Here is a 57,671-nt window from a genome sequence, read left to right on the forward strand (position 1 = left end):
AAGCACTTGTTTCGCTTCCGAACCAAGCACTCACACTCATCGACTGTATTTTGTTAAAGATCGTCTCGCTGTGACATCACTGTGTGGCTGTGTGTGCTGCAGCGAGAGGCCGAAATATACGGACTGGGGCCGCTTAGGTCAACACCTTGCTTGCAATAAATTAATGAGAATGCGGTAAGTATATGATTTTTAATAGTAATAAAATGCCCCAGCTAGCGCCGGTAAGCTTCATGGCCAAATAATTGTTAAAGCAGGCTTTAGAAACACCGTGTAGATTGCGTACCGATTTGTATATTTCCCCCTAAACCAGAGCACGCTATGCCTACTGATAAGCAGAGTATTAATATAAGCAACGAAATCCGTGTGACTATTTTAAGACTCCACCAGCTGGATGAAGCCGAATGCACCGAGCTGCTGGCTAGCCTGCAAGACATGAGCCTGAGTGATGATAGCTCTATCTGGAAAATCATCGGCCTAGCCCCCGCCACTGGCTCGGCCTGGCAAACGCTTCAAATGGGTGAATTAAAAACACTGCTTGCCTTAGCCATTGGCGACAAACACGCCACGCGGGCAGGCTGTGATTGGGTGCATCACTTCAGCCAAATGGAAGAATCCCGCCGCCGTGTGTATGGCTGTGTGGATGGCCTAATTAACATGCACAAAACAGAGATGTACCATCATTCATTAGAGCTGATGTACGGCACGGAAACGCTGTACCTAGCGATGGACTTATTAAAGCGCAAGCAGCGCTTCTTTGGCTTGGACGAGCTAGGCTTAGATATGTAGCCCGATTCATGCATGTTTACTTGAGAGTTACTACAGGCTGGAATTAAACGTAGCGACTTAATAAGTTGTAGGCGCGCCGGCCTTTTCTCTTTTAGACGTTATGCAGTACCACGCCCTACTGCCGCACTTTTGCCACGCAACGAGCGCGTACCTCTCCCAAACTTCCCTGCTCATTGCCACTGCATGCACGATAGCGCTTGGCATATTGATTGAAATTAGCCCGGGCCTGCTCCAGCGGCAGCTGGATTAGTTCATTGATATAACGGCGGCTGCCAATTTCGAAATGCTGGTAATCAATCGGCGCATCCCAATCGCCGCCCCAAGTCATAAAACCATGCTGAGCAAATAAGCTGACCACCGACTCGCTCACTAAACCGGCGCGGCGTGATTTTTCTGGGCGCAGCTCATTGCGGTTCAGATAGCCCTTTGCACTTGCCGCAGGCAACACATTTAGCCCGCCATCATCTGCAAAGCTGATATATGGGTTTTGCAGCGGATTAATATCTATCGCCACGCCATAAGCATGCTTAGACCAGCTTTTAGCCCCAGTTATTGCCCTGCCATTAAATGCACTGCTGTTATTGGCATTCATAGACAACGCATCATCGCCAGCAAACTGCTCCAGCGGCAAAGCCGAATGAAGTGGAAACTTGGCCTGATATAAAGCCGCAAGCAAAGCCTCTACCTGCGGCGCCAACACATCCAGCACCAACATCTGCCCCTCCGCCTTTTGCCCCTTCATATCCCAATGCAAAAAACGCACTCTTTGCAGGCGCTCGCAAGCTAACGGATTAGCCGCCGTAATCACCCCGCGCTCTTGCAGCAAAGCGCAATCTGCGGGGGTTAAGGGTGCAGAGGCTGCGTATGATGCGATTGGCAAATAAAGAAGGCACAAGAATCGTAGCACTGCCCCTCTCGCACAGATTCTATTTTTGCCAACACTACCCTGCAGCAGATGCATTGCCGCCCCCAACAACGATTTCATCCTAGTTTTTTCCATCATGCAATTCAGTTAAGACCTCGTGCAATACTTCAGCCTTGCTCCGCTCAACTCCAGCGATCCGATAATTAACTCCAGATTGTTGCTGCCGTTTTTGCTCAATTTCAGCTTTATGTTTTAGGGAGAATTTTTTCATTCGCTCACGTAGGGTAGGATCTTCCCCCATTGAAAGCCCCCCTCTTATGCGATCATGATCCCAGTGAAACAATAAGAAATCGAGCCACCATTCCACTTGTTCGTGATTAGGGGATGCTTCTCCCCAGCACACTTCGAATAGCCAATCTTCTATTTTCTGGCTTAAGGTTGTATCTGTTTGTTTGGTACTTAGTGAACGTAGTCTCATCCAAGTTTCTAACAAAAAATCTCGAAGATTGATTGGAGTAACTTCAGTCAAGCGTGTGGCAGCCATAGCTGTGGGTAGATCATTTTGCAAAGGGCGAGGCGTGGGAGACGAGTCCAAATATCGCTTCTGAAATTTCCCCCACAGCACTTCATGTGCCCAGCTAGCCAGCTCAGTGTTCTGACGCGAAATTTTGAAGCACACCAGCATGGCGTCTTGATAGCCTATTAAGACGTCAGTGCTACGATCATCACGCAACATTGCATTTGGCAGATCAAACCAAATTTTAGTTAAGATCTCTTGGCCTTGAACATGGTCATTAGCAATGACACACCCAAGCAAGTTGGCCATATCTACACGTCCTCGTGTGAATGTCTCTATGGCATGAAAACGCGGTAGTGCTTGCAGGTATTCAGTCAGTAACTCATTCTGTTGCTCAGGTGTGTACTGCTTGAACTGGGTCAGCAATACGTCCCACAGTTTGAACTCCTGCTCATCTTGCCAGTCCTCAGCTACGTCAGGGTGTGCCACTAATAGATCTTGATTCAGCAAGTCTTTTAATAGCTCACCTGTCTCAAACCATTGTCGTCGAAGCCAGATACGGTAGGCTTGGGATGAATGCAGAGCAGGGATCTGCTCCTGCAATAGCAGATAGAAATATTCGGGTAAGCGATAGCCCCGTGCAGCCCTCACTATTTTTTTTTGTTCGTCATCCTTGGAATGCACCTTTGGATCAAACAGACCGCGTAATAAGGCTTCCAATGTATCTTGTTGCCATATAGTTAGCGGGTAATGTGCTTTTTCCTTATTAATAAATTTTTCTAAATCTTGATCCAGCCTTTTCTTCACTAGCTGATACGTCCAATACCAGAGTCAAATACTCGCCGGAATGTGCTTGCGCTCGTAGAGTGCGAAAAGTCTCGGGATATCCATGTTGTAGCAGGAGTAGATACACCAAGTCACGGGGATTGAAATCGTGCTTGGCCAAATCCAGCCCGTCTTGCCAGCACAAACATATCTGGTTGTAGAGCCATTTTAATTTGCGCACATCACCTAAAAGACGCCAGTAGACATGGTTTTGCTCAACATGTAGTGGCAGACTCGCATTAATTTTATTCTGCGCAACAAATAGATCGCTGTAGTCCATCTGGCGGAGTAATGGCAGAGCACCGTCTTGCAGTATTGCACTAATAAATCCATGCCATTTCTTTAGTTCAGGGCGGGATTCCAAGAGAGGCAAGAGTGTTTTTTCCACATAGCTCTGCAAGCCTTGATACGTCGCATGCAAATAGACCCGTGCTCCAACAAACTTATCAAGAAACTCATACAACGTCTGACTAGACAGATCACCACCGTGTTGGCGGTGCTGCTCGGCTTTGTGCGCTAATTGCTGCTGGTCGTAGCACAGCACATAGCGCAGCCGAGGCAGGGCAAAGCATTTGTGCAGTGCAAACAGCAGGTCGCATACGCTGCTTGGCTCTGCACGATCAAGATCATCAATCACCACAACCAATCGGAAATTTTGTGGCAGACGGCGATCAAGCTGAGCCTCGATTTGAGTAAGAGCTTCCTCGATAGAGTTGGGCTGGTTATTCAGAGTCAGCTTCAATGGCCCGCCACTTAGCTCCAACGCACCCTGCAAACTACCTAAATAACCTTGCACAGCGCCGCTCAGCTCAGCTCAGGCAAATAATAGTGCTGCTGAAGTTCTTCGAGTAAGCCGAGCACAAATTGCTGGATTAGATCAGTATTACCTGCGTATTTGAGCAGCTCGAAACGGTATACCGCTACCGTGAAATCACTTTGCTTCTCATGCCCGTGCTTATGCCAGTACTTCTCACACAAGTTAATAAAGGAAGTTTTTCCAGTTCCCCACGGCGCTTCCACACCAAACGCAGTGCCATCAGATGCGTGCAGCACTTCATAGCCGAATGCTGTGGCTTTGCCTTTCCAAGCAAACAGATCCTGATCGGCGGAATCAATTGGGGCATCGTGCTGAATGCGGCCAAGGTTGCTGGCAGTTGGTTTGTGCTTGGCGAGCAAACTATCAAATTTGCGCAAGATACAAAAAAACGGGAGGAGCAACAGCCCATAAAGAAGTAACCAAAGAACTGAACTAGGATTAAGAAGCCAATCTGGATACCTAGAGGAAAAAAGCGGAGCGAGTAGCAAGCCTGCAAAAATGCCAGCAGAGGCACACAGCCACAAATCAATCCGTCTTTTACGAAAACACACCCAGCGGTACGTGCCCAACAATAACTGAGTCAGCGACAGCAATATGAACAAGCATGCGACCGGAGCAAGAACTGTCGATAAATTCCAATCCCAATTCCAGTAATTGTTTCGAACGTAATTAAGTAAACCGCTCCAGTCCGTTAAACCCGTGCGTTTCAGCACAACCCACAACACAACACTCCCAAGCAAAATCATTAGCAAGGGCAGGCAGAAATAACTTAACCAGAGGCGGTAATCTGGCTTGGCTAGCGGAGAATCGGTGTTGCGTTCGGCCATTTTTTGCAATCAAATAGTCAGTTTGGCGATAGCTTATACTATAAGTATGCAAGTATCAGGCTTGCTGTTACCACTTCCTGTGCAAGCACACAAAAAAACTCAGACTTCAGACGAAGCTAAGACCAAATCTGGCAAGGCCGGCAAAGACTTACTGCATAACAAGCTGATCGTTAATGCTGACCATCGCCCATATCGTTTTTCACCTTGCACTAAAGCCCCTCAACCTGATTTATCTGACCACCGAGTTTGACCCCACCCCTCCCCCAATAGGACAATGCGGCCAACAGCCTTTCTTTAAATTGTGGTTTTCATTTTTTCCTGGCGCTAAACCAGCACCACAGTGCTGCGCTTTACCGCTCTTGTGTAGCAACAGCAGCTGCATGCTAAGAGAAAAAGGCTCCATGATTAATCAGTACATAAAAGTAGAAGTAAACTATGCAAGAACATCAAGAAGTTACAGGCATCAAACCCAGCCGCCGCTATTCCATTGCACCCATGCTCGATTGGACCGATCGCCACTATAGATACTTCTCCAGACTGCTAACCAAGCACACTTGGCTGTACACCGAGATGGTGACAACCGGGGCGATTATTCATGGGGATAAGCAGCGGCATCTTAATTTTGATGAGATTGAAAACCCGATTGCTTTGCAGCTGGGGGGATCTGATCCGCTGGCTTTGGCGACTTGCGCCAAGCTGGGCGAGAGTTGGGGCTATAACGAGATCAATCTGAATGTAGGCTGCCCTTCCGAGCGGGTGCAAAACGGGGCGTTTGGTGCTTGCCTGATGGCGGAGCCGCGTTTGGTGGCGGATTGTGTAAAGGCCATGAAAGATGTGGTGGATATTGATGTCACCATTAAGCATCGCATCGGCATTGATAATGAAGAAAGCTACGACTTTGTGCGCGATTTTGTAGGTACGGTAGCTAATGAAGGTTGTAATACTTTTATTGTGCATGCACGGAATGCAATTTTAAAAGGCTTATCACCTAAAGAAAACCGCGAGATTCCGCCGCTTAAATATCATTATGCTTATCAGCTAAAACAAGATTTCCCGCACTTAGAGATCATTGTAAATGGCGGCATTACCACGCATGAGCAGTCGGCTGAACACTTAAAACATGTGGATGGCGTGATGATAGGGCGCGAGGCTTATCATAATCCGTGGATTCTAACCGAGGTAGATGCGCTATTTTACGGTGGCGAGGTGCACACGGCATCGCGTGTACAAGTAATGCATGCGATGCGGCGCTTTATTGAGGCAGAAATGGCGCAGGGCTTGCCGATTCGCTTAATGACCCGACATATTCTGGGCTTATTCCAGCATCAGCCAGGCGCCCGCACTTGGCGTCGGATGCTATCTGATTCCAAGCTGCTTAAAGACGCTGACTTCCAGCTGATTGAAAATGCTTTGCGTGAAGTAACTAAAGGCCATTCTTAACATGAAACAAGCTGCCTTGATCCTTGCATTGCTTGCCTCACCCGTATTTGCCACCGAGGTTACACTGCTTGCAGCGATGGGCAGTAAGGCCATTTTGCTGATCGATGGGCAAAAAAAGACCTTAACTGTTGGTCAGCAAGTTGGCGAAGTAAAGTTAGTGGCGCTTAGCAACGAGCAAGCCATGGTCAGCATCGCGGGCCGCCAACGTCAGCTACTGCTTGGGCAAGGCTATATCGCCAGCAGTAAAAGCGAGGCCGATACCGCTGGAGGCCTCACGCTGAGCCCTGATGCTCAAGGCCATTATTACGCCGATATTGCCATTCGCGGCATTAGCCAGCGCGGCGTTATTGATACGGGGGCCAGCTTTCTTTCTATGCCTAAGAATGTGTCGCAAAGTATGGGCATAGAATTTAGCCAGGGCCAAGAAAGCCGCACTCAAACGGCCAATGGCGTGATTAAATCTTGGCAAGTCACCATCCCCCAACTGCGTATCGGCCCCTTACTGCTTTATAACGTGCCCGCCAGTGTGCGCGATCAAGATAATGGCCCGCTTTTGATTGGTAATAGCGTATTGAACCGCTTTCAAATCAAGCGCGAGCAAGAGCTGCTGATCTTACAAAAGAAGAACTACCAATGACAACTTTGATAAACTCCAAGCAAAAGATTATCGTTTTAGCCAGTAATAACGCCGGTAAGGTCAAAGAATTTAACCGCCTGTTTGCCAAGCTAGATATCCAGATTGTCCCGCAGGGTGAGCTAGGCGTAACAGAGTGTGATGAGCCGCACCATACCTTTATTGAAAATGCCTTAGAAAAAGCCCGCCACGCCAGCCGCATTACCGGCCTGCCCGCGCTGGCCGATGATTCTGGCCTCTGTGTAAAAGCCTTGGGTGGCGCGCCGGGTGTTTACTCGGCCCGCTTTGCGGGTGAGCCAAAATCGGATGCCCGCAACAACCAAAAACTCATTGAAAGCATGGCCAAGCAGAGTGATCGCAGCGCTTATTACTACGCCGCCTTGGTCTTGGTGCGCCATGCTGATGACCCACAGCCCTTAATCGCTGATGGCATTTGCCGAGGGGAAATCCTTGAAACCAGCCGAGGTGAGGGAGGTTTTGGCTATGATCCGCTGTTTTTGCTGCCGCAGTTTGCAAAAACCGCCGCCGAAATCAGCGCAGACGAAAAAAGCCAGATCTCGCATCGCGGCAAAGCTTTGCGAGAATTAATCGCTAAGCTACAGGAAACAGGTTTATGAGCGCGGCGATCAATCAAGGGGAAACCCGCTGGGCCACATGGCTAAGAGACGATGCATCAGTGGTGTCTTGTACCGAAAAAGTAAAAGTCATGAATGAGAATTTAGACGAGCTAAAACAAATGGCTCAGGATTTACTGGAAGACGGCCTGCTGATGGAAGTATCGGAAGATCAGATTAAAGCCGTGCTACATAGGCTGGTGGATGAGCTGCATAACCCTTATCAGAAATAAGGCAATCGCATCGATTAAAATCAAAAAGGTCTGTAGCCATAGGGAACGGGAAGAACACAGAGCGCACTAAGAAAAACTGCCTTGCCTATTCACGTAGGGCGGGTGAAACCCGCGTATTTTTCAGTATTGCTCGCGGGTTGCACCCGCCCTACGAATAACGCTTTGCTTAAGTTGATAGGATTGGGGTGCAACCCTCCGTTTACGTAGCTTTTGAGACCTAAATCTGGCGGGATTCACCCGCACTACGAATGATGCAATGTTTACAACGGCGACAGAATGACTAATACCTAACGCTTATCTCTGTGTGCTCTGTGTTCTCATTTATCTCTGTGCCTACAGACCTTTTGCCCGACCTTTTGCTTTATAAAGCCCGCAATACCCATAAGAAGTGAACACCATGCAATCGATCTCCATGCCCATCGGCAAAGCTAACTGGGCGCTTTCTGCCTTACCGCCTTTGGCGCTGTACATTCACTTTCCTTGGTGCATTAAAAAATGCCCCTACTGTGATTTCAACTCGCACGCGCAAAAAGGGGCGCTGCCGGAGCAGCAGTATATTGCCGCCCTACTAGCCGATTTAGAATCCTGTTTGCCGCTAATGTGGGGCAGACCGATCACTAGTATTTTTATGGGCGGCGGCACGCCTAGCTTGTTTTCTGCCGAGGCCATTAATCAACTACTGGAAGGGATACGCGCCAGAGTGCGTTTACACCCCGATGCCGAAATCACGCTAGAAGCCAACCCTGGCACCTTTGAGAGCGAGAAATTTGCTGGCTACCGCGCCGCAGGGATTACGCGCTTATCGATTGGTATTCAAAGCTTTAATGCTGAGCATCTTAAAGCGCTAGGCCGTGTACACGATGATAAAGAAGCGCATCGCGCCATCGAAATTGCCCATCAGCATTTTGATAATTTCAATCTCGATATTATGTATGCCCTGCCTAAGCAAACACTGGCCGAGGCGCTGCTCGATATCCGCACCGCCATTGCCTGTAAATCCACGCATCTTTCGGCCTATCACCTAACCTTAGAGCCCAATACCCTCTTCCACCGCTACCCGCCTGCCCTGCCGGATGAAGATTGCAGCGCAGATATGTCAGATGCGATTGAGGCGGAGCTAGCCGCCGCGGGCTTTGAGCATTACGAAACCAGCGCCTTTGCCCAGCCTAAGCGTCAGGCTAAGCACAATTTAAATTACTGGCAGTTTGGCGATTACCTAGGGATTGGCGCGGGTGCGCACGCCAAGATCAGCTTCCCGGATAAAATTATCCGGCAGATGCGCTATAAGCAGCCGACTGAATACTTACAAAAAATGGCTTCTGGCTCTGCGGTACAAACGGAAGAGCAAATCACGCTAGATCAGCTGCCGTTTGAATTTATGCTCAACGCCCTGCGCCTAACAGGTGGCTTTGATTTAAGCCTATTTGAAGAGCGCACCGGCTTGCCGCTGACTAAAGCGATTCACCAGATAGAGAAAGCCGTTGCGGATGGATTATTAGAGCGCCAGCTCAATCATATCCAGCCTACCTTACGCGGGCAGCGCTTTTTAAATACGCTGTTGGAGCGGTTTTTGCCTTAATACGTACAAACGCAACTCCTCAGGTGAGTACGAAAACCCAAATCTTGAACCACAGAGGACACAGAGAAAATCAACAATTAACGGGGGTTCTCTGTGTACTTTGTGTTTCAAGGTTTAGTTTTATAGGGTGTGCACGTCGTTTTTCTTGCGCACCGGCTTGTTGCGGTGCGTAACGCCTACGGCGTTTTGCACCCTATGTAAGTACACCCTATAAAAACCGAATTGCCTTATTCAATTTGCCATCACCAGCCCCCTGCCTTTATCTGCAGGGGGCTTTTTTATGGGCCATTCATTACAGATAAACGGTGGAGCCAACCATTCAACCTCAAAAATCCCCCGCTACTCGCATGCTTTAGCTAAATCATTAAATGCTGATTAATATCCCATATGAATGAGCACCAGCACAGCGCTATTCAAGCCCGCTAACAGGGACCGCCATCGAGGATGATATGAACAATCAGCAGGGATTTACATTAATCGAAGTCATGATCACGGTGGCGATTATTGGGATTTTGGCCTCAATCGCCGTGCCTCAATATTCAGACTATGTAACCCGCAGCCGCTTAGTTGAATCGCAGAGCAAGCTCAGCGATACCCGTGTGCGCTTAGAGCAATTCTTTGTAAACAACCGCACTTATATGGGATTTGCCTGTGATCAAGCGGCGGCAGGGAGTGATAACTTTACCATCAGCTGCCCCACACTGACTGCGACCACTTTTACAATTAGCGCAACGGGCGCAAGCCTAACTGGTGCAAAAAAAATGATTGGGTTTGGCTTTACTTTGGATGATCTTAATCAAAAAACGTCAGCAATTACCGGCGCCAATGCCTCATCAGGTTGGTCTAACCCAACAACAAATAATTGCTGGGTCAGCAAAAAACCGAATATTTGTTAGGCCACAGAAAATGAGCTCATCCCAAGAAATACACAGGGGTTTTAGCCTTGTTGAAATCATGATTGTACTGGTGATCTTTGGCGTGCTAGTTGCCATCGCCATGCCGGGATTTCAAGGCTGGGTGCGCAGCGCTAAATTACGCAGCTTTGCCGAGTCTTTTCAAACAGCGATTCAAACCGCCAGAGCTGAGGCAATTAATCGTAATGCTTATGTGGAGCTAATTTTAACGGATAGCACAGTTGTGGCGGCCGATCCAACCACCCGCAATGCGCTTACCGTCAATGCCTCATCAACCGCCTCAGCATGGCTAATTCGTGAATGTCCAGACTGCGCCAACATCAGTAGCGCAGGAGTAGGCCCTTATCCCTTTATCCAAGGCAAAGTCTTAGCCGAGGGCGGCAGCAACAATCCGCCTCAGCTCAATGCCAGCGCGACTTTAATTCGATTTGATGGCTTGGGCAGAGCCAATGCTGCTTTTAATTTAATTGTCGCCGATACCTCGGCTGCGGCAACCCCTGCCAGCTGCAGCTTGGCAGGCGCAGGACCAATTACGGACCCAGCCAGAGTATGTGTGGTGCTAGATCGAGGAGGTGGCGCAAGAATGTGTTTGCCCGATGCCCCAGCCACCAACCCCAGTTCTTGCGCAAGGAGCTAAAGAGCATGCGATTTTTGATAAAAGAGTGTTTTAACCCCACAACACGCAAGCCTTTTGTTCCTTATAAACAACGCGGCTCAATGCTGCTTGAGGCCATGGTCGGTATCACCATTTTTTCATTTGGTGTCTTGTCCGTTTTAGCCTTGCAAGGCAACGCCATGCGCCATGTTTCCAGCACCTCCGCGCGTACTTCGGCCATGCAACTAATTCAGCGTGTGGATGGATTAATGCGCGTCAATCCACGCACCGCCAATCTTGATAGCTTTCAGATGACGACTTGCACCTCGGCGTCCGCCAGTTCCGACGCGGGAAAATGGTCCAGAGCCGTGGCAGCTCATCTGCCTGGTGCAACATGCAGTGTAGTCATTGATGCCGATACGCCCGCTGGCCGCAGCATCCGCTGTTTTCGGCGCGCCACCGTCACTATTACTTGGCCAGTTCGGCATGGCGAAGTGACCGGTGTTACCGGCACCTCAGTGAATACGGCAATCAATGTAGCGGATATCCAAACGGTGTGGAGCAACACCCCTAACGGCACGCTGTGCAATAGCTAAGATCACGCCCGAAGAACAAACATCGATTAATCAAAGGTACGAGGCTATGCGCCACTCTAGCGGCTTTGGAATTGTAGAACTCATGGTTTCCGTGGTGCTTGCCTTGGTTTCGATGATTTCTATTTATCAAATTTTTGGGGTGAATGAAGCCTACCGGCGCAGCAGTATGGGCGGCTCAGGCGCGCAAATTAATGGCGGTATTGCCGTAATGCAAATGCAAAAAGATGCAGAACGCTCAGGTATGGGAATTGGAGATGTGGGTGCGCTCAATTGCAATGTGGTTTCTAGAGTTGCTAACCTGACTAACTTCCCCTTAATTCCAGTGCTTATCCAAAGCGCAGGCAACTCGGACAGCCTGACCTTTCTCTACGGCAGCAGCATTCTTGGGGGAGGGCAAGTCGCCCAACTTGCCGATATTGAGCACCTGAATGCTGATGCTCAATTTGCCAATGTTATGGGAGGGCAGAGTATTTCCACGGGTGACCTAGTGATTGCTTGGCAACCGCCCACCCCCACTACTCCGCAAATCTCCTGCCCTCTGTTTCAAGTAAGCTGCACCAATGCCACTCCCTGTGCAGGCGCACCGGCAACAACCGATGGTTTTTCCTTAGGTAATGCAACCAATACATGGAACTCCACCACCATTGGCGCGCCCTTTCCTGCCGAGCTAAGTAAAATGACCCGCCTCTATAATTTTGGCCGACTCACACGGCGCACTTACTGCGTGTATCTCTCCGGCAACAGCAATACTTGCACCGGCTCCGGCACACAAATCCACGGCTCACTGCTTAGCCAAGACGCACTAGATACCACCGCGACTGCCGATGGAACTTGGCAAGTGGCAACAGAAAATGTCATTCAAATGAAAGCCGAATACGGTCTAGATACCAATGCGGATGGTGATGGCATCGCTAATAACGTAAACACATGGCAAAAAGCCGCTCCAGCGCAATGGTCACAGGTCATAGCCGTTCGCTTTGCCGTCTTGGTACGCGCCAGCAACCCTCAAAAACTCAACCGTGCAGGCACTTGTGAGGATGAAAGCAGTAGTAACTATACCGCTGCCACCCCTGCAGATGCATTTACCAATGCCACGGCAAGCTACTACCTTGGTTGGGGCGATACTACTTCTGATCCACTCACCAAGCCCACCAATACCGACTGGCAGTGCTATCGCTACAGCGTGCACGAAACAGTCGTGCCACTACGCAATCAAATTTTATTAAATCAACCCACCACTAGCTTTTGAGGAGGACGATCGCATGAACACGCCACGTACTTCTACCCCCCGCCGCCAACAAGGTCTGGTGCTATTTATTGCGCTGATTGTATTGGTGATCATGACTTTGGCAGGGATTGCCATGGTGCGATCCATCACCACCAGCACCCAAGTTGCCAATAATTTGTCTCTACGCCAAGGCACGACCGCAGCGGCCGATGTGGCACTTGAAACTGCCCGCCAATGGCTCATTAATATCTCCGGAGCAACCCCCGCCACGCTAGATGCAAATTCTCCCACCAATGGCTATAGCGCAAGCAATACCACCAGCCCCATTAGCGCAACGGATAGAACGCAATGGAGTACGGGCAGCGTGTGGGTATGGGTAGCGAATAGCTGCACGCCTAAGCCCTGCACGCCTGCTGCGCTGGCACAAACTGTAGCCAACGCACCTCCTCCAGCCAATAGCATCAATGCCAACGGCTTTAGCGCCGCTTATTTAATACAACGTAGCTGCAACAATAATGCAGCCCCCTCCATGGTGATTGATATTGCAGCGGGCACAAGTAACCCCTGCAATCTGATTAACACCACTAACCTCTCAAAAGAAAAATCCACTGATTTTCGTGTAAGTTATTTAATAACAGTACGAATTCAAGGCCCCAAGAACACCGTCAGTTTTTACCAAGCTTCTTTGTATTAAAGACGCTTTTATTAAGGACCAAGCATCATGAAGCTCAATCTTATTGCCCTGGGATGTCTTGGCCTTAGTGTCAGCACCTTCGCCGTACAAACCGCCGATAAACCCTTATCCACACTGACTTCTGGCGATGTAAAACCCAACATCATGTTTACGATTGATGATTCTGGGTCTATGGCTTGGACGCATATGCCAGATAGCGTCGGTGGCTATGGAACACTCACCACAGCCTATCCTGATTTACTATCTAAAGTGGGCTACCGTGCGTCCTTATGTAATGGCGTGTATTACAACCCAGCCATCACCTATCAAGCCCCCAAAAATGCCAATGGCACTAGCATGCCCGATGCCACGTTTACTGCCGCTTGGTATAACGGCTTTAGCTCTGGCTCTACCACGACACACAACCTTTCTAATGCCTTTTTTGCCTACGACAACACCACTAGTTATGGCCGTGGCACATCAACATCGGTGCAGGCTTTTTATTGGGCTTTAAAATCAGGAGTCACCTTTAATAGTGGCAACCCCGGCCCCCAATGCGCTGAAGTCCCCAGTGGCAGTATCGACACTAACTCGGCCGCCACCACCACCAGCTGGACTAAAGTACGCATCCCCGACACCAGCCTAACTGCTGCCGAGCAAACCGCGCAAAAAACCAATTTTGCCAATTGGTTTAGCTATTACCGCACTCGTTTACTGATGATGAAGTCTAGTGCAGGCTTGGCCTTTTCTAATATAGACACCCGCTACCGAGTCGGCTTTTCTAGAATTGGCCGACTTAAAGTGGGCGACTATAGCAGTGGTATTTTTTTAAATATTAATGACTACGATGGCACGCAAAAAAGTGCTTGGTATTCCAGATTATATGGCACGACGACAGGGCCAGATGGAACGCCGCTCAAACTAGCATTGCAAGCGATAGGCGAGATTTATGCAGGGTCTCTCCCATCCGGTGTAACCGACCCTATTCAATACACCTGCCAGCAAAATTTTGAAATTCTCACTACAGATGGCTACTGGAATGCCACTGGCGATTCAGTTTCTGTTGGCAATACCGACAGCAGCAGCGGCATCCCTAGGCCGATGCTAGATGGTGCAAATCAATCTAATAATTTGGCCGATGTGGCCATGAAGTACTTCAAAACCGATTTACGTACCAATATGGCCAATAATGTGCCAGGTGTACTCGCCTTTGATACCGGCCCAGAAGGCCGCCAAATGATGCGGACCTATACCTTGGGTATGGGCATGAATGGCACGCTTAAATATGTTTCTGATTACGAAACCAATGGCGACGCAAGCGTTAATGATTATGTGGGACTAAAGAGTGGCACAAAAAATTGGCCTACCGTGACCGGTGAAACCTTAACCACGATCGATGATCTATGGCACGCAGGGGTAAATGGTGGCGGGAAATTTTTCAGTGCAAGAGACCCCAATGCGGTATCAAGCAGCTTACAAAGCGCGCTCAACGATATTAGCGCTAGATTAGGTTCGGTTGGTGCTCCCGATGTATCCAATGCCTTTATGACAGCAGCAGATAATAAGGTTTATAACAGCAGCTATAAAACTCGTGACTGGACAGGAGATGTATTGGCCAGAAGTGTAGACGTAACTAGCAGCACCTTCACCACCACAGCACTTTGGTCTGCTCAAGATTTGCTCGCTACCCGCAATTTAAGCAGCAACCCTCGAGCGATTTACTCCTGCACTGGCAGTTGCACCAGCTTTACGACGTTCAATGCTACAACATACGCCAGCAATACAGACATTACCGCAGGTGTGAATAGCTTAAAAACTGCGAACTCCTTAAATGCTGCGCAAATAGCCGCCATTGATGGCACTAAACTGGTCAATTATCTACGTGGCGATCAAAGTAATGAGCCTACAACGGCAGCGCCTGATTTAGCACTCACCACGGCACTATTTCGCCAACGCACCAAGACCCTTGGCTCGATTATTCATGGTGGCGTTTCTTATGTTAAAAAATCTGAAAAAGCCTATGCAGATGCTGGCTATGGCGCTTTTTCTAGAACTAATCTAAGCCGCCGCGCCATGCTTTATTCCCCCGCCAACGATGGCATGCTGCATGCCTTTGATGCCACCACAGGACAAGAAATCTGGGCATTTATCCCCCCCAGCCTACTACCCAGTATGTGGAAACAAGCCGATAGAAATTACGATAGCAATTTCCAGTACTTTGTAGATGGCTCCCCGACCATTGCCGATATCTATGCAGGAGGCTGGAAGACTATTCTTATAGGTGGCTTACGCGGTGGTGGCGGTGAGTATTACGCCATCGATATTACCAACCCATCTGCCACAGTCCCCGCCGCACCTCTATGGAGCTTTAAAGACAGTAAACTAGGCAAAACCTATGGCTTTCCGGTGGTGGGAAAAATCGCAGGGCAGTGGAAAGTATTGCTCAGCTCTGGCTACGACAATAGCGATAATAAAGGCTATGTATTTGTGCTAGATGCCAATACTGGTGCACTAGAAAAAACCTTTACCACCAGCTGCACCGCCACCGATGGCACATGTGGTATTTCCAAAATTGGTGCACTGTTTACCGAGTCTGATGTAGACGACACCATCAAAATGGCCTACGCAGGTGATTTGGCAGGTAATTTATGGCGCTTTGATGTCAATGGTGCCGGAGGCGCTGCCGTTTTAGTCGCCACCACAGGCACCAGCACTTTACGCCAGCCCATCAGCTCAGCACCCTTAATCAAAGAAGTGCCAGCGTATAAGAATGTGGGGGGGATTGCGGCCCATTATGTGAACTTTGGGACGGGCCGTTTTTTAAATCAAAATGATATGAGCACGATCGATACCCAGACCATTTATGGCCTGATTGTTGATCCTAGCCTTGGCTCAATCGACTCCAGCTTTAGCAACTTACGCTCCTCTGGCTCTTTAATTGAGCTCGTTATTGATAAAACCTGCGATAAAACGATTAAAGACAATTTAAATGGATTGGTTACCAGCCTAGATGGTATTGATGGCAACAGCTTATCGAATGTGTGCCCTAACTCTGTAGCTGGGGACTTTAGTAATGGAGATGGCAACTTTGATACCATTACTTTAAAAAGAACCGCTAATACCGCTTTAGGAACAGATTTAACCAGCTGCAAAAATAACACTAAGGGCTGGCGGGCTAATCTGCCAATCAGTAAGGAGCGAATTCCTAATGACCCGTTTCCATTTGATACCTTCGGTGTATTTACCTCCATTGTACCCGGAGCCGATTCTTGCACCCCAGGTGGGATTAGCCGTGAATACAAAATGCCGCTTAGCCTCAGTAAAGACTGGTTATGCGCCAATCCATCCAGCAATGCCTATATCAGTATCGGCAAGAATGTTGACGGCACGCTATCTGACGACCTATCGCGCCGTGTAACCATCACCACCAATAAACTAGACAGTATTTTAGTCAATCCCGACCCAACTAAGCCTTCCACTAACATCGACGCAAAACTCAAGAGACAAGTCCAAGGCAAACGCTCATCTTGGAGTGAAATTCTGCGCTAAACAATCGAGCGCAAAGAAACGTGGGCATTCTGATGAGTGCTCACGCTTTTTTTTTGCCTAAATAAAGCAAACAAGCAAGGCATAAATTAGGTAAAAGCAGCGTAGCATTTTAGCAACATGCATTAGCATTTTATTATATGTGGAATATTCACACAGCAAGCCCTCTGCTTCATATCAATATTTACCCTGGCTTTTCCATTTAAAAACAGTCATTTGAAATCACCGATTATATAAGCAACCGCTTATCCCCAAGAATAGACCGCCAATCAAAAGCTATAAGTACTTCAACCAACTGGCGATTACATCTGCATATCAGCACTATCCCTAACCTTACGACTACCCCCTGAGCTCTTGCTTACTTATCAAGAAGGCTCCAATCAAGGATAGGTTATGCGCTCTACATCTGGTTTTACCTTAATCGAAGTCATGATCACCGTTGCCATCATCGGAATTTTGGCCTCAATTGCCGTGCCTAGTTATCAAGACTATGTCACCCGCAGCCGCTTAGTCGAGCCACAAAGTAAGCTCAGCGATACCCGCGTGCAGCTTGAACAGTTTTTTATGAATAACCGCACTTACGCAGGCTTTCCCTGTGCAAGAACAGCCACTGGATCAGATAAATTCAATCTTACTTGCCCCACCCTCGATGCAAATCAGTACCTGATTACAGCAACGGGTACCGATAAAATGGCAGGCTTTACCTTTACCCTTGATGACCAAGGCATAAAACAAACAACCGCCGCCCCAACAGGCTGGACCAAAGGTGTTGGCTGCTGGACTAATAAGAAATCAGGCTGTTAAGAATGAATCGAAAGCTCCACCCCAAACCCCAGGCTGGTTTTACCCTTATTGAGCTGATGATCACTCTGCTGATTTTTGGCATTTTGCTAGCTCTTGCAGGACCACCATTTCAAAGCTGGGTAAAAAACACCCAGCTGCGCAGCTACGCCGAATCATTTCAAAGTGCTGTTCAGCAGGCACGCTCCGAAGCCATTAAGCGCAATGGCTATGTTGAGCTGCTACTTACAAACAGCGCTATCAGCGCCGTAGGCCGCAATGCCGCAGCAGTTACAGAAAGCACTGAGGGCACAGCATGGTTAATTCGCGGCTGCCCAGATTGCATCAACCTCAACACAGCGCCATTGATTGATGAGCCCTCCTATCCCTATCTTGATGGCAAAACAGTGAGTGAAGGCAATTCGGCCCAATTTAAGCTCAGCGCAAATCAATCTCTGATTCGTTTTGATGCTTTAGGCCGTGCCAATAGAGCACTCAGCCTGATCGTGGCGGATAAAGCAGATGGGGCAAAACTAGATGCCTGCATTACCAAGCCTGCAGATGGCAAAGTCATCACAGGCCCCGCCAGAATTTGCTTACTCGTTGATGAAGGCGGCAATGCACGGCTCTGCCTGCCCGATGCAGTAAGCACCAACCCTAGCAGTTGCGTAAGGTAAATTTATGCGTTCATTTTCAGCCCAACGTGGCTCGATGCTTTTGGAATGTTTGGTAGGTATTAGTATTTTTTCATTTGGTGTGTTAGCACTCAGCGCTTTACAAGCCAATGCCATGCGTCATTCTGTGAGCAGCAGTAGCCGAACCACGGCCACTCAGTTAATTCAGAGATTAGACGGTCAAATGCGCAGTCATGTGAGTACTTTAGACAGCTTTGCAATAGCCAGAACAGCATGTAACACCGCATCACCCCGCTCAAAGGATGCAAAAGAATGGGCAGCAGCCGTATATGACAATCTAAAAGAAGGCGCCATGTGCTCGGTGGTGATTCAAGCTAACAATGCTGACAGCACGCCTTGTTCGCGCCGAGCCACAGTATCCATCAGCTGGCCAGCCGCGCGTGGTGCAAAAACAGGTGTATCTGCAGGTAGTAATCAAGGCTTAAACGAATCAACCACCATTATTGATATCCCGACCATCTTAGAAACCAATGACCCCCTAGAAACAAGGCATTTACGCTGTGGACTATAGAATGCGCCCATCATCAGGCTTTGGCCTTGTCGAAATCATGGTAGCAATTGTGATTTCTCTACTGGCTTCGCTCGCGATTTACCACACCTTTAGCACCAGCGAAGGCTTTCGCCGATCGACCTTAGGCAATGGCAATGCACAAAGCAGTGGCGGGATTGCCATTATGCAAATCCAAAAAGATCTGGAGCGTTCTGGCTATGGCATAGGCTCAAGCCGCGCACTGAACTGCAATGTGGTTTCGCAAAATGCAAACTACACAAACTTCCCTCTTGTGCCTGTACGCATCACGACTGTGGCGGGTGGCTCTGATCAGATTTCACTGATGTACAGCACATCGCCAGCAGGTGGTATGCCAGCCCTGTTTGGCGAGGGGACTACACACACCAATAATGACAATCAATTCGTTAATATCCTATTGGCAAGTCAGTTCCAGACCGGCGATTTAGTCGTAGTTTGGCCAGACCCAGGTAAACAGGCACAAACGGCCTGCCCCTTGTTTCAAATTACCTGCACCAGTGCTGATTGTGTAGGCGCAGGTACACCCGCTGCAGGCAAAGACTTTTTGCTGCGCCATACCGCAAATGCGCTTTGGAATGACACTGCATTAAACAGGCCTTTCCCGGCAGCACTACCAATGAACACCACCCGCTTATTTAACTTTGGCACGATGATTCGCCGCACCTATTGCGTGTATTTAGCAGCCTCTCCCAAGCTAAAACGCAACCCCAATGAATGCAGCATGGCCGATAATAAAACGGATGGCAGCTTGATCAGCATGGATGTACCTAAAGATAAAGTCATCGATGCAAGTAGCTGGACCAGCACCACAGAAAATGTAGTCCAGCTAAAAGCAGAATATGGCTTTGATACCAATAAAGATGGCGACAACATCCCCAATAACGTCAGTGCTGATGGCTGGTCCAAAACGACCCCCAATACTCTTCTTGGATGGCAACAGTTGGTCGCTATTCGTTACGCAGTGCTGGTGCGAAGTAACTACCCAGAAAAACCTGATCGAGCAGGCAACTGCAATGCCACCACTAATACTGCAGAATTAAAATGGGCAGGTGGAGCTTTCAATCCCCCTCCGCTCACCGCCCAACCTAGCGGCACCAGTTGGCAGTGCTACCGCTATTCCGTGCATGAAACCGTGGTGCCGCTACGCAACCAGCGGCTCATCAATCAGCCCAATTTAATCAGCACAGCAGCGCCGTAAGCATATGCACAATATTGTGAAACCCATTTATAAACGAGCACAAATGCCACCTCTAGCTCTGAAAAACACGCAAAAAGGACTGGTACTGCTGATATCACTGATCGTGCTTGTGGTGATGACCCTAGCTGCCATTGCCCTAGTCAGATCAATGATTGCCAGTAACCAAATTGCCAATAATCTAGCATTACGCCAAGGCACTACCGCAGCGGCGGATGTTGCGCTTGAAAAAGCGCGATTTTGGCTGGTGGATAGATCCATACAAGCGCCTGCCGAACTCAATAATGCTTCAGATAAAAATGGCTATAGCCCAAAAAATACCATCACCGGTATCAATGGCAGTGAATTGCCAATGACCATCACCCCCATAGATGGCAATAAATGGCGTGCCAATGTTCCGTGGGTATATGCCAATCCCAACAAGGGTAATGCCCCGCTATCGGGGGCCGATGAAGACAAAGCGGTTAATTCTAGCGGATATAAAGCGGCATATTTTATTCAGCGTAGCTGTGCAAGCGCAGGGCAAAAAACCCCGAATCGTAGCGCTTGTGACATCCAAAAGATGTCGCCAAACGAACCAGAAGCTAACTCTGAATATCAAATGATTTACAAAGTCACCGTGCGAATTGAGGGCCCTAAAGACACAGTTAGTTTTTATCAGGCCACGCTGTTCTAAGCATTTAAGGTAAAACCATGAAAATTATTGCATTTAGTATTCTAAGCATCAGCCTTAATAGCTGGGCAGCCCAAACGGCAGATAAACCACTCTCTACACTGAGCGTCGGCGACATCAAACCCAACGTCATGTTTATTATTGATGACTCAGGCTCGATGGCTTGGAGCCATATGCCTGATGACGTTAAAGACTGGCGTACATCTGCTGGCTACCGTAATGCATTGTGTAATGGCGTTTATTACAACCCACAGACCACCTACCTCCCCCCAAAAAATGCTAACGGCAGCAGCATGCCCAATGCTAGCTTTACTGCGGCGTGGTACGACGGGTTTAGCTCTGGAAGCACCCCAACCTACGATCTTTCAAAATCATTTTTTGCGTATGACAGAATTACTGGGGCCCATGGCTATGCCCCCAATCAAACAGACTCGTTTACCCCCCAACAGGCTAGCCCAGTTAAAGCGTTTTATTGGGAGTTAAAATCAGGCGTCTCCTTTAATCCTTTGATGTGCAGTGAGAGCGTAAGCGACAATAACAATCCACTCCCCATCAACACTACCAATTGGGTAAAAAAATACATTCCAGACACAAGTCAATCAAGTGCCATTCAAGAAGCCCAAAAAACCAATTTTGCTAACTGGTTTAGCTATTACCGCACACGGATATTAATGATGAAATCCAGTGCTGGAGCGGCATTTTCTAGCATTGGCGACCGCTATCGCGTCGGGTTTTCTTCTATCAATAAGCTGACTACAAATAGCTACGACAGGCAAAGTTATCTAAACATTGATAACTACGCAACCACACAAAAAGCAGCTTGGTATGCCAGGCTTTATGGCACTTACCCAGGTGGCGGTACCCCGCTAAAAAGCGCACTGAGCGCAGTTGGGCAAATATACTCAGGCAAGCTCCCAACACGCGATGTAACAGACCCCATGCAATACACTTGCCAACAAAACTTTACCATTCTAACTACTGATGGCTATTGGAACGCGGGTAACAATGCAGGTATTGGCAAACAGGATAACACCGGTAATATCCCTTACCCGATGAGGGATGAGATCAAAAATCAAAGGAATGAAACACTGGCCGATGTGGCCATGTATTACTTTAAAAACGATATTCGCCCTTTAATGGATAATACCGTGCCTGGTATTGATGCCTTCGCTGGAGGTAAAGATGGCGGAGGTGGTGATAAAGGCCGCCAGTTGATGCGTACCTACACGCTTGGCTTAGGGATGGATGGAGAGCTGATAAGAAGTCAGCACGAGCCGCTTTCTGATAAGCGCGTACCTTGGCCAACCGTAGTCGGTGACACCAAAACCACCATTGATGACTTATGGCACGCTGCCGTTAATGGCGGCGGGGAGTATTTCAGTGCAAAAGACCCTAATGCGGTAGCGGCAGGGATCTCTAAAGCGCTCAGCGCTATTGAGGCAAAAACAGCCTCTGTAGGATCTGCCGATGTGTCTAGCTCTTTTATGAGCCAAGACAACCGCTCTATTTACTCCAGCTCGTTTAAAACCATTAGTTGGGCAGGCGAAGTACAGGCACGCACCCTCAACCTAGATACCAGTGCATTAGAAGCCGTTACTTGGTCGGCAAATAAAAAACTAGGCGATCTGGGCCACGCCAAACGTAAAATCTATACCTGCCCGCTCGAAGCCTGCACCAGTCTTACTGATTTCAAAGACAGTAACCCAGCCCTGATCAGTGCCATGACCGCAGGTGTTAACGCGCTAAAAACCAGCAACGGCACACTAAGCACTGAACAACTTGCCAAAAATACCGCTAGCGCACTGATTAATTACTTACGCGGCGATACGAGTAATGAAATACAAACAGACCAAAAAAAACCGAACTCCTTATACCGTGTGCGCTCAGGCAACTTAGGCGCGGTAATTCATGGCGGAGTAAGCTATGTACAAAAACCAAGCAAAGCCTACAGCGATGCGGGTTATGACATGTTTGCACTCAGCAACACTGATAGAAATGCCATGGTTTACGTCCCAGCTAATGACGGTATGCTCCATGCCTTTGATGCGAAGACTGGAGAAGAAAAATGGGCTTTTGTTCCCCCAACCGTCATCCCGAGGCTATGGCAGCAGGCAGAGCGAGCTTATGCCAATGATTTTAAATATTTTGTCGATGGCGCCCCCACCATTGCAGATATACAAGTAGGCAATATTTGGAAAACCATTCTGGTAGGGGGCTTACGTGGTGGTGGCGGTGAGTACTATGCGCTAGATATTACCGACCCAAACGCTGCCCCTAAGCCTTTATGGAGCTTTAATGACCCACGCCTAGGACAAACCTATGGCTTCCCAGTGGTAGGGAAGGTAAACAACACTTGGAAAGTATTACTTAGCAGCGGCTACGACAATGCAGATAATAAAGGCTATATTTTTGCCTTAAATGCTGCAACTGGGGTTCTTGACAACACATTCACCAGCAGCTGCAGCAACAATACCGGCCTGTGCGGTTTATCTAAAATTGGCGTCTTATTTGAAAATAAAAACGTAGATGACACCATCTTAATGGCTTATGCAGGTGATTTGGCGGGCAATTTATGGCGCTTTAATCCCAAAGATGGCAGCAGCGCCTTGGTCGCAAAAACGGGCCTAGAGCTGTCGCCGCAAGCAATCACCACGGCGCCAGTCATTAAAGCTACAGCAGACAAAAACACTTCTAACGAAGCCATGCACTATGTCACTTTTGGAACAGGGCGCTATTTAAACCAAGCCGACCTCGTCAGTAGTGATACCCATACTTTTTATGGCTTATTAGTTGACCCAAGCGCCAGCGTTATAGATTCTGCCTTTACAGCCTTACGCAGCTCAAATGGATTGACTCAGATGCAGTTCATAAAGAACAAGAATAACATCGAACTAACTCGCAACGGTGACATCAATGCGGTTGATACTCCCGAAGCACTTTTAGCGTGTAAACAAAAAATACGTGGCTGGCGTGCCGATATGTTCATCAACAAAGAACGCCTTGCGAACGACCCAATGCAGCGAGGGGAAAAGGCACGATTTTTCACCACGGTTCCAGATGGAGATATCTGCACACCAATCGGTAAAAGCAGAGAATATTTATTACCATTGGAAGTAAGTAGCAATTTGATGTGCTCTAACCCTAAAGATACTCAGTTCATTATCGTCGTGGGTGCGGATGCATTTGGCGATTCATATGAAGATCCAAAACAGATTCCATCAGTGACAACGCCTAGTGACGGCGGCAACAAGGATGGTGATAGCCTCGACATCAAACCAGATGGAACCACTGGCAAGGGAAGGGCCCTGCTCAACGCCGTATTAAAAGGCCGCCGCTCCGCTTGGACAGAGATTGTGAACTGATGATTTAAAACTTAAAGGGGTGCGCATCCCGCATGCACACCCCTTTTAAATTCAAAAACAAAAACATATTTTACAAACTATAATCAAGAAAATTTTGACCAAAGATAAGTTCAAATAAGCTTGAACCCTAATATCAGCAACGAGAAATGACTAAGCCTTAGACCTAATTGCTTATTTATTCTAGCCTTAAGCGACAACCACACCCACTAAAGCCTAAAAAACGACAAATCCTTTCAAAAACAAAAAAAATATACGATTAAGAAAAAACTAAATTGCAAACTATAAATAAAATTTGTGGCGAGGATTGCTATATTGCAATCAATGTCGTTTAATCTGCTTATATTGGTTTAAAAGCTTCAATCTATTGGGCAAAACAGCCCCTAAAAAAAGTAAAGGAGTATGCAGTGGAACGAATCAACTTCAACGGCAAAGCCGCGCGAAAAGTCGCCGGCGGGTTGCTGCTGCTGGCAACGATTATGTTGACAGCTTGTAATGGCGCATCTGGAGATGGAGCTGCATCCGCAGGCACGGGCACAGGGCAAGGCGGCACAAATGCCAGTGGACCGGTTTCTATCTCGGTTGGTCTTAACCCAAATTCTTCTGTCAGCTTAGGCGCACAAACAACGGCAACGGCCACCTTACTTGATTCTAAAAAACAGCCTATTGCAGACGCCTTAGTCACATTCTCTACCGATAGCAAGCAAGCCACCATGGCCCCCTCATCGGGGAAAGTGCTAACTAATGCCAATGGTCAGGCGGTTATTTCACTGACCGCAGCTTCTGTCGATGCCAATGGCGCAGGCAGCTTACAGGTTGATGCCGCTGGGGCATCAGGTGGTAGCTCCTTTACTGTAACTGGCATCGCCAACTACACCATTGGTAGCACCAGCATTTCACTAGAGCCAATTACTCTAGGACAAACAACCATTGATGCTTACGCGACGACAGCGGTTAAAGTGAAAGTACTTATTAATGGCGTGGCATCAACTACACCTCAAACAGTCACCTTTACTTCAGGTTGCGCCACATCAGGGAAAGCAAAACTGGATGCAACTGCTTTAACCATTGCAGGTGAAGCTTCTGCAACCTATACAGATAACGGTTGTACTGGGTCCGATACCATCACCGCGAGCTTAAACATTGGCAGTACTGTACCTCGCTCAGCAACGTTAAATATTAATCCACGCAAATCCAGCTCACTAAAATTTGTATCCACCACCCCCGCTGATGGTGTTATCACCTTAAAAGGTTTTGGCTCAGCAGCAAGACAAGAAACGGCTCAAGTTGTATTCCAGTTAGTCGATGCCAATAACAATGGCATTCAAGGTAAAGCCATTGATTTTTCTCTCGATGTAGGGGTAGGTGGGGTTAGTTTGCAAAGTGCTAGCAGCATTACCGATAGCACAGGTAAGGCAACGGCTATTGTTTTAGCGGGTACTCAACCGACACCAGTGCGGGTAACTGCGAAATCAGATGGATTAAGCTCGCAATCTAATGGCTTATCTATTTCTACCGGCTTTCCAGATATGGATAGCTTGTCACTCTCTGCCGATCGCCGCAATATCAATGGTTGGAAGTACGATGGCGCCACTGCAACACTGACAATGCGATTAGCCGATCACTTTAATAATCCAATTCCAGATGGCACAGTCATCAACTTCATTACCGATGGTGGGCGTATTGGTAGCAACAACACGGGCCAATGCCAAACTAAAGATAGCCAATGTAGTATTGTTCTAAACTCACAAAACCCGCGCCCTGTTAATGGCCGTGTGCATATTGTGGCTTATGCAATTGGCGAAGAAAGCTTCGTGGATAAAAACAATAATATTATTGCTGATCAAGACGCTGAGTTAGTTGATATAAATGGTGCACCCAGCGATATTGGTGAAGCCTTTATTGATGTTAATGAAAATGGGAAGTTTGACTTTGGGATTGACCAACTTGTCGATTTCAATAGCAATGGTAAATATGATGGGCTAGAAAGTAAATACATAGGACCAGCTGATAAATTTGTTAAATCAGACGGTAAATTCAATGGTTCATTATGTTTAAGCTCTTGGAGTAAATGCTCAAGCACCAAGACTTTGCATGTATTTGCTCAAGATATCTTTATTTTCTCTAGTGACACACCATTGATTAATACGGTGAATGACGCCTCCCCTTTTGATCTTGCCACAATGGGCCCCAAAGAAGGAATTCTGCATAATATTGTGATGAAATGTGGAACCGCAGTAGCGCAAACATTTTGGATTCGTGAAGATAATGCCCAAAATGCCATGCCGACAGGCACAGTAATTAGCTATTTTACCAAAGATGCAGGCAGCATTGGTGACCCAGAGCCTGCTCTCCCTAGCTCAACTCAATCACCGGGGCTTAAAACATCAGCTACTATATTTAGCACGGTAGTGAAAGCCCCTAAATGCTCAGACATCAAAGCCCCAGATACTTTTGTATCTGGAACATGGGGAATTAGTGTTGCCGTACCAGATCATGGCGGTGGCTCTACTAAAACCACTAAGGTAAGTGCGAATATTTGCGTTTACGCCTTAAACCCATCTGATTGCAATTAACGAATCAATTCCTAGCTTCAATGCAAAACAGCCGCTTCATCAGCGGCTGTTTTTTATTCCCCATCCCACAAATACACCTTCAAATCAATCTTCCCGCCTTCCCCAAACACCACGCCTTCGCACTGTAGTAAAAACCGTTGTTCGTCATCATTGCCATCCAGCCCACGCGGGCTGACTTTGCCTTGGCCGTTGATCACGCGCTGCCAAGGCACGGGAGTTTCTTTATCGTGCAGGCAGCGGCCAACGAAGCGGGAGTGGTTGGGGTAGCCAGCCAGTTTGGCGATCTGGCCGTAGGTGGCAACTTTGCCGTAGGGGATGCGGGTAACAACGCGGCGGATGGCGGTTGCGATGGCGCTCATAAGCTGACCTTTCAACAAAAGTTCTGTAGACACAGAGGGCGGGAAGAACACAGAGCTCACTGAGAAAAACGAATTTATATGGAACCGAACACGTCATTCCCGAATGCTGGTATCGGGAATCCAGAGGCACAATGCTGACCCTAATCCTGTCAACTTAGCGAAACAAAGCTTGGTTTTTATAGGGTGTGCAAGTCGTTTTTCTTGCGCACCGCCCTAGATCCCCGACAAAAACACTCGGGGATGACGCTGTTGAAAACACTCGGGGATGACGATATTGCGCTGGCTGCATGGGCACAAAACCCAAATCTCAAACCACGGAGGACACAGAGAACACGGAGTTTCACGGAGAAAACCCAAGCCCATTTTTGCTTGGGTTTTCCTCCTGTTCCCCCCTTATTTTCTCCCTGTTCTTCTTGCCTTTGTCCGTGCCCTCTGTATCTACAGATTTATGGTTTTAGCCCGGCTTAATCCTTACGCTCAACCTGGCTTACATCACGCACGGCTCCAGTGTGGGCGGAGGTGGTCATGGCGGCGTAGGCTCGCAATGCTGGGGAGATATAGCGTTGACGGTCAACTGGCTTCCACGCGTTTTTGCCACGCGCTTCCATTTCTGCACGGCGGTTTGCAAGCTCTGCATCATCCACGGCAAGGCGAATGCTGCGCTGTGGAATGTCGATTTCAATGGTGTCGCCCTCGAGCACAAGGCCAATCAAGCCGCCATCGGCCGCTTCTGGGCTAACGTGGCCAATCGATAGGCCGGATGTGCCACCAGAGAAACGCCCATCGGTGAGCAGCGCACACGCTTTGCCCAAGCCTTTAGATTTTAAATAGCTGGTTGGATAAAGCATTTCTTGCATGCCAGGGCCGCCTTTCGGGCCTTCATAGCGAATCACCACAATATCGCCAGCCACAATTTGATCGGCCAAAATGCTGGCCACCGCATCGTCTTGCGATTCAAACACACGGGCGCGGCCGATAAATTTAAGGATGGAATCATCCACGCCAGCAGTTTTTACAATACAACCTAGCGGTGCGATATTGCCGGATAGCACAGCAAGGCCGCCATCTTGGCTATAAGCGTGCTCTTTGCTACGGATGCAGCCACTTTCACGGTCTAAATCTAACTCTGGCCAGCGCATAGATTGGCTAAATGCAATCGTAGTCGCCACGCCGCCTGGGGCTGCGCTAAAGAAGCGATGCGCTTCGCTGTCTTTATCGTTGACACTAATATCCCACTTCGCAAGCGCTTCACCCATAGTCGGCGCATGCACTGTTTTAGCATCAGCGTGGATCAAGCCAGCGCGGTTTAGCTCGCCCAATAGCGCCATCACGCCACCTGCGCGGTGCACGTCTTCCATATGATATTTTTGCGTAGCGGGAGCAACTTTCGCCAAACACGGCACGCCACGGGAAACGCGGTCGATATCCTGCATGGTGAAGTCGACTTCCGCCTCAAACGCCGCCGCCAGCAAATGCAGCACGGTATTGGTCGAGCCGCCCATCGCTACATCAAGGCTCATGGCGTTTTCAAATGCGGCCTTGGTGGCAATGCTGCGTGGCAAAACCGAATCATCATCTTGCTCGTAATAACGCTTGGCAATCTCAACAATGGTACGGCCCGCTTGCAAGAATAATTGCTTGCGATCAGCGTGCGTCGCCAGCATCGAGCCATTGCCCGGCAGCGACAAACCCAACGCTTCGGTTAAGCAATTCATCGAGTTCGCGGTAAACATACCCGAGCAAGAGCCACAGGTTGGGCAGGCAGAGCGCTCAATCTCGGCGACTTCTTCATCGCTGACGCTGCTATCTGCGGCTTCAACCATGGCATCGACCAGATCCAGCTTACGCACACCGCCTTTCCAATCTACCTTGCCCGCTTCCATCGGCCCACCGGATACAAAAATCACCGGAATATTCAGGCGCAGCGCGGCCATCAGCATGCCGGGGGTGATTTTGTCGCAATTAGAGATACACACAATCGCATCAGCACAATGGGCGTTGACCATATATTCAACCGAATCGGCGATCAGATCACGGCTAGGCAGGCTATACAACATGCCCGAATGCCCCATGGCAATGCCATCATCCACGGCAATGGTGTTGAACTCTTTGGCGATCCCACCCGCTTTTTCGATCTCTCTGGCCACCAGTTGGCCTAAGTTATGCAGGTGCACATGGCCAGGCACAAATTGGGTAAACGAATTGGCAATGGCAATAATCGGTTTATCAAAATCGCCATCTTTCATGCCTGTTGCACGCCACAGGGCGCGGGCACCGGCCATATTACGGCCATGCGTGGTAGTACGGGAGCGGTAGACGGGCATAATCATTCCTTGCTACGAGGTAAATCAATCAGGAAAAAATTCAAGTATCTGAATAGCCGTAATGATCATATTAAGCATCAAAGACTGGGTAAGACAGGCGCTCAAGACACAAAACGGCGGATCGACTCTGCGTCGTGAGTGATTTTGTCACCTCAATATGCAGGGCTAGCAAGCCTAAAGGAAATATTCAGGCCAAGTGCTTGGGGTATAATCGGCCCATTTTATCGGAAGGCTGGTTTGCATGCTAATTCATCCGCAATTTGACCCAATTGCCATCCATCTTGGCCCTGTGGGTATCCACTGGTACGGGCTGATGTATTTGATCGGTTTTATGCTATTTTTGTTTCTGGGCCGGATGCGAGCCAAGCAATCCAACCTTTGGAAGCCAGAAGAGCTAGACGATCTATTATTTTATGGCGTATTGGGCGTTATTCTTGGCGGGCGGTTGGGTTATGTGCTGTTTTATAAGCCAGACTTTTACTTCTCGCATCCGTTAGACATCCTAAAAGTGTGGGAAGGCGGCATGGCGTTTCATGGCGGCTTTCTTGGTGTATTGGTGGCAATGTGGGTGTTTGGCCGCAAAAGCAGCCGCAGCTTTTTTCAAGTCACCGACTTTATCGCTCCGCTGGTGCCGCTTGGGCTGGCTGCTGGCCGTTTAGGTAATTTTATTAATGGCGAGCTGTGGGGCCGTGTAACTTCGGCAGATATGCCGTTTGCGATGATTTTCCCACAGGCGCATGACGGGCTGCCGCGCCACCCTTCGCAGCTGTATCAATTTGCACTGGAAGGCGTCACCTTATTTATCTTACTGTGGCTGTACTCCGCCAAACCACGCCGCACCGGCCAAGTTTCTGCGCTATTTTTATTAGGCTATGGCTTATTCCGTTTTATTGCCGAATTTGCCCGCGAACCAGATGATTTTCTAGGCTATCTAGCCATGCACCTTTCAATGGGACAATTGCTCAGCCTGCCGATGATTTTGATTGGCGCGCATTTGTTTTGGTGGAGCAGCAAAAAACCACGTAAGGCCTAAGCTTTTGTAGGGCGGACTTCACCCAAGCCCATCAACTTAAGCAAATATGATGACGCTGTCGCAAGATGGCAAATATTGAATCATCGTAGGGCGGGTGAAACCCGCGTGTTTTTCAGTACCGCTCGCGGGTTTCACCCGCCCTACGAAAGGCGCAGGCTTAGGTGGATAGAATTGGTTTCACCCGCCCCCCATCAAATATTCGAGAAAACCACCATGAAACTACGCTCCATCGCCCTTGTGGCCTCACTGCTAGCCGCTGGCTTTTGCCAAGCGGAAGAAGTATTAAGAGTCTCGGCTATTCCTGATGAATCGCCTACCGAGCTACAACGCAAATTCGCCCCACTTGGCAAATATCTAGAAGCTGAGCTGGGCATGAAAGTGCAATTTGTGCCGGTAACCGATTACGCCGCCGTAGTGGAAGCCCTAGCTGGTAAACGTATTGACTTGGCTTGGCTAGGCGGCTTTACCTTTGTGCAAGCCAATAAACGCGGCAAGGTTACGCCGCTGGTGCAGCGTGAAGAAGACGCGCACTTCACCAGCAAATTTATTACTGCCCGCAGCGACATCAATAATCTGAATGATTTAAAAGGCAAAACCTTTGCCTTTGGCTCGGCCTCCAGCACCTCTGGCCATTTAATGCCGCGCTACTTTATTGAGCAAAAAGGCATTGATCCTGATAAAGACTTCAAAGGATTGCCAGCGTATTCAGGCACCCACGACGCAACCGTAGCTTGGGTAGCCTCCGGCAAAGTAGACGCGGGCGCTTTGAATGCTTCGGTTTGGGATAAATTGGTCGAAATGAAAAAAGTAGACTCAAGCAAAGTACGCGTGTTTTACACCACCCCGCCGTTCTTTGATTACAACTGGACTATCCGCTCTGATTTAGATGCTGGCACCGCCGCCAAGCTTAAAGCCGCCTTCTTAAAGCTGGATGCTAAAAACCCAGCGCATAAAGAAGTGCTAGAGCTACAACGCGCCAGCCGCTTTATTCCAACATCGGCAGAGAATTACAAAGCGATTGAAGAATCGGCAAAGAAAGTGGATTTAATCAAGTAGGGTGGACAAAACGCTTTACCTTGCCCACGCGGGCGAATGCTCAGCGCTATTGAACATCACCGCGTGGCCACAAAAACGTGCCCACCCTACAACTATTGCCCTCATTAAACATAAGTACACCATGTTCCAACTGCAACAACTCTCACTCACGCTTGGCGCTACTTGCGTATTAAACAACATCACGCTTGCCGCCACACAGGGCGAGCAGATTGCCTTGATTGGGCCTTCTGGCGCGGGTAAATCATCCCTTTTACGGCTGCTTGCCACGCATCATCGTCCACAAAGCGGAGAACTTAGCCTCTTAGATTGCGTGCCTTGGCGCTTGCCTCGTGACCAATTGCAGCCATTACGCAGCCGTATTGGCATGGCGTATCAAGCGCCACCGCTGCCTGGCAAAAGCCGTGTGATTACCGCGATTGCGGCTGGGCGCTTAGGCCAGCAATCTTTCTGGCAATCTTTATTGGCGCTGGCTTATCCACAAGATATTGCAGGCATCAGCAGCGTTTTAGCCAGCGTGGGCCTTTCTGATAAATTATTTGAATGTTGCGATACTTTGTCCGGCGGGCAGCTACAAAGGGTAGGTTTGGCGCGGGTGCTCTATCAAGCCCCCAAGCTGCTGCTCGCCGACGAGCCGGTTTCGGCGCTCGATCCTATCCTTGCAAGCAAAACGCTTGCCTTGCTCACCCAAGCCGCAGCGGCGAATAAAGCCACCTTACTGACTAGCTTGCATTCGGTTGATCTTGCCCTGCAATTTTTCCCAAGAATCATTGGCCTACGCCAAGGCACGGTACAGTTTGATTTACCTACAGATCAAGTCAGTAGCGAGCACTTAGCCGCACTCTATGCAGGGGAAATCAACGACGCTCACCCCGCCGAGCAAGACCCGCTGCCCCGAGGCGCAAGATGCTAGCCAGCCGTTTTAAAGACCCAGCCGCAGCGCTGCGTCTGGGCATTACGCTGGCCGTAATTGTATTATTTGCACCGGCCTTTCAGCTCAGTGGCGTTGACCCAAGTAAGCTGTGGGAAAACGGTACTTTAGACCATTTATTTATCTTTTTAGCGGGCTTTTTCCCGCCCGCCCACTCCGCCGATTTTCTGCGCGAAATGGGCCTCGCCACCATTCAAACGCTAGCGGTTGCCACAGCAGGCTCTTTTCTTGCCATGCTGATCGGCATTCCCACGGCGCTGCTCTCTACCGAGGCGCTATCCATCCCTCTACTCACAGATGGAAGACAGCGTATTGCCCGCTGGCTAGGAGTGCCGCTCTTACGGAGTGGCTTACTGCTGCTGCGCGGTGTACCAGAAATTGTTTGGGCGCTGCTGTTTGTGCGCGCCTTTGGCCTAGGCTCTACTGCGGCGGTGCTGGCGATTGGTCTTGCCTATGGCGGCATGCTCGGCAAAGTGTATGCAGAGATTTTAGAATCTCAGCCCAAAGAGCCTGCCGCAGCCCTGGCTACCAGCGGTGCATCACGCTGGCAAATTTTTAGCCACGCGCTATTACCACAAGCCTTTGCCGAGCTATTGTCTTACTCGGTTTATCGCTGGGAATGCGCGATTCGAGCCTCGGCAGTGATGGGTTTTGTTGGCGCGGGCGGCTTAGGCCAGCTACTTGATACCTCTATCAAAATGATGAATGGCAGTGAAGTCGGCAGCCTCTTGCTGGTGTTTTTACTACTGGTCACCGGCACTGAAGCCATCAGCCAAGCCGCACGCAAAATAGCCGATTACTACAAACTATCCATTGCAGCCGCGGCAGCCCTCATCTTCTCCGCCTACTGGCTATGGAGCGATTGGCAACAGGCCTTTAGCGCCAGCAGCAATTTGCTGACCTACCTATACGACTTTTTCCCTGTGGATTTAAGCGCCACTCACCTGCAAAATGTAGCCAAAGGGGCAGTCGAAACACTCGCGATCTCTGCAGTGGGCACCTTACTGGCCCTGTTTGGTGCAGCGATATTGGCACTGCCTGCCGCTGGCCGCTGGGGCGCTTTGCCCAAGGCCATTACGCGCTTTGTGCTTAATTTTTTACGCGGTGTGCCAGATTTACTTTGGGCTGCAATTATGGTGCTGGCCGTTGGTCTTGGCCCTTTTGCAGGCACGCTGGCACTGGCGCTGCATACTTGCGGCGTATTGGGCAGGCTGTTTACCGAAACACTGGAAAACGCCGACCCTCTCCCTTACGACGCTTTAATTTGCAGTGGCAGCCACCGCTTTAGCGCATTTTGCTATGCGCTGATGCCCCAAGTATTTGCCCAATGGATTGCCTACACCCTTTACCGCTGGGAAAACAATATTCGTATGGCCACGGTATTGGGCTTGGTTGGGGCGGGCGGTCTTGGGCAGCAGCTCTACTTCACGCTGTCTTTATTTCAGCAGCAGCAAGCCGCCACCATCATCATCGCCATGCTGATTTTATCTTGGCTGGTTGAGCAGCTCAGCTTGTTTTTGCGGCAAAGATTAACCTGATTATGTCTCTTGCTCATTTTTTGGCGTTGGGCTGGGAATATCAACGTGAATCGAGTTAACTCGTAGGGGCGCTGCTTGCTGCGCCCTGTTCAGCGAGGGCGCAGCAAGCAGCGCCCCTACAGAATATTGGCCTACATGTCGATATATGGCTTTTTTTGAGCAGACATAATCAGGAAGATTGAACTGATAACAGACGTTACGCAGTAAGATCAAAAAATACGCAGTCCACTAAAAACACAAAAAGCACGAATAGATACCGCGTGACCATAGCATGCCCAATCAAGCAGTTATCCATGGGCTCAATCAAAGCATCTTGATGAAAAAGAGTGAAAACATGCCGGTTTGATTGGCTTTTTCGTGCATTTAGTGCTTTTCGTGGTCGAATAGTTCTTGTACAGAACATCAATTAATATGGCGAGATAGGCATCGCCCTCTCCAAAAAACACCAAGGAAAATATGCTCGATCCCACAGTATTAAACGCAGATATCATTTGGTGGATAGTCGCTTGGCTGCTGATGATTTCAGGCCTGCTAGGCACACTGCTGCCCTTCTTACCCTCCACGCCATTTATTTTTGGCGGCATGCTGCTGGCAGCATGGTTGGATCATTTTGTACGCGTTGGCTACGGCTGGTTGACTGTGCTGGGGCTGCTGCTGCTGTTATCTATGGTGCTGGACTATATTGCAGGCGCTTTAGGCGCGAAAAAAGTAGGGGCCAGCCCGCAGGCTATTTGGGGAGCTTTAATTGGCGGCATCTTAGGCATTTTTGCAGGCATACCAGGGCTAATTCTTGGGCCATTAATAGGAGCCGCCATTGGGGAATTCTGGGCCAAACAAGATGTGCTGCAAGCAGGTAAAGTGGGGATTGCCACCTTTATTGGCATGCTGGTGGGTGCCATCGCCAAAATCGCCATCGGGCTAGCGATGTTTGCCGTATTTGCTTTTGCTTGGTGGGTATAAGGGTGAGCGCGTGGGCAAGAAGTTGGTTTACCCACGCTGCATTTTTACAAGATCTAAAACCAGCGCTTAGCTCTGAAATACAAGGTTAAACCAAGCCCAATAACCGCCATTAAACCCAAGACCGCGTAATAACCAAAATGCCAATGCAATTCCGGCATGTTTTCAAAATTCATACCATAAATACCGGCAATTAAAGTTAACGGCATAAAAATGGTCGTTAACACCGTCAGCCGGCGCATTTCTATATTCATACGGTTAGATTGCAAAGACATATAATTGTCTTGCAATGAATTAATTAAATCCCGCAAAGCCTCGCCGCTTTCAATCATTTGCACCACATGATCATAAACATCACGCAAATAAAGCTGGGTTTCATCACGGAAAAAATCCGCTTCATCGCGCTGTAAAGTATTCATCACTTCGCGTAATGGCCATAGGCCACGTTTTACATATTGCATTGTGCGGCGCAAAGCTTGAATTTCTTGCAATTGAGCCGGATTAGGGCCAGATGAAATTGCGTCATCCAAATCCTCGCAGCGCTCGCTAATGGCTTCGAGCACAAGGAAATAGCGATCAACCAGTTTATCCAGCAGGGTATAAACCAAATAATCTGAGCCAAAGCGGCGTAATTGCGATTGGCTGGATTTAAGCCCTTCACGAATCTGATTAAAAGTGCCGCTTGGTTTTTCTTGGAAAGTGAGTACGTAGTTTTTTCCCAAAACAATACTGACATGCTCGCTACTGATTTCCCCAGCTTCACTGACACTCACCAAGCGCACACAAATAAATACATAGCCGTTAAACACCTCAACTTTTGGCCTTTGCTCAGTATTCAGAATATCTTCTAGCACCAAAGGGTGTAGGCCAAAACGACGACCTACCACCTTTAATAAATCAATATTGGCCAAGCCATGCAAATTAAGCCAAAGCAAAGGATGCTGGGGCTGATAACCATGGCCTTCTTCTAGGGAAGTAAATAGCTTCTCATAAAACGCGTCAGCGTCCTGGCCATATTCAATTAAGCTGGCTAAAGTTTGATCCGCAGCACGCGGGCCAACATATTGCATGGTGCCTGGTGCCATTCCCGCCTTACTTGCGGTGGGAACCGTTCTTAACTTACGACGTGTAGTTTCATGCCGATGTTTTGCCACGCGTTTACCTCCTCAGTCAGTGCATAGGCAGTCAGGGGATTAGCATCCAACCAAGTACGATCAACTTCTAATAAGAATTGTTTACTATTAGCTTCACAACGCAACAACGGCAACTCAATATCGGTGCGAGAGCGGCAAAAAATAGCCGCTAGCCGCAGTGCTAAAATCGCCGACCATTCAACTAAATCAATGACATTTTCATCCAGCTTACCTAAGCCACCACGATGGGCTAATACTAATCTTGCTAGTAGAGCCTGTTCGCGCTTAGAAAAACCCGGCATATCAGCGTGCAGCAAAATATACGCAGAATGCTTGTGATAGCTGGCATGCGCAATGGAGCGGCCTACTTCGTGTAAGCCTGCCGCCATATTTAAGCGATGCGCGCCCACCGTATCATCAGCCACCATCGCAGCGTAAAAGCGGCCAGCTAGCTTAGCCACTCTTTCTGCTTGGTAAGGATCAACATGGTAGCGACGCTGAAACTGCTCAACCGAGCGATGACGAATATCGTGCTCTGATTGCCGCCCCACTAAATCGTATAAAACCCCATCACGTAGCGCACCAAAGGTCACCCCCATTCGCTCTACAGCCAGCATATCAAACACGGCCATCATAATGGCAAAGCCGCCTGGCAATACGGGACGGCGATCGGCACGCAAGCCGTTCAGCTGCACCTTATCGATATGCCCAGCTTCTAAAATATGCTGGCGCAACTTATCCATGCCTGCACGGGTAATGCCCAAGGCAGAGAAATCGTTCAGCTCTAAAATATCAGCAATAGAGCGTGCCGTGCCCGATGTGCCAACGGCGCGCTGCCATTGTTCATGATTAAAATCAGGCACCAATGAAAGCAACATGCCACGTGCTGCAAGCTCGGCCTCAGCCAAGCGCTCAGCAGTAATAATGCCATCGGGGAAAAATCGTAAGCTCCAGCTCACGCAGCCCATAGGTACGCTTTCAGTACGAAAAATTCTAAAGTGGCTGCCAGTGATGAGCTCAGTTGAGCCACCACCAATATCTACCACCAAGCGTTTATCCCGAGTGGCAGGCAGGCTATGCGCCGCGCCAATATAAATTAACCGCGCTTCTTCACGACCTGCGATCACTTCTATTGGAAAACCCAAAGCGGCTTCAGCTTGCGGTAAAAAAGTACTGGCGTTTTTTGCCACCCGAAAAGTATTGGTGGCAACCGCACGCACGCACTCTACAGGCAAGCCGCGTAGCCGCTCACCAAAGCGCGCCAGAGCTTCAATGGCCTGCTGCTGGGCCTCAGCTGTGAGGCAGCCTGCGGCATCAAGACCTGCCCCAAGCCTGACGGTTTCCTTTAGGGAATCCAAAGGGAAAAGAGCACCTTCAACTACGCGAGCAATTTGCAAGCGAAAACTGTTAGAGCCAAGATCGACTGCGGCAATGATAGGATAATCAGGCATGTAAATACCGAGATGAGAGCATGGGCGTAACGATAACGTGCGCCCGCCTTGCTGGCAAACAGGAAAATCCCCACAAGTACAAAGGGCAAAGGCGGTTTTGACCGACTTTGCCCTTAAACTGCAGAAAATCCAAAGGAATTAGCTGTGTGCTACACGGTCTACTTCTTCTTGGTTTTTATGACGTACATCTTGCCCTTTTACCAAGAAAATAACCTGCTCAGCAATGCTTACCGCCAAATCACCAATTCGCTCAATCGCTTTCGCAATCCATTGAATTTCTAAAGTAACGGTAATAGCGCGTGGGTCTTCCATCATTACGGTAATTAATTGGCGTTGCAATGAACGATATTCGTCATCTAAACGCTCATCCGCACGTTTTACATTGGTGGCAGTTACCGCATCCATACGAGCAAAAGCATCTAGTGCTTTAGAAAGCATATCAATGGCGTGCTCAGCAATATGGTTTAATTCATTAAAGCGTGGAACTTGCAATCGGCCTGATTCATAAATGTTTTTGGCACGTTTGCAAATGCGCGCGGCTTTATCGCCAATACGTTCTAAATCTTCAACTGCTTTAATAACAGTCATCACCATGCGTAAATCAGATGCGGCAGGTTGACGGCGTGCAATCATATGAATACACATATCGTCGAGCAAAACGTGCATATCATTAACACGATTTTCTTCTTCTAATACATGATTGATGATGTTTAGATCGCCCGAGGCCAAAGCCTGCATCGCCTGACGCACTTGTTCTTCAACTAGGCCAGCCATGCCCATTACTTGTGAGCGAATTTCTTCTAGCTCGGCATCAAATTGTTTGGAAATATGTTCAGACATTCGAGGAATTCTCCTGCAGTTTAAGCTCGTCGTAAAATAACATAATTATATGACTATTTTATTGCATCTTTCTGAAAACAGCTAAAGCACTGACTATGTCTTTATAGCATCATTAGATTATAGCCATGTGGCATTTTTAAAAAAAGCAGCAAGCCATTTATATTCAAAGGCTTGGCTTACTGCCATGCACAAGGCATATTAAATATTAACTACAATTATTTTAATACTTGCACACCTTTGCTTGTGCCTAATAACAGCACGTCGGCACGGCGATGCGCAAATAAACCATTAGTCACCACGCCCACAATTTCATTAATTTGGCTTTCTAATTGATTGGCTTCGCTAATTTGCAAGCCATGCACATCTAAAATGATATTGCCATTATCTGTAATCACCCCTTCACGGTAAGCTGGGTGGCCACCTAATTTAACCAATTGCCTAGCCACATAAGAGCGAGCCATTGGAATAACTTCTACGGGTAATGGAAACTTACCCAAAACATCCACTAATTTGCTGCCATCAGCAATACAAATAAACTGCTCTGCCACCGCAGCTACAATTTTTTCACGTGTTAAAGCCGCACCGCCGCCCTTAATCATTTGCAATTGGCGGTTAATTTCATCCGCTCCATCCACATAAACGGGTAAACGATCCACCGTATTTAACTCAAAGACAGGAATACCATGTGATTTTAACCGCGCGACACTCGCCTCTGATGAAGAAACAGCACCTTGAATTCGATCTTTCATGGTAGCCAGTGCATCAATAAAATAATTAGCAGTTGAGCCTGTACCCACCCCAACAATGCAATTATCTGGTACATATTCAAGCGCTGCACGGCCAACGGCTTGTTTCAATTCATCTTGGGTCATTATGATTTCCTTTTAGGATTTGATATTACACAGCAATGGCAAAAGTAAATCGTTCCGCATAACATCTTTAGGATAATTAATTAACAAAAACATTGTAACCCGCTAGAGCGCTATCGCCTTGTGGCTAATCAAGGCAGAGTAGCAAGATAATGGCGAATACCTGAAAGCAGCATTTCTACCGCAATTGCCGTTAAAATTAGCCCCATTAAGCGCTCAAATGCCGTGGTAACCCGCTCCCCCAGCAGCAAGCTAATTTTTTCTGAGAAAGCCAGCGTTAAACCACACACTAACATCGTCAGTGCCAAAGCACCTATCCATTCCCATAACCTTGCCGGTTCCCTCGAAACCAACAGCAGCACGGTTGCCAAGGCCGATGGCCCTGCCAAGAGAGGAATGGCTAGCGGCACAATAAATGGCTCGCCCTCTGAGGTATCACCAAACACGCCCTCTGGGTGCGGAAAAACCATCCGCAGCGCAATCAAAAACAAAATCACCCCACCCGCAATACCGAGCGATGTTTCAGATAAATGCATCAGCTGCAAAAACTGCTGACCAAATAGCATAAAAGTAACCAGCACACAAAAAGCCACCGACACTTCTCGCAAAATCATGCGTGTTCGCCGTGCTTTGGGCACTTGTTTCATCAAAGAGACAAAGAGAGGAATGCCACCCAGTGGATCTGTCACAAGGAGCAAAAGAATAAAAGCCGAAGCAAAAGAAGAAGTTTCCATAGCCCAGATTCTAGCGCGTCCCAAAACAAAAACCCATTGGGAAAATCATGGTGTACCACGGCTAGCCATTAGTCAGCCCAGCAGGCATGACAATATTTGACAGGCCATAGTGAACAAAGCATAGGAATTTAGGCTCATTAGCTGAAGTTAATCTTGCACTTGCTTAACCAAGGATAAAAATCATGGCTTTAACCGAAAAAGATATTGCGCTTGTAAAAGAAACACTGGCCCTTGTACTGCCGATTGCCGACACCGCGGCCGAGATGTTTTATCAACATTTATTTGAAATTGCCCCCGAAGTAAAACCCCTTTTTAAAGGCGATATGAAAAAACAAGGCGCAATGCTAATGGGCAGCATCAAGCTGGCGGTAGATAACATCAACAATCCAACCGTTTTATTGCCCGCCATACAAAAACTAGGCGAGCGGCACGCTCAATACAATGTGCAAGAAGAACACTACACCACCGTGGGCAAAGCCTTGCTTTGGACTCTAGAACAAGGTTTGGCAGATGCATTTACCGATGACGTTAAAAAAGCATGGGCAGCAACTTACACCACCTTAGCCTGTGAAATGATCAAGGCCCAACAAAGCGTAGCGTAATGAAGGCGTGTAAAAACATATAACTGAAGCCTAGCAAGCTAGCCTTGTATGCATTTTGCGTATGCAGTAAGAATATATTTTGGAGTAAGTGTAATGATTTATACATTGATCAATGTAGAATACTTTCTTGAAAAAAAGCAAAAACTTAAAATAATATTTCAAAAAACCATGCAAGTTTAGAGAGAAACCATGCTTTTCCACCCAACAACTGTTTTAAAAAATAGTCTAAAACTAAGTTACCTTAGTCTGATTTGCGCTTTAACTGCCTGTGGCGGCTCGCAAGAAGACAGCGGTAACGCATTTAACGAGGGTGCAATACCTTCATCCAAAGTTTATAAAGACATGTGCGCCGCACCACGGCGTGGCACAGATCCTTACAATGGCAATCGCAGCTATCCAGATCGCCAAGGCACACTCAATGATGAAAAAAACTGGCTGCGCTCATGGGTTGATGAAACCTATCTTTGGTACCGCGAAGTCCCTCAGAAACTGAATCCTGCCTCTTACAGCAGCGCCATTGATTATTTTAACGCACTGAAAACATCAGCCTTATCCCCTTCCGGTAAAGCCAAAGATCACTATCACTTTACTGAAAATACAGACGAAGCTAATAAACAAAGCCAATCCGGTATAGAGCTTGGCTATGGTATGGCGTTTTCTTTTGTAGCAAACCAGCCGCCACGCAAGCTGATTGTGGCCTACACCGAGCCAAACTCCCCCGCTGCTTTGGCAGGCATTCAGCGCGGTATGGAAATTGAATCTGTCGATGATGTTGATTTGGCCAATAGCAGTAATGTAAATGCACTTAATTCTGGGTTATTTCCAAAAAGTGCAAATCAAAGCCATACTTTTATATTTAAGAATTTAAATGGCCAAAGAATATCTAAAACATTAATTGCAGCCGATATTCAAACAACGCCGGTGCAAAATGTAACGAGCTTTGATACCAATACAGGGAAAGTCGGCTATATGACATTTAATAGTCATAATGCTGTTTCAGAAAAAGGCTTAATCGATGCGGTAAATCGCTTAAAAACAGATGGCGTAAGTGATTTAATTCTTGATTTGCGCTACAACGGTGGCGGCTTGCTGTATGTGGCCGATGCATTAAGCTATATGATTGCTGGCCCGCTACAAACACAGGGCAAAACTTTTTTTAAATTAAAATATAACGATAAAACGCCTGTTGATCCAAATAATACATGGCCTTTTTATCCAACCTCCTCCAGCTTTAGTGCACTACCTAGCCTAAATTTAAACAAAGTGACTATTTTAGCGGGTAGTGGCACTTGTTCCGCCAGTGAGGCCATTATTAATGGCTTACGTGGTATCGACGTGAAGGTGAATCTGATTGGCGGACAAACCTGCGGCAAGCCTTATGGCTTTATTCCACAAGATAATTGCGGCACCACCTATTACACCATTCAGTTTCAGGGTGAAAATCATAAAGGCTTTGGTGATTATTCAGATGGCTTTAGCCCCACTTGCCAAGTAAGTGAAGATTTCAAGCAGCCGCTCGGTGATAAAAATGAACGGCTGATTGCTGCAGCCTTAAATTACAGAACAACGGGATCTTGCCCAGCGAATGGCCAATCCCTTGGCCAATCCAGCACCGCAAACACCCTGCTACGCCCAGCAAGCAAAGAAATCATGCGCTTGGAGCGGCCTAAGTGATGAATCGCTGGCTGATTTGCTTACTATTAACTGGCTGCCAAGCCTTGGCCCAACCACCAGTAGCAGCTGTGCTCGCAGAGCCAAGCCCAGAAGTGAATCGCTTAGTGGCCGAGCTTTTGGGAGTTGCTGAGGTGAGGCTAGCCAATGATGCGCTAGTGCATGACAGCCAGCTGCTGATTGAGCGTAGCAAGCTGCAAGGCTTGAGCTTGGAAAAACCTGAGTTATTTAAGCTTAAGCTGATCGGTAAGCACTGCTGGTTAAGCCGCGTCAGCACCGGCCAAACCGCCGAGCTTAAATCAGCCAAGTGCATTGCAAAGTAAAAAACCGGCCTAGCAGAGTGATCTGCTAGGCCGGTTTTTTAGGAGTAAGCCTGATTTGCAATCATGTCACGCGTGGGCACAAAATCGTGCCCACCCTACATTACTTTGCATTTGTAGGGCGGGTAAAACCCGCGAGTAATACTCCATAAATACACGGGTTTCACCCGCCCTACTATATTAATCATGCGTTTGCAGAAGAGACATCGCCAGAAAGCTTTGTTTTCTCTGTAAGCCTCTATGGTTTAAGACTTAACCCTACACATCTATTAGCCTCTGGCCCCTTACCAAGCGCCTAAAAACTCCAACATCCCTTCTGCGGCTTGGCGGCCTTCAAATACGGCGCGTACCACCAAATCTGCACCACGGACTTGATCGCCACCGGCAAACACTTTTGGATTGCTGGTTTGGTGCTTTAAAGCTTGCTTTTCTGGGGCGATAGTGCGGCCACGGCTGTCTACCTTAATGCCCTGCGCTTCAAACCATGATGCCGCTTCGGCTTGGAAACCAAAGGCCACAATCACATGATCGCATTCGATGATTTGCTCAGAGCCAGCCACTTCTACCGCTGCTTGGCGGCCATTGGCGTCTGGCGCACCCAGCTCGGTTGTAACCAGTTTTAAGCCTAGGCTGCCGTCGCTGTTTTGGATAATGCCAACCGGCTGGCGATTCCACAGAAACTCAACGCCTTCTTCTTTGGCATTCAACACTTCACGTTTAGAGCCTGGCATATTGGCTTCATCGCGGCGATAGGCGCAGATTACCGATTGAGCCTGCTGGCGAATCGAGGTGCGGTTACAATCCATGGCAGTATCACCACCGCCTAACACCACCACGCGCTTACCGGCCATGCTGATGTAATCTTCCCCAGTTGGCAGGGTAGCCATGCTATTTCTGACGTTATTAATTAGAAACGGCAGCGCTTCCATCACGCCAGGCAACTCTTCACCTGCAAAGCCGCCCTTCATATATTTGTAAGCACCCATACCCATAAATACGGCGTCGTAATCCCTCAGCAAATCTTCAATCGTAATGTCTTTGCCGATTTCGGTATTTAAGCGAAACTCGATGCCCATCCCTTCCATAATTTCACGGCGGGTTTGCATCACTGATTTTTCTAGCTTGAACTCAGGAATACCGTAGGTGAGCAGGCCACCAATTTGCTCGTAGCGATCAAACACCACTGGCTGCACGCCATTACGAATCAGCACATCGGCACACGCCAAGCCCGCCGGGCCAGCGCCAATTACGGCAACCTTTTTATCGGTTTTCACCACGCCGCTCATATCTGGACGCCAGCCTTGCTTAAAGGCTTCGTCGGTAATGTATTTTTCTACCGAGCCAATCGATACCGCGCCAAAGCCACCTTGATTAAGCGTACAGGCCCCTTCACACAGGCGATCTTGCGGACAAACGCGGCCGCAAATTTCTGGCAATGAGTTGGTTTTATGCGATAGCTCAGCCGCTTCAAATAAGCGGCCTTCATCCACAAGCTGCAGCCAATTGGGAATGTAGTTATGCACTGGGCATTCCCATTCACAGTAAGGATTACCGCAGCCTAAGCAACGCGCCGCTTGCTCACCAGCATCCGGCTGGCTCAGTGGCTCGTAAATTTCTTTAAATACAATCTTACGCGCAGCAGCTTCAACCTTCTCGCCTGGGTTGCGCGCAACCTTCATAAACTGGAATACATCTGACATGATCTAAACCTCGGTATTGAAATCTGAGGGTGATGAATAGGGGACAGAATGGTAGGGTGGGCACGAATTTGTGCCCACGCGGATTAGCCAGCGGCCCCACGCGTGGGCAAAATCGTGCCCACCCTACTCTCTATTAGTCTTTTAACAGATCATCCAACTTGGCGGCCTTAGGTTTCACCAGCCAGAAGTTATCCTGAGCCTCATCAAAATCGGCCAGAATATCAATGGCGCGAGTCGATCCGGTTAGCTTGGCGTGATCACGTAATTTGCCGCGCAGGAAAGCCCGCACTGCACCGTAAGACTCACCATTGATCAGGTTAATATCCACCAGCTCATTATTAATACGGTAAGCAAAACGCTCTTTAGGATCGTAAACCAGAGCAAAACCACCCGTCATGCCCGCGCCAAAGTTGTAGCCGGTTTCACCCAGCACAATCACGCAGCCGCCCGTCATATATTCGCAGCCATGATCGCCAATGCCTTCAACAATGGCTGTGGCTCCCGAGTTACGTACCGCAAAGCGCTCGCCCGCCATACCTGCCGCAAATAGCTCACCGCCGGTTGCGCCGTAAAGACAAGTGTTACCCACAATCACAGCCGCATGCGATTCAAAATCAGAGGCTTTCGGTGGATAAATCACCACGCGCCCGCCGCTCATGCCCTTGCCGACGTAATCGTTAGCATCGCCTTCCAGCTCAATCGTCAGGCCCTTGGCATTCCATACACCCAAGGATTGCCCAGCCGAGCCGTTTAATTTGATATGCAGGCAGTCATTCGGCAGGCCTTCTGCGCCGTGCGCCTTGGCAATTTCGCCAGAGAGGCGCGCGCCGATGGAGCGATGAATATTGCGCACTGCGTATTCAAATTTTTGCGGCGTTTGGTTCTTAATGCCAGCAATGGCGTCTTTCACCATTTCTTCGGCCAGCTCACCCTTATCAAAGGATGGATTGCGCTCTTCTACGCAAAAACGCGGCTGCGATTCTGGAATCGTGCCTTGGCTAAGCAGTACGCCCAGCTTCAGACGGCCTTGGCGCTCAGTTGTACCCGCTGCTAGCTCCAGCATTTCGCTGTGGCCGATTAAATCAGATAACTGACGTACCCCCAGCAATGCCATCCATTCACGGGTTTCTTGCGCAATAAAGGTAAAGTAATTCACTACCATTTCTGGCAGGCCAATAAAGTATTTAGAACGCAGCTTGATTTCTTGCGTGGCTACACCGGTTGCGCAGTTATTTAAGTGGCAAATACGTAAGAATTTACAACCCAACGCCACCATCGGGCCTGTACCAAAACCAAAGCTTTCTGCCCCCATCATGGCGGCTTTCACCACATCCAGACCGGTCTTTAAGCCACCATCAGCCTGCACGCGCACGCGGCCACGCAAACCATTGGCACGCAAGACTTGCTGCGCTTCGGTCAAGCCCAGCTCAAATGGCGTACCAGCGTATTTAACCGAGGCCAAGGGCGATGCCCCTGTACCACCGTCGTAGCCAGAAATGGTAATCAAATCGGCGTAAGCTTTAGCCACACCTGCGGCAATCGTGCCCACACCGGGTTCTGCCACCAGCTTCACCGAAACCAGCGCATCTGGATTAACTTGTTTCAAGTCAAAAATCAGCTGGGCCAAGTCTTCAATCGAATAAATATCGTGATGCGGCGGTGGGGAAATCAAAGAAATCCCAGGCTTGGAGCAACGCAGCTTAGCGATCAGCGGGCTGACTTTATCCCCTGGCAACTGGCCGCCCTCACCTGGCTTAGCGCCTTGCGCCACCTTGATCTGCAAGACTTCGGCATTCACCAAATAATGCGGGGTGACACCAAAGCGGCCAGAGGCCACTTGCTTGATCTTGGACATTTTTACCGTGCCATAACGCGCCGGATCTTCGCCGCCCTCACCCGAGTTCGATCTCCCGCCTAAGCGGTTCATCCCCTCGGCCAAGGCTTCATGCGCTTCTGGGCTGAGTGCGCCCAAGCTCATGCCTGCAGAATCGAAACGCTTCAGAATCGATTCAACGGATTCCACTTCATCCAGCGGAATCGCCTTGGCAGGATCGAGCTTCAGCCCCATTAAATCGCGCAGCATGGCTACCGGACGCTTATTCACCAGATCGGCGTACTTGCGGTATTCCTTGTAATCGCCATTTTGCACGGCTTTTTGCAGCTGCATCACCACATCGGGGTTGTAAGCGTGGTATTCCTCGCCAAACACGTATTTCAACAAGCCACCCTGCGCAATGGGGCGCATGGTATTGAAAGCCAGCTTGTTTAACTTGCCTTGATCTTCTTGGAAATCAGCAAAATTAGCGCCAGAAATCCGTGAAACTGTGCCGTTTAAGCAGAGATCAACCACTTCTTCATTCACGCCAACGGCTTCAAACAATTGCGAGCCGCGATAAGAAGCAACGGTTGAAATGCCCATTTTAGAGAGAATCTTCAACAAGCCTTTATTAATCCCCTTACGGAAATTATTGCAGGCTTTCTCTAGTGGCAAATCAATCTGGCCGATCTCTACCAGCTCTTTAATCGTCTGGTAAGCAAGGTACGGGAATACCGCCGTAGCGCCATAGCCAATCAAGCAAGCAAAGTGATGCGGATCGCGGGTAGTCGCGGTTTCCACCACAATATTAGTCAGGCAACGTAAACCTTCATCCACCAGCATATGGTGTACCGCGCCTACGGCAAACAAGGCAGGAATCGGCAAACGGCCTTTTTGAATGTTTTTATCGCTTAACACCACCACCACGGTTTTTTCATCGCGCACACTGACAAGCACAGACGCACGCAGGCTTTCAACGGCAGCTTTTAAAGTGCTCGTAGCGGGGTCAAACGTAATATCAAAGAAAGCAGGTTTGTAATCGGCATCCTGCATGGTGGTCAGCGAATCAAACTTATCCGATGACAACACTGGCGAGCGCACTTCTAAACGGCTGGCGTTAAATTCTGTTTCTTTAAACAGATTGCGCTCAGGGCCAAAACAGGTGTTCAGCGACATCACAATCGCTTCACGAATCGGATCAATCGGCGGATTAGTCACTTGCGCAAACTGCTGGCGCAGATAGTCATACGGCGAGCGTACTTTCTCGGATAACACCGCCATTGGCGTGTCATCCCCCATCGAGCCAATCGCTTCTTGGCCATCAGCCGCCAGCACGCGCAAGATTTGATCGCGCTCTTCAAAAGTCAGCTGAAATTGCTTCTGGTAGGTCAGCAATTGCTCACGGCTCATCGCTTCTAGCGGTGAGTTGTCTTCGGCCAGCTCTAAATGCTGGGCGTGTTTCTTTACCCAAGCACGATAGGGTTGCGCTGTTTTTAAGCGGTTATCAATGGTTTCGGTGTCTAAAAACTCACCATTGCTTAAATCCACCGCCACAATTTGGCCTGGCTTAACGCGGCCTTTCTTCACTACGTCTTCGGGCTTATAGCCCCACACGCCAATTTCAGAGGCAATCGTCAGGTGGCGATCTTTAGTAATCACATAACGCGCTGGGCGCAGGCCATTGCGATCGAGGGCACAGCCTGCGTAACGGCCATTCGTCCAAACGATACCGGCTGGGCCATCCCATGGCTCCATATGCATGGAGTTGTATTCGTAAAATGCGCGTAAGTCGCGATCATTGCTATCGACGTTTTGCCATGCAGGCGGCACCAGCATACGGAAAGCACGGAATACATCCATGCCGCCCATAAGTAAGCCTTCCAGCATATTGTCCATCGACATGGAGTCAGAGCCATTGGTTTGAACAATCGGGCGTACCGTGTCCATATCCAGATACTCGCTATCCATAATCGCTTCACGGGCTTTGGCCCACAAACGATTACCGTGCAGCGTATTGATTTCGCCGTTGTGCGCCAGATAGCGAAAAGGCTGAGCCAGTTTCCACTGTGGCCAAGTATTGGTTGAAAAGCGCTGGTGATATACCGCCAGTGACGATTCAAAACGTGGGTCTTTCAAATCCAGATAGAACTCTGGCAGATTATCCGGCGTAACCAAGCCCTTATAAGACAGCACATGCGGGCTTAAGGTTGGCATATAGAAAGCAGCATCGTCAGTACAGGCTTTTTCTGCCACACGTCGTGCTTGATAGAGCTTACGCTCAAACACTTGGCTGCTCATCCCCTCTGGCGCATTCACAAATAGCTGGCCAATGGTCGGCAGTGTTTGTAAGGCGTACTCACCACAGGCTTCGATATTCACTGGCACACTGCGGACACCCGCAACCGCCAAGCCCTGCTCCTCCATCGCTGCAAAGAGTTTTGTTAATGTTTCTGCTTGGCTATAGAACACAATCCCTACAGCGTATTCATCGGCCACCGTTAGCTTATTTTCTGCGGCCACGGCACGCAAAAAGCTATCCGGTTTTCGAAACAGCAAACCACAACCATCGCCTGATTTTCCATCAGCGGCAACGGCTCCACGGTGTGTTAGACATGCAAGAGAGCTAATTGCGGTAGAAACCAGCCAATGCGACGGCTTGTCATCCATTTGAGCAATCAGGCCGAAGCCACAACTATCTTGTTCGAACGTCGGGCTATACAACGTGCCCTTTAACCAGCCTTGTCGATCCATCACAAAACCCTTAGGGGAAGCAGAAGTTTTTAATATCAATTTGCGGCGAAATGGCCTTGATTCTATATGCCAAACCCAAAAAGGAGCAATGTTTTCAAGCAGGAAATCCCTTATATGCACACATTAAAAAAATAAGGGTTTTTACTTACTATTGTTACTGACGCATTTCAAAAGAAAACAAAAAGCGAGGGGAAAGAAAAACAATATTATCTTTTTAACTTCATCAGACTCCACTGGTAAATGCCATATCACAAACTAGAATTAAGCGACCCACTTTGCCCAAAGACCGCGGAGGCTCGCCATGAAGCCGCAATTCCCTTTACGCCCTCTAGTACTGGCTATTTCAATAGCCTTACCGCTACTAGCAGGCAGCCCCGCCTATGCCAACCCTGAAGGAATGCAAATCATTCATGGCTCGGCAGATATCCAGCAAGTGGGCAAAATGCTCACTATCAAGAACACGCCCAACGCAATCATTGAGTGGCAAAAATTTAATATCGCCAAAGATGAGGCGACTCGATTTCAGCAGGAATCCGCCAAAAGCATCGTGCTAAATCGTGTTAGCGGCGTAGATCCTTCGCAAATTCTGGGCCAGCTTAGCTCTAATGGCCGCCTATTTCTGATTAACCGCAATGGCTTGCTCGTTGGTAAAGATGCACGCATTGATACCGCTGGTTTTATTGCATCTACCCTTGATATCAAAAACGATGACTTCCTAAATGGCCGTTATCGCTTTGCAGGAGAAGGCGGCAAGATAGCCGTGGAAGGGGTAATTCGTAGCCAAAATGGCGATGTTTTCTTAGTTTCACCTGATATTAAAAACAGTGGATTGATCGAGTCAAGTAATGGCAATGTCGTGCTTGCAGCAGGAAAATCAGTTGAAATCGTCAGCCTAGGACTAGAAGGCGTGCGTTTTACCTTACAAGCACCAAGCGATAGTGTAATTAATCTAGGCCAAATCAAAGGCGATGCTATTGGGCTATTTGCAGGCACCCTAAAACACAGCGGTGAGATCCGCGCGGTGCGTGCCGAGCAAGTAGGAGGCAAGGTTTTGTTGCGTGCCAGCGATAAAATCGAAACCAGCGCAGGCAGCCGCATCGATACCAATGGGGCAGTTGCTGGGCAAATCACCCTTGATGCAGGACCAACAGGTACCTTGCTAGCCAGTGGCCAAATCAGCGCCGTAGGCATGCAAGGTGGCGAAGTACAATTACTGGGTAAACACGTTGGCCTGATCGATCACGGCTCGGTGGATGCCAGTGGGCAAAATGCAGGCGGGACTATCTTAGTAGGCGGTGATTACCAGGGTAAAAACGCCAACATTGCCAATGCACAAGCAAGCTACACCGGTATAGATACCTCCTTGCGTGCGGATGCCATCAGCACAGGCAACGGCGGCAAGGTAATTGTTTGGGCTGATAAAAACACCCGTGTTAATGGCCAAATCAGTGCCAAAGGCGGGGCTGAGGGTGGAAATGGCGGGCTGGTAGAAACATCGGGTAAGGAATTTTTAGATTTTAAAGCGCAGGTGGATACATCAGCAGCTAAAGGTAATGCAGGCACGCTGCTATTAGATCCAGCAGATATCACCATCAAGACCACTGGCACAACAGATACCAGCCCCAATGGCATTGTAAATAGCGAATACACCTTCAGTAATAGCAGCAGCGGCTCCGTAGTGCTTATTGGCGATATTGATAGCCAGCTCAGCAGTAATAACGTCACCATTCAGGCTGAGGGCGCAATTACCCTACTCAATAGCATGAGCTATAACAAGAATAAAAATCTAACCCTCTATGCAAAAAATGCTTACCCGCTAACAAATGGCATTGATATGAATAGCCAGTCGATCACCAATAGTGGCACTGGCGATATCACCCTCAAGACCGATCAAAAGGCCATTAACGCCGCAGCTATATCCACCCAAGGAAATATCACCCTTGAAGCTTTAAGCCTAACATTAAATGGCAATATCACCAGTGGCTCTGGGAAAAGCATTACCATTAAAGCCAGCGGGCAATTAGATCTGGATTCTGCCCAAGCCGACAGCAGCAAAATGCAATTAGGCAGCGCATCCATTGCTAAACTCATCAGTGATAATGTATTTTTAAAATCAGAAAGTAATGTATCTATTAATGAACTGGTAGATCGTAGCGGAAAGAATCTCTCCATTTATGGAAAAACCGGTATAGCTCAAACCAACACAAATCAAACAGGCTATGGATACATAAAGGCAAACCACTTAAGTGTTTCAACATTTACACCAACTCCATCTGGATCTATTTCAACCATTAATCTGGGTGAAGCAAGCAATGAAATAAGCCAGTTCAGCAGCAGCTCCGATGGCAGTGTCAAACTAAAAAATACTAATGCATTAAGCATTATTGCACATCCGGATTTAAGCTCTTATTCAAAAATGGGCGGCGACAGCTGGATTGAAAACACGCAATCAATCAGCCAATCTGCACCTCTTACTATTTCTCCTAGCCCCGCTCCCTCACAAACACCCTCTCCTAGCCCAGCCCCAGGCTCATTAACCATCTACTCCACTTCAGGCAATATAAACCTGAACCATGCGAGTAATAGCATAGAACAATTAAGCGCAAAAACAGCCGCAAGTGCAGCAAGTATCACCATTAAAAACAATACAAATATTAATCTATTTAATAACACAACAGAGAGCGGGCCAACCCAAAGCGGTATTTCAACTAATAATGGCAATATCAGCCTAGAAAACAATGGAAACATCACTTTCAATAATAACGATATCACCGCTGGCACAGGCAATGCCGATATCCTAACCACGGCGGCAGCGAAAACGATCTCTATCCCTAATAGTAGTAGCAACAAAGGCGTGATCACCGCCGCCAATATTAATCTACGGGCAGATACCATCGGCCTAAGCTATGCCTCTAGTGGCACAAACTACGCCACACTGAATGCCAATAGCGGCACAATCAATATCTCGCCCTTTACCAGTGGCACAGCATTTCAATTAGGGGGATCAAGCCGTAGCGCGCTTGGTGTTACTCAAAGCGAAATAAATAATTTTACCGCCAATACTATTAAAATTGGCAATAGCTCTTATCAAGTTGGGGCCGTAAATATCGCCACCTTAGATATCAGCACAAGCAGTGGAGCACCAATATTAGATATAAATTCATCTGGAGCGATTACCCAAAGTGGCATTCTAAAAACAAAAGGCTTAGCAGCCAGAGCCAGTAGCATTGCCTTAAACAATACCGGCAATGTATTTACTAATGGCGTAGCCCTTACTAGCTCTGGAGATATTAATCTTGATTATGCTGGTAATCTAAATATTGGCTTATCTGGTTATGCCGATGGTTTAGCAGCAGGGAATGATCTAAGTGCAAGGGCTAGCTCTAATTTAACTATTGCAAGCTCCATCTATGCTAAAAATGCCACGCTCACCGCAACATCTGGCAGTATAAATCAAAGCATAGGCACAATTATTAATGCTAGCTCATTAAATAGCACCGCCAATGGAGAAATTAGCTTAGGCCAAACCAATCAAATATCTACACTCAGCGCGACAAACACAACAGGCAATATTTTAATTAAAAACAGCAAGGCATTAACCATTAGTAGTTTAAAAGGAAATGGCAATATAGAAGTTAATAATACGGCAGATATCACCCTCAACACCAGCCTTAATACGGCAAGTAGCAACACGCTTACCTTGCAATCAGAAAATCTTAGTCAAACCAGCGGAATTATTACTGCAAGTGATCTAAAAATAACAGCAACTGGCAATGTTTTACTCGACAAAGATAATTTAATAAACAAAGCCAGCATTAGCAGTAAAGACTTAACCCTCAATAATAATCAAGCGCTCACACTAGGAGCCATCAATAGCAAAGACTCTGAAGTAAAAATAAGCAGCAAAGGTGATTTAATCCTTAGCGATACTTTACTGGCAAAAACAGCAAGCCTCACTTCCAGTAATGGCAGCATAAAAGCAAATAATATTATTAGTGCCAATAGTTTAAAAGCCAACGCCACAAGCGGCATTACGCTGGATAAAAACAACCTAATCGATCAAGCCACGCTTAAAACCACCAAGGGCAATATATTACTGAATAATGCTAAGATCTTAACTTTGGGCGACTCCAGCGCCGATCAATTTAAGTTAATTAATAGCGAAGGGCTTATTATTAGTGGAAATTTAACTGCAGCACAAATTGATATAAATACCAAAAATATGAGCGACAATAGCACTGCGGTATTAACAGGCAATGCCAAACTAAGTAGCACGGGGGATATTATTTTAAGCAATGGCACGCATTCATTAACGGTGCTATCTGCAAGCAGCAATGGCAATATTTCTTTAAAAAATAAAAACTCATTAACGCTTAAAGAAATTAGTGCAAACAAAGCACAAGTCAATAATGAAGGTACTGTTACGATTGATGCGGCACTCAATGCCACAGAATCAGCAAAAATACAGAGCACCGCAGCAATTAGCATTAACAATGCGATCAATAGCAAAAACATTAATCTAATAAGCGATCAGCTGAATATGGGCGATCAAGGTAAGATTGATGCCACCGATTTAATCTACACACCCAATACAGCAGATAGTATTAAAGTTACCCTAGGTGGCAATAGCAAGACAGGCTTAGGAGTAGAATTAAGCCAAAGCGATATTGATCGTATTAAAGCTAGCAAAATAATTTTAGGCGATGCGCAGGGTAATAAACTCAGTGATGTGCAAATAAAAGGATTTAATGCCGCTACTGCAGATTTATCTATAATTAGCAGTGGCAGCTTAAGCCAAATAACCGGTGGTGCATTCATCGCCAAAAGCCTAAACGCTCAAGCCAGTAGCATTACTTTAGCAGAAAACAACACGGTAGATAATTTTATACCGAATAGCAACGGCGATATTATATTTTCAAATAGCAAAACCCTAGCACTCGGGGCAATATCCACTCAAGGGCTATTACGTATTAGCACACAAGGAGCATTAGGCTTAAATGATGCCGTGACTGCGAAAAACATTTCATTAAAAGCCGATGGCGGCGATATTATTAGCCTAGATAAAGGAATCATCAACACAGATACACTTAGCGCCACAGCCAGCAAAGGCATCAAGCTAAATAATAGTAATAATATTAACCAAGCCAATTTAATTAGTAGTGATGGCGATATCAGCATCAGCAATAATAAAGATCTTATCTTAGGTAAATCAAGCAGCAGTGGAAAAATTAGCATCAGTACCACGGGAGGGCTAAATATCAATGAAGACCTATCCGCCAATGCAATTGATATTACGAGTGGCGGCATTGTAAATAGCAAAGCGATCACCAGCACCACGGGCGGAATACTTATTAATGCGACTGGTGCTTTAAACATCAACGCCCTGACTTCCGCTAGTGATATTGATATTAAATCTGCAGCCGCGATTAATGCCAGTGCTCAGCTCAATACTAATAATGGCAAAATACGTATCAATGCAATTGGTGATTTAATCTTAAACGATAATATAACTGCCAACAATATCGACATCAGCAGTGCCACACTCAATAGCAAAGGCATAATAAGCAGTAAAACGCAGAGTGGCGGCAACGGCAATATATTAATTAACACTACAGGCGCTTTGAACGTCAACACTTTGATATCAGCAAATGATATTGATCTAAAATCAGCAGCAAGTGTTAGCACCAACACACCACTAAGTGCTAACAATTTACGCATCAATGCAGGAGCTGATGTCAATTTAAATAGTGATTTAACTGCAAACAATATCATAATTAATACTGGAAGCATTCTTAATAGTAAAGGTATTATTAGTGCGCCGCTGCTTAGCGTTAAAGCGGCAACGGGCATCAGTCTAGATAAAGCGAACCGCTTAGATCAGGTAAAATTGATTAGTGATAATGGCCCTATCAAGCTAAGCAATACTAAAGCTTTAATACTTGACACCACCAGCAGCAGTGGCGACATTAGCATTGCCAATACTGGAAATTTGCTCGTTAAAGACAATTTAAGCGCTAATCAAATTCAGCTAAAAATAAATAATGGTGGCCTTAGCGAACTAGATGGCGGAAAAATAAATACTCGCAAGATAAACATAGAAGCAGAAGCAGGAATTAATCTTCAAAGCAGTAACAATACGATTGATTTAGCAGCGCTTAGCAGCAAGGGAGATATTTTATTAAATAATAATCAATCTATAGAGCTAGCTACGATCACTAGCCAAGGCAACCTGAATATTAATGCGATAGGATCACTGCGCATTGCAGATCAGTTGCAAGCTGCCACGATTAATTTAAAAGCAGCTGAAATAGGCGACACTGCAAACAGCCAAATTTCCACTACTAAACTACAGCTAGATGGCCAATCACAAATTTTACTAGATAAAGGCAGCCATAAAATTGCGCAACTCACAGCAAAGAGTAATGGCGTTATCAGCATAAAAAACAATATTGATCTTGATCTACAAGGCATCAGCACAAAAGGCAATGTTTTAATTGATAATCAAGGCGCGCTCAATGTAAGTGCCCCTTTTAGCGCTGATGATAGCTCTTTATCCAGCAAAGGAGCTTTGCGTATTAATAGTGAGAAATTTAGATCAACCGGAACGATTAAACTACTCAGCCGAGATAGTGGTGGTAGCTCTGATAATATTATTCAGAATACAGCCTTGATTGCAGCTGGCGATATAAAAATTGATGCCAATGATGTCTTTATTCAAAATGCAGATTTAGTAGCTGGAGCCAGCATTGCACAATTAAACCAAGGTGCACAAGCAGGAGTTACTGGCACCAGCGGGCAAATTTTAGTTGATGCAACCATCATTCAGGTAGCCCAGGGGGTTAAAGCCATATCCGCCAATGGTGGTGCCATTAATTATGGTAGTGCAAGAACCATCAGCAATAATATTAGAGCGGATCAAATCCAAACCACAGGCGCTATCAATAAACAGGGTAAAGACCCTGATACTCGCCTAATCAATAAATTGCCTATTACGGCAACTCCAGAGCAAGTGGATCAAGTGATTAAAGTAATTATTTTGCAAAATCAAGACCAGCAGAGCCATTTCCAGCAAATTGGCACCGGTGCTTTGCCATTTGAAGCAAAAAAACCAGAAGAAATAGAGCCAAGCAAAACACCAATTCGTATTGCAGGGGAAGACGATGCCAATTGCCCATAGTCCTTTGCTTTTTAATTGCCTATTAAGCCAATAATCGCTTTATAAAATACGTCCAGCCACACGGAGATAAAGCTGATGTTTAATTGTTTTAAGCTAATCGCCCTTAGCCTTTTTTTGTCTATACCCAGCTATGCGGCCATTGTGGCTGAAGTGGCATCGGTACAAGGCGCGGCATCGGCTCAGAGTAAAGCTGGTGGGCTTAAACTCATTGGCAAAGGATCGGTATTGAATGAGGGCGATGAGATCATTACCGCGCCCAATAGCCATGCGGTGCTGAAGTTTAACGATGGCGGGCAGATTACGGTACGCCCTGATACCCGTATGAAAATTGATAGCTTTGCTTTTGGCCAAGCGGGTCGTGAAGACAGTATGGTTTTAGGCTTATTTAAAGGGGGCTTACGTGCGGTAACGGGTTTGATATCTAAGCAATCGGCAACAGCGGCTAAAATTCAAACGAATAGCGCTACCATCGGTATTCGTGGTACCGATTTTGATGCAAGACTTTGTACCGGTGATTGTGAGCAGGAAGCCAAGCAAGCGCCTACTCAACAAAATAAAGCCGTTGAAGTAGCCGCTGCAGCACGGGTAGTTAGCCTATCTGGCAAAGCCAGCGTCAAAAATAAAGACGGTAATTTGCGCATGCTGGTGCAGGGCGGCGCGGTATATGTAGGCGAGCGCGTTGAAACCGCCACCGACGGCACCTTGGTTTTGGCGTTTAGGGATGGGGGCAAGGTGTCCCTACGTAGCGACACGCAGATGCAAATTGATCGCTTTGAATATAAAAACGAAGCCGCCAGCGAAGGTAGCTTTGCCGTATCACTCTTTAAAGGGGGCTTACGCGCTTTAACGGGTTTAATCGGCAAGGCTAGGCCAGAGGCCGTGCAATATAAAACCAAAAGCGCCACCATCGGGATTCGTGGCACAGGGGTAGATTTTGAATGCACTGCCGCCTGCGCAGACCCTAATGTGCAGGCAATGGATGGCTTTGGCGCCTATGTGTGGGAGGGCCATATCACGATCACGCCCGTTAATGGCCCTAGCCAGCAGCTTAATCTAGGCGACACCATGTTGATCCGCATCAACGGTATTTTACGCCCTGCCAGCCCACCTGCCAGCCTTGGCAATATGCCCGCGCCACGGCCCGATACCATTCCCGTTGATTTGCAGCTTTTATTTGGCCAAAGCGATGTTAATAACGATGCTCAAGGGCTTTATGTGCACGTTAGAGACGGTAATGTCAGTCTAACTGACAATACAAGCCAGCAAATACTATACTTAGGGAAAGATGAAACTGGATTCACCAACAAAAACAACCCAGTGCGCTTACGCGACCTACCGGTATTTATCGAGTTTGATCGCACCCCCATTGGCATAGTCAAAGTTCCACTACGTGAATTACTCAGCAAAAATGGCATCCCATCCAACCTTGGCTGCAAACCTGGTACGGCCAAATAAAGCGGCGTCCTCATATGACATTTCGACTTTTATTACTTTCCAGCATCCTTGCAGGCAGTGTATTGGCCGATGAACCTAGTTTTAATGTCACCACCTTCGATATAAAAGGTGACAACCCGCTCTCTATTGAGGCCAGCCGCCAAATATTGCAACCTTGGTTGGGCGATAAACGCTCGCTCGCCGATTTACAGCAAGCCGCTAGCGCACTTGAATCAGTACTCAGGGAGCAAGGACACGGCTTTTTACGCGTCACCCTACCGCCACAAGAAGCCTCTAACATTATTATCCTAGAAGTATTGAGCTTTAAAATAGGCAAGGTGCTGATTAAGAATACTGAATTTTTTGATGCAGAAAACCAAAGAAACAGCTTACCTTCCTTGCAAGAAGGTAATTCGCCCAATATACAAGCCATGGCCACCCAGCTCGCCATTGCCAATGAAAACCCTGATAAACAAACCACC

Annotated in this window: 43 protein-coding genes (1 of these 43 running past the window's edge); 30 read left to right on the forward strand and 13 right to left on the reverse strand. The window is 47.8% G+C overall.

Annotated elements, in window-relative coordinates; all coding sequences use genetic code 11:
• Positions 1-318 precede the first annotated feature (318 nt).
• On the forward strand, positions 319-786 hold the full coding sequence (locus tag R6242_RS15080; RefSeq protein WP_318428269.1) for a hypothetical protein: 468 nt from the start codon (positions 319-321) through the stop codon (positions 784-786).
• 115 nt (positions 787-901) lie between these two features.
• Here R6242_RS15080 and R6242_RS15085 read toward each other — a convergent pair whose 3' ends face one another.
• From R6242_RS15085 to R6242_RS15100, 4 genes are all read right to left on the reverse strand, one after another.
• Entirely contained in the window at positions 902-1,666 is a 765-nt protein-coding gene (locus tag R6242_RS15085) for a M15 family metallopeptidase (protein WP_318428270.1), read from the reverse strand.
• Positions 1,667-1,772: 106 nt separating this feature from the next.
• Complete coding sequence (locus R6242_RS15090) at positions 1,773-2,975, reverse strand: hypothetical protein (protein WP_318428272.1); 1,203 nt, start codon at positions 2,973-2,975, stop codon at positions 1,773-1,775.
• A complete protein-coding gene (locus R6242_RS15095) occupies positions 2,935-3,789 on the reverse strand; it encodes a P-loop NTPase fold protein (protein ID WP_318428274.1) in 855 nt (284 codons plus the stop codon). Before R6242_RS15095 ends, R6242_RS15090 begins: the two co-directional genes overlap by 41 nt.
• A gap of 8 nt (positions 3,790-3,797) precedes the next feature.
• Positions 3,798-4,637 (reverse strand): P-loop NTPase fold protein, encoded by an 840-nt coding sequence (locus tag R6242_RS15100; RefSeq protein ID WP_318428276.1) that lies wholly within the window; start codon positions 4,635-4,637, stop codon positions 3,798-3,800.
• Between the two features lie 435 nt (positions 4,638-5,072).
• On the opposite strand from R6242_RS15100, the gene dusA reads away from it, so the two are divergent.
• The 18 genes from dusA to R6242_RS15190 all read left to right on the forward strand — a co-directional run bounded on the left by dusA (position 5,073) and on the right by R6242_RS15190 (position 26,496).
• Positions 5,073-6,077 carry a tRNA dihydrouridine(20/20a) synthase DusA gene (gene dusA / locus R6242_RS15105; RefSeq protein ID WP_318428278.1) on the forward strand — a complete coding sequence of 335 codons (1,005 nt, stop codon included), beginning with the start codon at positions 5,073-5,075 and terminating at the stop codon, positions 6,075-6,077.
• Position 6,078: 1 nt separating this feature from the next.
• Positions 6,079-6,714 carry a TIGR02281 family clan AA aspartic protease gene (locus R6242_RS15110; RefSeq protein ID WP_318428280.1) on the forward strand — a complete coding sequence of 212 codons (636 nt, stop codon included), beginning with the start codon at positions 6,079-6,081 and terminating at the stop codon, positions 6,712-6,714.
• Complete coding sequence (gene rdgB, locus R6242_RS15115) at positions 6,711-7,328, forward strand: RdgB/HAM1 family non-canonical purine NTP pyrophosphatase (RefSeq protein ID WP_318428282.1); 618 nt, start codon at positions 6,711-6,713, stop codon at positions 7,326-7,328. Before R6242_RS15110 ends, rdgB begins: the two co-directional genes overlap by 4 nt.
• Positions 7,325-7,558: a hypothetical protein gene (locus tag R6242_RS15120; RefSeq protein ID WP_318428284.1), complete on the forward strand. Its 234-nt coding sequence runs from the start codon at positions 7,325-7,327 to the stop codon at positions 7,556-7,558. Before rdgB ends, R6242_RS15120 begins: the two co-directional genes overlap by 4 nt.
• A gap of 397 nt (positions 7,559-7,955) precedes the next feature.
• Complete coding sequence (gene hemW / locus R6242_RS15125) at positions 7,956-9,137, forward strand: radical SAM family heme chaperone HemW (protein WP_412100281.1); 1,182 nt, start codon at positions 7,956-7,958, stop codon at positions 9,135-9,137.
• Positions 9,138-9,586: 449 nt separating this feature from the next.
• The gene (locus R6242_RS15130) at positions 9,587-10,033 is read left to right on the forward strand and encodes a type IV pilin protein (protein WP_318428286.1); all 447 of its coding nucleotides are present in this window, start codon (positions 9,587-9,589) and stop codon (positions 10,031-10,033) included.
• Positions 10,034-10,043: 10 nt separating this feature from the next.
• Positions 10,044-10,688: a GspH/FimT family pseudopilin gene (locus R6242_RS15135; protein ID WP_318428288.1), complete on the forward strand. Its 645-nt coding sequence runs from the start codon at positions 10,044-10,046 to the stop codon at positions 10,686-10,688.
• 5 nt (positions 10,689-10,693) lie between these two features.
• On the forward strand, positions 10,694-11,242 hold the full coding sequence (locus R6242_RS15140; RefSeq protein WP_318428291.1) for a hypothetical protein: 549 nt from the start codon (positions 10,694-10,696) through the stop codon (positions 11,240-11,242).
• A gap of 46 nt (positions 11,243-11,288) precedes the next feature.
• Positions 11,289-12,491, forward strand: coding sequence for a PilW family protein (locus tag R6242_RS15145; protein ID WP_318428293.1), 1,203 nt, complete (start codon positions 11,289-11,291; stop codon positions 12,489-12,491).
• Between the two features lie 13 nt (positions 12,492-12,504).
• Positions 12,505-13,164: a hypothetical protein gene (locus tag R6242_RS15150; protein ID WP_318428294.1), complete on the forward strand. Its 660-nt coding sequence runs from the start codon at positions 12,505-12,507 to the stop codon at positions 13,162-13,164.
• A gap of 27 nt (positions 13,165-13,191) precedes the next feature.
• Positions 13,192-16,692: a pilus assembly protein gene (locus tag R6242_RS15155; RefSeq protein ID WP_318428296.1), complete on the forward strand. Its 3,501-nt coding sequence runs from the start codon at positions 13,192-13,194 to the stop codon at positions 16,690-16,692.
• A 390-nt stretch (positions 16,693-17,082) separates the two neighbouring features.
• Positions 17,083-17,493 carry a type IV pilin protein gene (locus R6242_RS15160; protein WP_318428298.1) on the forward strand — a complete coding sequence of 137 codons (411 nt, stop codon included), beginning with the start codon at positions 17,083-17,085 and terminating at the stop codon, positions 17,491-17,493.
• A gap of 2 nt (positions 17,494-17,495) precedes the next feature.
• Positions 17,496-18,146 carry a GspH/FimT family pseudopilin gene (locus tag R6242_RS15165; protein ID WP_318428300.1) on the forward strand — a complete coding sequence of 217 codons (651 nt, stop codon included), beginning with the start codon at positions 17,496-17,498 and terminating at the stop codon, positions 18,144-18,146.
• Between the two features lie 4 nt (positions 18,147-18,150).
• Positions 18,151-18,675, forward strand: coding sequence for a hypothetical protein (locus R6242_RS15170; RefSeq protein WP_318428302.1), 525 nt, complete (start codon positions 18,151-18,153; stop codon positions 18,673-18,675).
• A gap of 1 nt (position 18,676) precedes the next feature.
• A complete protein-coding gene (locus R6242_RS15175) occupies positions 18,677-19,891 on the forward strand; it encodes a PilW family protein (RefSeq protein WP_318428305.1) in 1,215 nt (404 codons plus the stop codon).
• A gap of 43 nt (positions 19,892-19,934) precedes the next feature.
• Positions 19,935-20,564: a hypothetical protein gene (locus R6242_RS15180; protein ID WP_318428308.1), complete on the forward strand. Its 630-nt coding sequence runs from the start codon at positions 19,935-19,937 to the stop codon at positions 20,562-20,564.
• 17 nt (positions 20,565-20,581) lie between these two features.
• On the forward strand, positions 20,582-23,923 hold the full coding sequence (locus R6242_RS15185; RefSeq protein WP_318428310.1) for a pilus assembly protein: 3,342 nt from the start codon (positions 20,582-20,584) through the stop codon (positions 23,921-23,923).
• A gap of 404 nt (positions 23,924-24,327) precedes the next feature.
• The gene (locus tag R6242_RS15190; RefSeq protein WP_318428312.1) at positions 24,328-26,496 is read left to right on the forward strand and encodes an Ig-like domain-containing protein; all 2,169 of its coding nucleotides are present in this window, start codon (positions 24,328-24,330) and stop codon (positions 26,494-26,496) included.
• Positions 26,497-26,549: 53 nt separating this feature from the next.
• Here R6242_RS15190 and R6242_RS15195 read toward each other — a convergent pair whose 3' ends face one another.
• Together R6242_RS15195 and ilvD are read right to left on the reverse strand one after the other, a co-directional pair.
• Positions 26,550-26,855, reverse strand: coding sequence for an MGMT family protein (locus R6242_RS15195; RefSeq protein ID WP_318428314.1), 306 nt, complete (start codon positions 26,853-26,855; stop codon positions 26,550-26,552).
• A gap of 464 nt (positions 26,856-27,319) precedes the next feature.
• On the reverse strand, positions 27,320-29,179 hold the full coding sequence (gene ilvD, locus R6242_RS15200) for a dihydroxy-acid dehydratase (RefSeq protein WP_318428317.1): 1,860 nt from the start codon (positions 29,177-29,179) through the stop codon (positions 27,320-27,322).
• Positions 29,180-29,420: 241 nt separating this feature from the next.
• On the opposite strand from ilvD, the gene lgt reads away from it, so the two are divergent.
• The 5 genes from lgt to R6242_RS15225 all read left to right on the forward strand — a co-directional run bounded on the left by lgt (position 29,421) and on the right by R6242_RS15225 (position 34,694).
• Positions 29,421-30,212, forward strand: coding sequence for a prolipoprotein diacylglyceryl transferase (gene lgt / locus R6242_RS15205; protein WP_318428319.1), 792 nt, complete (start codon positions 29,421-29,423; stop codon positions 30,210-30,212).
• Positions 30,213-30,425: 213 nt separating this feature from the next.
• Entirely contained in the window at positions 30,426-31,268 is an 843-nt protein-coding gene (locus R6242_RS15210) for a putative selenate ABC transporter substrate-binding protein (protein ID WP_318428321.1), read from the forward strand.
• A gap of 121 nt (positions 31,269-31,389) precedes the next feature.
• A complete protein-coding gene (locus R6242_RS15215; RefSeq protein WP_318428323.1) occupies positions 31,390-32,178 on the forward strand; it encodes a phosphonate ABC transporter ATP-binding protein in 789 nt (262 codons plus the stop codon).
• Positions 32,172-33,734, forward strand: a complete 1,563-nt coding sequence (gene phnE / locus R6242_RS15220; RefSeq protein ID WP_318428325.1) for a phosphonate ABC transporter, permease protein PhnE — start codon at positions 32,172-32,174, stop codon at positions 33,732-33,734. The genes R6242_RS15215 and phnE overlap by 7 nt, the downstream gene beginning before the upstream one ends.
• A gap of 456 nt (positions 33,735-34,190) precedes the next feature.
• Positions 34,191-34,694, forward strand: coding sequence for a DUF456 domain-containing protein (locus tag R6242_RS15225; protein ID WP_318428327.1), 504 nt, complete (start codon positions 34,191-34,193; stop codon positions 34,692-34,694).
• 53 nt (positions 34,695-34,747) lie between these two features.
• Here R6242_RS15225 and corA read toward each other — a convergent pair whose 3' ends face one another.
• The 5 genes from corA to R6242_RS15250 form a co-directional block, all read right to left on the reverse strand.
• Positions 34,748-35,845: a magnesium/cobalt transporter CorA gene (gene corA / locus R6242_RS15230; protein WP_318428329.1), complete on the reverse strand. Its 1,098-nt coding sequence runs from the start codon at positions 35,843-35,845 to the stop codon at positions 34,748-34,750.
• Complete coding sequence (gene ppx / locus R6242_RS15235) at positions 35,806-37,275, reverse strand: exopolyphosphatase (RefSeq protein ID WP_293937941.1); 1,470 nt, start codon at positions 37,273-37,275, stop codon at positions 35,806-35,808. The genes corA and ppx overlap by 40 nt, the downstream gene beginning before the upstream one ends.
• Before the next feature lie 138 nt (positions 37,276-37,413).
• Positions 37,414-38,115 carry a phosphate signaling complex protein PhoU gene (gene phoU, locus R6242_RS15240; RefSeq protein ID WP_293937939.1) on the reverse strand — a complete coding sequence of 234 codons (702 nt, stop codon included), beginning with the start codon at positions 38,113-38,115 and terminating at the stop codon, positions 37,414-37,416.
• 215 nt (positions 38,116-38,330) lie between these two features.
• Positions 38,331-38,990, reverse strand: a complete 660-nt coding sequence (gene rpiA, locus R6242_RS15245) for a ribose-5-phosphate isomerase RpiA (RefSeq protein ID WP_374759888.1) — start codon at positions 38,988-38,990, stop codon at positions 38,331-38,333.
• Between the two features lie 125 nt (positions 38,991-39,115).
• Positions 39,116-39,718, reverse strand: a complete 603-nt coding sequence (locus tag R6242_RS15250) for a MarC family protein (protein ID WP_318428331.1) — start codon at positions 39,716-39,718, stop codon at positions 39,116-39,118.
• Between the two features lie 182 nt (positions 39,719-39,900).
• Here R6242_RS15250 and R6242_RS15255 point away from each other — a divergent pair, with 182 nt between their 5' ends.
• The 3 genes from R6242_RS15255 (at position 39,901) to R6242_RS15265 (ending at position 42,314) form a co-directional block, all read left to right on the forward strand.
• The gene (locus tag R6242_RS15255) at positions 39,901-40,320 is read left to right on the forward strand and encodes a globin family protein (protein WP_293937933.1); all 420 of its coding nucleotides are present in this window, start codon (positions 39,901-39,903) and stop codon (positions 40,318-40,320) included.
• A 189-nt stretch (positions 40,321-40,509) separates the two neighbouring features.
• On the forward strand, positions 40,510-41,994 hold the full coding sequence (locus tag R6242_RS15260) for a S41 family peptidase (protein ID WP_318428333.1): 1,485 nt from the start codon (positions 40,510-40,512) through the stop codon (positions 41,992-41,994).
• The gene (locus R6242_RS15265) at positions 41,991-42,314 is read left to right on the forward strand and encodes a hypothetical protein (protein ID WP_318428335.1); all 324 of its coding nucleotides are present in this window, start codon (positions 41,991-41,993) and stop codon (positions 42,312-42,314) included. The genes R6242_RS15260 and R6242_RS15265 overlap by 4 nt, the downstream gene beginning before the upstream one ends.
• A 281-nt stretch (positions 42,315-42,595) precedes the next feature.
• Here the strand turns inward: R6242_RS15265 and R6242_RS15270 are convergent, their stop codons facing one another.
• The gene (locus tag R6242_RS15270) at positions 42,596-44,011 is read right to left on the reverse strand and encodes an FAD-dependent oxidoreductase (protein WP_318428337.1); all 1,416 of its coding nucleotides are present in this window, start codon (positions 44,009-44,011) and stop codon (positions 42,596-42,598) included.
• Positions 44,012-44,144: 133 nt separating this feature from the next.
• The gene (gene gltB / locus R6242_RS15275) at positions 44,145-48,578 is read right to left on the reverse strand and encodes a glutamate synthase large subunit (protein WP_318428338.1); all 4,434 of its coding nucleotides are present in this window, start codon (positions 48,576-48,578) and stop codon (positions 44,145-44,147) included.
• A gap of 301 nt (positions 48,579-48,879) precedes the next feature.
• Between gltB and R6242_RS15280 the strand changes: the two genes are divergently transcribed.
• The 3 genes from R6242_RS15280 to R6242_RS15290 all read left to right on the forward strand — a co-directional run.
• On the forward strand, positions 48,880-55,755 hold the full coding sequence (locus R6242_RS15280) for a filamentous hemagglutinin N-terminal domain-containing protein (protein ID WP_318428342.1): 6,876 nt from the start codon (positions 48,880-48,882) through the stop codon (positions 55,753-55,755).
• Between the two features lie 75 nt (positions 55,756-55,830).
• Positions 55,831-57,210 (forward strand): FecR domain-containing protein, encoded by a 1,380-nt coding sequence (locus tag R6242_RS15285; protein WP_318428346.1) that lies wholly within the window; start codon positions 55,831-55,833, stop codon positions 57,208-57,210.
• Positions 57,211-57,224: 14 nt separating this feature from the next.
• On the forward strand, positions 57,225-57,671 hold the start of the coding sequence (locus R6242_RS15290; RefSeq protein ID WP_318428349.1) for a ShlB/FhaC/HecB family hemolysin secretion/activation protein. Its footprint extends 1,083 nt past the window's final position; 447 of the gene's 1,530 nt are visible here — the first part of the coding sequence; its start codon is at positions 57,225-57,227; the stop codon falls past the right edge of the window.

The organism is Iodobacter sp. CM08 (assembly GCF_033446605.1).
GTDB lineage: Bacteria > Pseudomonadota > Gammaproteobacteria > Burkholderiales > Chitinibacteraceae > Iodobacter.

Excerpts from the sequence above, each read along its gene's own strand:
- R6242_RS15080 (WP_318428269.1), top strand. The coding sequence starts at position 319 with ATGCCTACTGATAAGCAGAGTATTAATATAAGCAACGAAATCCGTGTG.
- R6242_RS15100 (WP_318428276.1), bottom strand. The coding sequence starts at position 4,637 with ATGGCCGAACGCAACACCGATTCTCCGCTAGCCAAGCCAGATTACCGC.
- dusA (WP_318428278.1), top strand. The coding sequence starts at position 5,073 with ATGCAAGAACATCAAGAAGTTACAGGCATCAAACCCAGCCGCCGCTAT.
- R6242_RS15110 (WP_318428280.1), top strand. The coding sequence starts at position 6,079 with ATGAAACAAGCTGCCTTGATCCTTGCATTGCTTGCCTCACCCGTATTT.
- rdgB (WP_318428282.1), top strand. The coding sequence starts at position 6,711 with ATGACAACTTTGATAAACTCCAAGCAAAAGATTATCGTTTTAGCCAGT.
- R6242_RS15120 (WP_318428284.1), top strand. The coding sequence starts at position 7,325 with ATGAGCGCGGCGATCAATCAAGGGGAAACCCGCTGGGCCACATGGCTA.
- hemW (WP_412100281.1), top strand. The coding sequence starts at position 7,956 with ATGCAATCGATCTCCATGCCCATCGGCAAAGCTAACTGGGCGCTTTCT.
- R6242_RS15130 (WP_318428286.1), top strand. The coding sequence starts at position 9,587 with ATGAACAATCAGCAGGGATTTACATTAATCGAAGTCATGATCACGGTG.
- R6242_RS15135 (WP_318428288.1), top strand. The coding sequence starts at position 10,044 with ATGAGCTCATCCCAAGAAATACACAGGGGTTTTAGCCTTGTTGAAATC.
- R6242_RS15140 (WP_318428291.1), top strand. The coding sequence starts at position 10,694 with ATGCGATTTTTGATAAAAGAGTGTTTTAACCCCACAACACGCAAGCCT.
- R6242_RS15145 (WP_318428293.1), top strand. The coding sequence starts at position 11,289 with ATGCGCCACTCTAGCGGCTTTGGAATTGTAGAACTCATGGTTTCCGTG.
- R6242_RS15150 (WP_318428294.1), top strand. The coding sequence starts at position 12,505 with ATGAACACGCCACGTACTTCTACCCCCCGCCGCCAACAAGGTCTGGTG.
- R6242_RS15155 (WP_318428296.1), top strand. The coding sequence starts at position 13,192 with ATGAAGCTCAATCTTATTGCCCTGGGATGTCTTGGCCTTAGTGTCAGC.
- R6242_RS15160 (WP_318428298.1), top strand. The coding sequence starts at position 17,083 with ATGCGCTCTACATCTGGTTTTACCTTAATCGAAGTCATGATCACCGTT.
- R6242_RS15165 (WP_318428300.1), top strand. The coding sequence starts at position 17,496 with ATGAATCGAAAGCTCCACCCCAAACCCCAGGCTGGTTTTACCCTTATT.
- R6242_RS15170 (WP_318428302.1), top strand. The coding sequence starts at position 18,151 with ATGCGTTCATTTTCAGCCCAACGTGGCTCGATGCTTTTGGAATGTTTG.
- R6242_RS15175 (WP_318428305.1), top strand. The coding sequence starts at position 18,677 with ATGCGCCCATCATCAGGCTTTGGCCTTGTCGAAATCATGGTAGCAATT.
- R6242_RS15180 (WP_318428308.1), top strand. The coding sequence starts at position 19,935 with ATGCCACCTCTAGCTCTGAAAAACACGCAAAAAGGACTGGTACTGCTG.
- R6242_RS15185 (WP_318428310.1), top strand. The coding sequence starts at position 20,582 with ATGAAAATTATTGCATTTAGTATTCTAAGCATCAGCCTTAATAGCTGG.
- R6242_RS15195 (WP_318428314.1), bottom strand. The coding sequence starts at position 26,855 with ATGAGCGCCATCGCAACCGCCATCCGCCGCGTTGTTACCCGCATCCCC.
- ilvD (WP_318428317.1), bottom strand. The coding sequence starts at position 29,179 with ATGCCCGTCTACCGCTCCCGTACTACCACGCATGGCCGTAATATGGCC.
- lgt (WP_318428319.1), top strand. The coding sequence starts at position 29,421 with ATGCTAATTCATCCGCAATTTGACCCAATTGCCATCCATCTTGGCCCT.
- R6242_RS15210 (WP_318428321.1), top strand. The coding sequence starts at position 30,426 with ATGAAACTACGCTCCATCGCCCTTGTGGCCTCACTGCTAGCCGCTGGC.
- R6242_RS15215 (WP_318428323.1), top strand. The coding sequence starts at position 31,390 with ATGTTCCAACTGCAACAACTCTCACTCACGCTTGGCGCTACTTGCGTA.
- phnE (WP_318428325.1), top strand. The coding sequence starts at position 32,172 with ATGCTAGCCAGCCGTTTTAAAGACCCAGCCGCAGCGCTGCGTCTGGGC.
- R6242_RS15225 (WP_318428327.1), top strand. The coding sequence starts at position 34,191 with ATGCTCGATCCCACAGTATTAAACGCAGATATCATTTGGTGGATAGTC.
- ppx (WP_293937941.1), bottom strand. The coding sequence starts at position 37,275 with ATGCCTGATTATCCTATCATTGCCGCAGTCGATCTTGGCTCTAACAGT.
- phoU (WP_293937939.1), bottom strand. The coding sequence starts at position 38,115 with ATGTCTGAACATATTTCCAAACAATTTGATGCCGAGCTAGAAGAAATT.
- R6242_RS15250 (WP_318428331.1), bottom strand. The coding sequence starts at position 39,718 with ATGGAAACTTCTTCTTTTGCTTCGGCTTTTATTCTTTTGCTCCTTGTG.
- R6242_RS15255 (WP_293937933.1), top strand. The coding sequence starts at position 39,901 with ATGGCTTTAACCGAAAAAGATATTGCGCTTGTAAAAGAAACACTGGCC.
- R6242_RS15260 (WP_318428333.1), top strand. The coding sequence starts at position 40,510 with ATGCTTTTCCACCCAACAACTGTTTTAAAAAATAGTCTAAAACTAAGT.
- R6242_RS15270 (WP_318428337.1), bottom strand. The coding sequence starts at position 44,011 with ATGTCAGATGTATTCCAGTTTATGAAGGTTGCGCGCAACCCAGGCGAG.
- gltB (WP_318428338.1), bottom strand. The coding sequence starts at position 48,578 with ATGGATCGACAAGGCTGGTTAAAGGGCACGTTGTATAGCCCGACGTTC.
- R6242_RS15280 (WP_318428342.1), top strand. The coding sequence starts at position 48,880 with ATGAAGCCGCAATTCCCTTTACGCCCTCTAGTACTGGCTATTTCAATA.
- R6242_RS15285 (WP_318428346.1), top strand. The coding sequence starts at position 55,831 with ATGTTTAATTGTTTTAAGCTAATCGCCCTTAGCCTTTTTTTGTCTATA.